Annotated in this window: 50 protein-coding genes, 3 tRNA genes and 1 pseudogene (2 of these 54 running past the window's edge); 16 read left to right on the top strand and 38 right to left on the bottom strand. The window is 70.8% G+C overall.

Annotation, left to right across the window (positions count from 1 at the left end; genetic code table 11):
* From rpsC to ACZ4SV_RS03540, 11 genes are all read right to left on the bottom strand, one after another.
* Positions 1–208, bottom strand: partial view of a 30S ribosomal protein S3 gene (rpsC, locus tag ACZ4SV_RS03490; RefSeq protein ID WP_030839666.1) — the 5' end (the start) only. 620 nt of this gene lie to the left of the window's left edge; 208 of the gene's 828 nt are visible here — the first part of the coding sequence; its start codon is at positions 206–208; its stop codon lies off the left edge, out of view.
* Entirely contained in the window at positions 208–555 is a 348-nt protein-coding gene (rplV, locus tag ACZ4SV_RS03495) for a 50S ribosomal protein L22 (protein WP_044571671.1), read from the bottom strand. Before rplV ends, rpsC begins: the two co-directional genes overlap by 1 nt.
* Before the next feature lie 43 nt (positions 556–598).
* Positions 599–880 (bottom strand): 30S ribosomal protein S19, encoded by a 282-nt coding sequence (gene rpsS, locus ACZ4SV_RS03500; protein ID WP_004984529.1) that lies wholly within the window; start codon positions 878–880, stop codon positions 599–601.
* 12 nt (positions 881–892) lie between these two features.
* Positions 893–1729, bottom strand: coding sequence for a 50S ribosomal protein L2 (gene rplB, locus ACZ4SV_RS03505; RefSeq protein WP_030601203.1), 837 nt, complete (start codon positions 1727–1729; stop codon positions 893–895).
* Between the two features lie 38 nt (positions 1730–1767).
* Entirely contained in the window at positions 1768–2187 is a 420-nt protein-coding gene (rplW, locus tag ACZ4SV_RS03510) for a 50S ribosomal protein L23 (RefSeq protein WP_030345427.1), read from the bottom strand.
* On the bottom strand, positions 2187–2840 hold the full coding sequence (rplD, locus tag ACZ4SV_RS03515; RefSeq protein WP_365873958.1) for a 50S ribosomal protein L4: 654 nt from the start codon (positions 2838–2840) through the stop codon (positions 2187–2189). The genes rplW and rplD overlap by 1 nt, the downstream gene beginning before the upstream one ends.
* A gap of 8 nt (positions 2841–2848) precedes the next feature.
* The gene (gene rplC / locus ACZ4SV_RS03520) at positions 2849–3493 is read right to left on the bottom strand and encodes a 50S ribosomal protein L3 (RefSeq protein WP_020135811.1); all 645 of its coding nucleotides are present in this window, start codon (positions 3491–3493) and stop codon (positions 2849–2851) included.
* A 17-nt stretch (positions 3494–3510) separates the two neighbouring features.
* The gene (gene rpsJ, locus ACZ4SV_RS03525) at positions 3511–3819 is read right to left on the bottom strand and encodes a 30S ribosomal protein S10 (RefSeq protein WP_003948644.1); all 309 of its coding nucleotides are present in this window, start codon (positions 3817–3819) and stop codon (positions 3511–3513) included.
* A 446-nt stretch (positions 3820–4265) separates the two neighbouring features.
* Complete coding sequence (locus tag ACZ4SV_RS03530) at positions 4266–4577, bottom strand: hypothetical protein (RefSeq protein WP_468001024.1); 312 nt, start codon at positions 4575–4577, stop codon at positions 4266–4268.
* Between the two features lie 163 nt (positions 4578–4740).
* On the bottom strand, positions 4741–4929 hold the full coding sequence (locus tag ACZ4SV_RS03535; protein WP_468001026.1) for a DUF397 domain-containing protein: 189 nt from the start codon (positions 4927–4929) through the stop codon (positions 4741–4743).
* Complete coding sequence (locus tag ACZ4SV_RS03540; protein ID WP_468001028.1) at positions 4926–5771, bottom strand: helix-turn-helix domain-containing protein; 846 nt, start codon at positions 5769–5771, stop codon at positions 4926–4928. Before ACZ4SV_RS03540 ends, ACZ4SV_RS03535 begins: the two co-directional genes overlap by 4 nt.
* A 148-nt stretch (positions 5772–5919) precedes the next feature.
* On the opposite strand from ACZ4SV_RS03540, the gene ACZ4SV_RS03545 reads away from it, so the two are divergent.
* Together ACZ4SV_RS03545 and ACZ4SV_RS03550 are read left to right on the top strand one after the other, a co-directional pair.
* Complete coding sequence (locus ACZ4SV_RS03545) at positions 5920–6399, top strand: ATP-binding protein (RefSeq protein WP_468001030.1); 480 nt, start codon at positions 5920–5922, stop codon at positions 6397–6399.
* Between the two features lie 562 nt (positions 6400–6961).
* Positions 6962–7159 carry a hypothetical protein gene (locus tag ACZ4SV_RS03550; RefSeq protein WP_468001329.1) on the top strand — a complete coding sequence of 66 codons (198 nt, stop codon included), beginning with the start codon at positions 6962–6964 and terminating at the stop codon, positions 7157–7159.
* A gap of 37 nt (positions 7160–7196) precedes the next feature.
* Here ACZ4SV_RS03550 and ACZ4SV_RS03555 read toward each other — a convergent pair whose 3' ends face one another.
* The 5 genes from ACZ4SV_RS03555 to rpsL form a co-directional block, all read right to left on the bottom strand.
* Entirely contained in the window at positions 7197–10265 is a 3069-nt protein-coding gene (locus ACZ4SV_RS03555; RefSeq protein WP_468001032.1) for a glycosyl hydrolase 115 family protein, read from the bottom strand.
* A 232-nt stretch (positions 10266–10497) separates the two neighbouring features.
* Positions 10498–11691, bottom strand: coding sequence for an elongation factor Tu (tuf, locus tag ACZ4SV_RS03560; RefSeq protein WP_365875368.1), 1194 nt, complete (start codon positions 11689–11691; stop codon positions 10498–10500).
* Positions 11692–11847: 156 nt separating this feature from the next.
* Entirely contained in the window at positions 11848–13974 is a 2127-nt protein-coding gene (gene fusA / locus ACZ4SV_RS03565) for an elongation factor G (protein WP_365875366.1), read from the bottom strand.
* Positions 13975–14013: 39 nt separating this feature from the next.
* On the bottom strand, positions 14014–14484 hold the full coding sequence (gene rpsG, locus ACZ4SV_RS03570) for a 30S ribosomal protein S7 (protein ID WP_030345396.1): 471 nt from the start codon (positions 14482–14484) through the stop codon (positions 14014–14016).
* 2 nt (positions 14485–14486) lie between these two features.
* Positions 14487–14858, bottom strand: coding sequence for a 30S ribosomal protein S12 (gene rpsL, locus ACZ4SV_RS03575; protein WP_003948652.1), 372 nt, complete (start codon positions 14856–14858; stop codon positions 14487–14489).
* Positions 14859–15249: 391 nt separating this feature from the next.
* On the opposite strand from rpsL, the gene ACZ4SV_RS03580 reads away from it, so the two are divergent.
* The 6 genes from ACZ4SV_RS03580 to ACZ4SV_RS03605 all read left to right on the top strand — a co-directional run bounded on the left by ACZ4SV_RS03580 (position 15250) and on the right by ACZ4SV_RS03605 (position 23049).
* On the top strand, positions 15250–16062 hold the full coding sequence (locus tag ACZ4SV_RS03580) for a Crp/Fnr family transcriptional regulator (RefSeq protein ID WP_468001311.1): 813 nt from the start codon (positions 15250–15252) through the stop codon (positions 16060–16062).
* 174 nt (positions 16063–16236) lie between these two features.
* Positions 16237–17127 (top strand): hypothetical protein, encoded by an 891-nt coding sequence (locus ACZ4SV_RS03585; RefSeq protein WP_468001035.1) that lies wholly within the window; start codon positions 16237–16239, stop codon positions 17125–17127.
* Positions 17124–19325 carry a hypothetical protein gene (locus ACZ4SV_RS03590; protein ID WP_468001037.1) on the top strand — a complete coding sequence of 734 codons (2202 nt, stop codon included), beginning with the start codon at positions 17124–17126 and terminating at the stop codon, positions 19323–19325. The genes ACZ4SV_RS03585 and ACZ4SV_RS03590 overlap by 4 nt, the downstream gene beginning before the upstream one ends.
* A 64-nt stretch (positions 19326–19389) precedes the next feature.
* A complete protein-coding gene (locus ACZ4SV_RS03595) occupies positions 19390–21195 on the top strand; it encodes a hypothetical protein (protein WP_468001039.1) in 1806 nt (601 codons plus the stop codon).
* Positions 21192–21725, top strand: a complete 534-nt coding sequence (locus tag ACZ4SV_RS03600; protein ID WP_468001041.1) for a Pycsar system effector family protein — start codon at positions 21192–21194, stop codon at positions 21723–21725. Before ACZ4SV_RS03595 ends, ACZ4SV_RS03600 begins: the two co-directional genes overlap by 4 nt.
* A gap of 43 nt (positions 21726–21768) precedes the next feature.
* Positions 21769–23049 (top strand): M48 family metalloprotease, encoded by a 1281-nt coding sequence (locus ACZ4SV_RS03605; protein ID WP_468001043.1) that lies wholly within the window; start codon positions 21769–21771, stop codon positions 23047–23049.
* 65 nt (positions 23050–23114) lie between these two features.
* On the opposite strand, the gene ACZ4SV_RS03610 is transcribed toward ACZ4SV_RS03605, so the two are convergent.
* The 10 genes from ACZ4SV_RS03610 to ACZ4SV_RS03655 all read right to left on the bottom strand — a co-directional run bounded on the left by ACZ4SV_RS03610 (position 23115) and on the right by ACZ4SV_RS03655 (position 37651).
* Positions 23115–27014 carry a DNA-directed RNA polymerase subunit beta' gene (locus tag ACZ4SV_RS03610; RefSeq protein ID WP_365875360.1) on the bottom strand — a complete coding sequence of 1300 codons (3900 nt, stop codon included), beginning with the start codon at positions 27012–27014 and terminating at the stop codon, positions 23115–23117.
* Positions 27015–27114: 100 nt separating this feature from the next.
* Positions 27115–30600 carry a DNA-directed RNA polymerase subunit beta gene (rpoB, locus tag ACZ4SV_RS03615; protein WP_365875358.1) on the bottom strand — a complete coding sequence of 1162 codons (3486 nt, stop codon included), beginning with the start codon at positions 30598–30600 and terminating at the stop codon, positions 27115–27117.
* A 579-nt stretch (positions 30601–31179) separates the two neighbouring features.
* A complete protein-coding gene (gene rplL / locus ACZ4SV_RS03620) occupies positions 31180–31569 on the bottom strand; it encodes a 50S ribosomal protein L7/L12 (protein ID WP_365875356.1) in 390 nt (129 codons plus the stop codon).
* A 111-nt stretch (positions 31570–31680) separates the two neighbouring features.
* A complete protein-coding gene (gene rplJ, locus ACZ4SV_RS03625; RefSeq protein WP_365875355.1) occupies positions 31681–32211 on the bottom strand; it encodes a 50S ribosomal protein L10 in 531 nt (176 codons plus the stop codon).
* A 1314-nt stretch (positions 32212–33525) separates the two neighbouring features.
* A complete protein-coding gene (locus tag ACZ4SV_RS03630) occupies positions 33526–34440 on the bottom strand; it encodes an SCO4651 family lipoprotein (protein ID WP_468001047.1) in 915 nt (304 codons plus the stop codon).
* 164 nt (positions 34441–34604) lie between these two features.
* Complete coding sequence (rplA, locus tag ACZ4SV_RS03635; RefSeq protein ID WP_365875351.1) at positions 34605–35330, bottom strand: 50S ribosomal protein L1; 726 nt, start codon at positions 35328–35330, stop codon at positions 34605–34607.
* A 98-nt stretch (positions 35331–35428) separates the two neighbouring features.
* The gene (gene rplK, locus ACZ4SV_RS03640) at positions 35429–35863 is read right to left on the bottom strand and encodes a 50S ribosomal protein L11 (protein ID WP_014674351.1); all 435 of its coding nucleotides are present in this window, start codon (positions 35861–35863) and stop codon (positions 35429–35431) included.
* A 341-nt stretch (positions 35864–36204) separates the two neighbouring features.
* Complete coding sequence (gene nusG / locus ACZ4SV_RS03645) at positions 36205–37104, bottom strand: transcription termination/antitermination protein NusG (RefSeq protein WP_468001049.1); 900 nt, start codon at positions 37102–37104, stop codon at positions 36205–36207.
* Positions 37105–37184: 80 nt separating this feature from the next.
* A complete protein-coding gene (gene secE / locus ACZ4SV_RS03650; RefSeq protein ID WP_365875347.1) occupies positions 37185–37472 on the bottom strand; it encodes a preprotein translocase subunit SecE in 288 nt (95 codons plus the stop codon).
* 106 nt (positions 37473–37578) lie between these two features.
* Positions 37579–37651, bottom strand: a tRNA-Trp gene (locus ACZ4SV_RS03655).
* Between the two features lie 260 nt (positions 37652–37911).
* Here ACZ4SV_RS03655 and ACZ4SV_RS03660 point away from each other — a divergent pair.
* Positions 37912–39138: a pyridoxal phosphate-dependent aminotransferase gene (locus ACZ4SV_RS03660; protein ID WP_365875345.1), complete on the top strand. Its 1227-nt coding sequence runs from the start codon at positions 37912–37914 to the stop codon at positions 39136–39138.
* A gap of 122 nt (positions 39139–39260) precedes the next feature.
* Positions 39261–40301, top strand: a complete 1041-nt coding sequence (locus tag ACZ4SV_RS03665; protein ID WP_468001052.1) for an adenosine deaminase — start codon at positions 39261–39263, stop codon at positions 40299–40301.
* Between the two features lie 2 nt (positions 40302–40303).
* Here ACZ4SV_RS03665 and ACZ4SV_RS03670 read toward each other — a convergent pair whose 3' ends face one another.
* Positions 40304–40915, bottom strand: coding sequence for a TetR/AcrR family transcriptional regulator (locus ACZ4SV_RS03670; protein WP_468001054.1), 612 nt, complete (start codon positions 40913–40915; stop codon positions 40304–40306).
* 119 nt (positions 40916–41034) lie between these two features.
* Here ACZ4SV_RS03670 and ACZ4SV_RS03675 point away from each other — a divergent pair, with 119 nt between their 5' ends.
* Positions 41035–41667 carry an NAD(P)-dependent oxidoreductase gene (locus ACZ4SV_RS03675; RefSeq protein ID WP_468001056.1) on the top strand — a complete coding sequence of 211 codons (633 nt, stop codon included), beginning with the start codon at positions 41035–41037 and terminating at the stop codon, positions 41665–41667.
* Positions 41668–41805: 138 nt separating this feature from the next.
* Here ACZ4SV_RS03675 and ACZ4SV_RS03680 read toward each other — a convergent pair whose 3' ends face one another.
* From ACZ4SV_RS03680 to ACZ4SV_RS03715, 8 genes are all read right to left on the bottom strand, one after another.
* Positions 41806–42861 (bottom strand): UDP-N-acetylmuramate dehydrogenase, encoded by a 1056-nt coding sequence (locus ACZ4SV_RS03680; protein WP_468001058.1) that lies wholly within the window; start codon positions 42859–42861, stop codon positions 41806–41808.
* A gap of 1404 nt (positions 42862–44265) precedes the next feature.
* The gene (locus tag ACZ4SV_RS03685; protein WP_468001313.1) at positions 44266–45639 is read right to left on the bottom strand and encodes a DHA2 family efflux MFS transporter permease subunit; all 1374 of its coding nucleotides are present in this window, start codon (positions 45637–45639) and stop codon (positions 44266–44268) included.
* A 174-nt stretch (positions 45640–45813) separates the two neighbouring features.
* The gene (locus ACZ4SV_RS03690) at positions 45814–46383 is read right to left on the bottom strand and encodes a TetR/AcrR family transcriptional regulator (protein ID WP_468001060.1); all 570 of its coding nucleotides are present in this window, start codon (positions 46381–46383) and stop codon (positions 45814–45816) included.
* A gap of 259 nt (positions 46384–46642) precedes the next feature.
* The gene (locus ACZ4SV_RS03695) at positions 46643–47071 is read right to left on the bottom strand and encodes a MaoC family dehydratase (RefSeq protein ID WP_468001062.1); all 429 of its coding nucleotides are present in this window, start codon (positions 47069–47071) and stop codon (positions 46643–46645) included.
* 7 nt (positions 47072–47078) lie between these two features.
* Positions 47079–47531, bottom strand: a complete 453-nt coding sequence (locus ACZ4SV_RS03700; RefSeq protein WP_365874337.1) for a MaoC family dehydratase N-terminal domain-containing protein — start codon at positions 47529–47531, stop codon at positions 47079–47081.
* A 159-nt stretch (positions 47532–47690) separates the two neighbouring features.
* A complete protein-coding gene (gene rpmG / locus ACZ4SV_RS03705) occupies positions 47691–47855 on the bottom strand; it encodes a 50S ribosomal protein L33 (RefSeq protein WP_003948671.1) in 165 nt (54 codons plus the stop codon).
* 90 nt (positions 47856–47945) lie between these two features.
* Positions 47946–48018 (bottom strand) — tRNA-Met (locus tag ACZ4SV_RS03710).
* Positions 48019–48064: 46 nt separating this feature from the next.
* Positions 48065–48137 (bottom strand) — tRNA-Thr (locus tag ACZ4SV_RS03715).
* A gap of 1104 nt (positions 48138–49241) precedes the next feature.
* On the opposite strand from ACZ4SV_RS03715, the gene ACZ4SV_RS03720 reads away from it, so the two are divergent.
* Together ACZ4SV_RS03720 and ACZ4SV_RS03725 are read left to right on the top strand one after the other, a co-directional pair.
* Positions 49242–50564 carry an amidohydrolase family protein gene (locus ACZ4SV_RS03720; RefSeq protein ID WP_468001064.1) on the top strand — a complete coding sequence of 441 codons (1323 nt, stop codon included), beginning with the start codon at positions 49242–49244 and terminating at the stop codon, positions 50562–50564.
* Between the two features lie 74 nt (positions 50565–50638).
* Positions 50639–51295 carry an SDR family oxidoreductase gene (locus ACZ4SV_RS03725; protein WP_468001066.1) on the top strand — a complete coding sequence of 219 codons (657 nt, stop codon included), beginning with the start codon at positions 50639–50641 and terminating at the stop codon, positions 51293–51295.
* A 139-nt stretch (positions 51296–51434) separates the two neighbouring features.
* Here ACZ4SV_RS03725 and ACZ4SV_RS03730 read toward each other — a convergent pair whose 3' ends face one another.
* The 3 genes from ACZ4SV_RS03730 to ACZ4SV_RS03740 form a co-directional block, all read right to left on the bottom strand.
* Positions 51435–51647: a hypothetical protein gene (locus ACZ4SV_RS03730; RefSeq protein ID WP_365874342.1), complete on the bottom strand. Its 213-nt coding sequence runs from the start codon at positions 51645–51647 to the stop codon at positions 51435–51437.
* Positions 51648–51709: 62 nt separating this feature from the next.
* Positions 51710–51934 carry a hypothetical protein gene (locus ACZ4SV_RS03735; RefSeq protein ID WP_365874344.1) on the bottom strand — a complete coding sequence of 75 codons (225 nt, stop codon included), beginning with the start codon at positions 51932–51934 and terminating at the stop codon, positions 51710–51712.
* Between the two features lie 182 nt (positions 51935–52116).
* A complete protein-coding gene (locus ACZ4SV_RS03740; RefSeq protein ID WP_468001068.1) occupies positions 52117–52842 on the bottom strand; it encodes a class I SAM-dependent methyltransferase in 726 nt (241 codons plus the stop codon).
* A gap of 186 nt (positions 52843–53028) precedes the next feature.
* On the opposite strand from ACZ4SV_RS03740, the gene ACZ4SV_RS03745 reads away from it, so the two are divergent.
* The 3 genes and pseudogenes from ACZ4SV_RS03745 to ACZ4SV_RS03755 all read left to right on the top strand — a co-directional run.
* Positions 53029–55653 carry a SpoIIE family protein phosphatase gene (locus tag ACZ4SV_RS03745; RefSeq protein WP_468001070.1) on the top strand — a complete coding sequence of 875 codons (2625 nt, stop codon included), beginning with the start codon at positions 53029–53031 and terminating at the stop codon, positions 55651–55653.
* Positions 55654–56109: 456 nt separating this feature from the next.
* Positions 56110–56628: pseudogene (locus tag ACZ4SV_RS03750) on the top strand (hypothetical protein); the annotation flags it as partial.
* Positions 56561–56660 carry the 5' portion of a hypothetical protein gene (locus ACZ4SV_RS03755; protein WP_468001072.1) on the top strand. Its footprint extends 413 nt past the window's final position, so 100 of the gene's 513 nt are visible here — the first part of the coding sequence; it begins with the start codon at positions 56561–56563; its stop codon lies off the right edge, out of view. The pseudogene ACZ4SV_RS03750 and the gene ACZ4SV_RS03755, both read left to right, overlap by 68 nt.

Genomic DNA, 56660 nt, shown 5'->3' on the forward strand with positions numbered 1-56660 from the left:
CGGTGTGGATGTCCACCCGCACGCGGTCACGGGTGCGCTCGATCTCGACCTTGGAGATGCCGGCGCGCTCCATGCCGGACGTCATCATCCGACGGATGGCGACGTCTTCCTTGACGTAGTCCTTGTACAGCTTGTCGGCGTACCACCGCGACTTGAAGTCGGTCGTGACACCGAGCCGGAACCCGTGCGGGTTTACCTTCTGGCCCATTACCGGGTTCCTTCCTTGCTGCTGACGACCACGGTGATGTGGCTGGTCCGCTTGCGGATCCGGTAGGCACGGCCCTGGGCACGCGGCCGGAACCGCTTCAGGGTCGGGCCCTCGTCGACGTAGGCCTCGGAAATGACGAGGCTGTCGGCGTCGGTGTGGTCGTAGTTGTGCGCGGCGTTGGCGATGGCGCTGTCGAGCACCTTGCCCACCGGCACCGAGGCGGCCTGCGGAGCGAATCGCAGGACGGCCTGGGCCTCCGTGGCGTTCATGCCACGGATGAGGTCCACCACGCGGCGGGCCTTCATGGGCGTGACGCGGATGTACCGCGCCTGGGCCCTGGCTTCCATGGTTGTCCCTTCAGTTACTTACGTGTCTGAATGCGATCCGCTACTAGCGGCGCTTCGACTTCCGGTCTTCCTTGACGTGACCCCGGAAGGTGCGCGTCGGCGAGAACTCGCCGAGCTTGTGGCCGACCATCGACTCGGTGACGAACACCGGGATGTGGGTCTTGCCGTTGTGCACCGCGATCGTGTGACCGAGCATGGCCGGGACGATCATCGAGCGACGGGACCAGGTCTTGATGACGTTCTTGGTGCCGGCTTCGTTCTGGGCGTCCACCTTCTTGATCAGGTGGTCGTCGACGAAGGGCCCCTTCTTCAAGCTACGAGGCATCTCAACCCGTCCTTAGCGCTTCTTGTTCGTCTTGCGGCGGCGGACGATGTACTTGTTCGACGCCTTCTTGGGCGAACGAGTACGGCCTTCCTTCTTGCCCCACGGGGACACGGGGTGGCGGCCACCGGAGGTCCGGCCCTCACCACCACCGTGCGGGTGGTCCACCGGGTTCATGACCACACCACGGACGGTCGGGCGAACGCCCAGCCACCGCTTGCGGCCCGCCTTGCCCCAGTTGATGTTGCTCTGCTCGGCGTTGCCGACCTCGCCGACGGTGGCGCGGCAGCGGACGTCGACCAGGCGGATCTCACCGGACGGCATGCGCAGGTGGGCGTAGGCGCCCTCCTTCGCGAGCAGCTGCACGGAGGCACCGGCGGAGCGGGCGAACTTGGCACCGCCACCGGGACGGAGCTCGATCGCGTGGATCGTGGTACCGACCGGGATGTTGCGGAGGGCCAGGTTGTTGCCCGGCTTGATGTCGGCCCCGGGACCGTTCTCCACGGTGTCGCCCTGCTGCAGGTTGCGCGGGGCGAGGATGTAGCGCTTCTCGCCGTCCGCGTAGTGCAGCAGCGCGATGCGCGCGGTGCGGTTGGGGTCGTACTCGATGTGCGCGACCTTCGCCGGCACGCCGTCCTTGTCGTGACGACGGAAGTCGATCACTCGGTAGGCGCGCTTGTGTCCGCCACCCTGGTGGCGAACGGTCACACGACCGGCGTTGTTACGGCCGCCCTTGCTGTGCAGCGGGCGAACCAGCGACTTCTCCGGCGTGGACCGCGTGACCTCGACGAAGTCGGCGACGCTGGCGCCACGACGGCCAGGAGTCGTCGGCTTGTACTTGCGGATTCCCATTTCTCAGTCCTCGTCCGATATCGGACGATCCTGACCGCTTACGCGGTCGGACCGCCGAAGATGTCGATACGGTCGCCCTCGGCGAGGGTCACGATCGCGCGCTTGGTCGCGGCACGCTGGCCGAAACCGGTACGGGTCCGCTTGCGCTTGCCCTGGCGGTTGATCGTGTTGACCCCGGTGACCTTGACGTCGAAGACCGCCTGCACGGCCTGCTTGATCTGGGTCTTGTTGGCGTTCGGGTCGACGATGAACGTGTACTTGTTCTCGTCGAGGAGCGCGTAGCTCTTCTCCGAGACGACCGGCTTCAGCAGGACGTCACGGGGGTCCGTGTACGACTTGCTCAGCGGGGTCTCGACGGTGTTCTTGCCCTCGGTGGCGTGGCGACGCGCCTTGGCGACGCGCGCGGCCTTGGCGGCCTTGGCGGCCTTCGAGGCGATAGCGGGGTGACGGATGGCCATCAGACCTCGCTCCCTTCGGTGTCGTTGGCCTTCGGGCCGGCGACGAAGGACTCGAAAGCGGCCTGGGTGAAGACCACGTCGTCCGAGACGAGAACGTCGTACGTGTTCAGCTGGCCCGGCTCCAGGATGTGCACCTGGGGCAGGTTGCGGGCGGACAGCCACGCGGCCTCGTCGGAGCGGTCGACGACCAGGAGCAGGTTCTTGCGCTCGCTGATCTTGCCGAACAGGCTCTTGGCGGCCTTCGTGCTGATGTTCGCGCCCTCGACCACGCCGGAGACGACGTGGATGCGGTTGTGACGCGCCCGGTCGGTGAGGGCACCGCGCAGGGCGGCGGCCTTCATCTTCTTCGGGGTGCGCTGCGAGTAGTCGCGCGGCACGGGACCGTGCACGACGCCACCACCGGCGAACTGCGGCGCGCGGGTCGAACCCTGACGGGCGCGACCGGTGCCCTTCTGGCGGTACGGCTTCTTGCCGCCACCACGGACTTCACCGCGGGTCTTGGTCTTGTGCGTGCCCTGGCGGGCAGCGGCCAGCTGCGCGACGACGACCTGGTGGATCAGCGGGACGCTGACCTTGGCGTCGAAGATCTCCGCGGGGAGCTCGACGGAACCGGCCTTGTCGCCCGCCGGCGAAAGGATGTCAACAGTGCTCATCGGTTACCTCAGGCCCCCTTGGCCGCGGTGCGGACCAGGACGAGGCCGCCGTTCGGACCGGGAACCGCGCCCTTGATGAGCAGCAGACCCTTCTCCGCGTCAACGGCGTGGACGGTCAGGTTCTGGGTGGTGACCCGCTCGTTGCCCATGCGACCCGCCATGCGGAGGCCCTTGAACACGCGGCCCGGGGTGGCGCAGCCACCGATGGAACCGGGCGAGCGGTGCTTGCGCTGGGTGCCGTGTCCGGCGCCGAGGCCCTTGAAGTTGTGACGCTTCATGACACCGGCGAAGCCCTTGCCCTTGCTCTTGCCGGTCACGTCGACCTTGATGCCGGCCTCGAACACCTCGGCGGTGATCTCCTGGCCGAGGGTGTACTCGCTGGCGTCAGCGGTACGGATCTCGACGAGGTGGCGGCGGGGAGTGACGTCGGCCTTGGCGAAGTGGCCCTTGAGGGGCTTGTTCACCTTGCGCGGGTCGATCTCGCCGAACGCGATCTGGACGGACTCGTAGCCGTCGACGTCGTTCGTGCGGACCTGGGTGACGACGTTGGGGCCGGCCTTGACGACGGTGACCGGAACAACACGGTTGTTCTCGTCCCACACCTGCGTCATGCCGAGCTTCTCGCCCAGGATGCCCTTGATCTGCTTAGCCATCTTTCAGATCACCGGCCTCAGAGCTTGATCTCGATGTCGACACCGGCCGGGAGGTCGAGTCGCATCAGAGAGTCAACGGTCTTGGGGGTCGGGTCGAGGATGTCGATCAGGCGCTTGTGCGTGCGCATCTCGAAGTGCTCGCGCGAGTCCTTGTACTTGTGCGGCGACTTGATGACGCAGTACACGTTCTTCTCAGTGGGCAGCGGCACCGGGCCCGCGACCGACGCACCAGTGCGCGTCACCGTCTCGACGATCTTCTTCGCCGAAGAGTCGATGACCTCGTGGTCGTAGGCCTTGAGCCGGATGCGGATCTTCTGTCCCGCCATGGCTACTCAGTAGTCCTGTCTCTCTAACGCTCTGGAACCCGGTGTTTCTTTTGCGTGACTCTCGGTCCTCCGACCCACGCGGTCGGGCGTGTCGCTCTCCCGCTGACACAGATGTCCCTTGTCCGGACATCCCTGCGGGATTGACACGGCCCTTCCGGAACCGCGGACCGGGAGCCTCGGGCCCACCGGGCGCCTGGCCGGTATCGCGCTCACACTTCCCGGAAGATTCCCGTACGTCCGCCCCAGCGCTGCCCGAGGGCAGTTAGGGCGACGAGTACTGTGGGACTCGCTTCCGGTCCTCCCGGCGGGAGGCGCGCAGCATCAACACTCGACCGAGCAACTCGGACAGTCTGCCACACAGAGCAGCCCCTCCGCCAATCGAGCCGAAGAGATTACCCCGGGAGTGACGTAGGTCAAACCGGGTCCGCCTTCCCGCGCGGCTCCGATCAGTACCGGGTGCCGAGATCCGTGCCCTCGGGCGCCCGCCAGCAGCCGGAGACGACGGTCACCGAGAGCAACGGCTCCTTCTCCCCCGGGTTGCTCGGCGTGGAGACCATCAGAACGGCGTGCACCGAGAACCGGTCCCGCTGCGAGTCCGCCGTGAGGGCCAAGGACTTGGCCTCGCTGTTCTCGGGACCGTAGTGGACGATCTTCCAGCCCTTCTTGGGCAGCTCCTGGGGTGCCCGGAGCCGGCCCCCTGACCGGGGGTGGCGTGAGCCGAGGGAGAGTGCCCGTTGTCGTCCACTGTCGTCGAACATCCTGCCGTGACGAGAGAAACCGCGAAGGCGGCAACAAGGCCGACGAGGGCGCTGCGCTGCCATGACCGTACCGAGCTGCTCATCGACCTCACCCTAGGAGCCACCCGGTGAGGGCGGTGCCCGGTACGGCCCGGACCCCGCCCGGCAGGGCGTCCGCCGGCCGCTAAGACCGCCGGGCCAGAGCGACGAACGCGGCCCAGGCCGTCGGGGCGACGGCCAGCCGGGGGCCTTCGGTGTTCTTCGAGTCGCGGACGTGGATGGTGGCAGGGGTGGAGGCGACTTCGACGCAGTCGCCCGGTTCGTTGCTGCTGCTGTAGCTGCTCTTGAACCAGTGGAGTTCCGCGGTGCTCATAGTCTCCCCAGCGCTCGCTCGATGAAGGCCTGCGACTCCCTCGGCGTGAGAGCCTGCGCCCGGATCATGCCATAGCGCAGTTCAAGGATCCGAAGATCCTTTGGGCTCGAGACCGGACGACCGTTGAATGCGCCCTCGGAGCGACCGATCGCCGTGCCGTCGGCGAACTTGAGTACCTCAATCAGACCCGCCGCTCCAGCGTGCTCCTCCCGGTCGGTTGGCATGACCTGAAGAGTGACGTTCCGCAACTGCGCTACCTCCAGGAGGTGTTCTAGTTGTCGGCGCAGCACCATTTTCCCACCGTAAGGACGTTCGAGCGTCACCTGTTCCTGGACGAAACTGAGCGTGGGCGCGGGCTCCTGCTCGAAGACGGCCTTTCGAGCCATACGAGCCGCAGTCTCCCGTTCCACGATGTCCGTGGGGAGCGCCGGCTGCCTCATCTCGAAGATCGTGCGCGTGTACTCGTGCGTCTGAAGCAAGCCGTGGATGTGGTGGTTGCTGTACAGCAGCATCTCCACCGCCCGCCTCTCCATGTCCGCCAGCTCCCGTACCTTCTTCGGATACCGGGCCTTGCTCATGTCGCCCATGAAGGCCCGCACATGGCCCTGGGCCTTCAGGAACGTGTCCACCCTGTCCAGGAACTCCGGGCGGGCGATACGCGCGCCGCGCTCGATCTTGCGGATCATGTCCTCGCCGTAGCCCAGGGACCCCGCCAGCTCGGGCACGGTCAGGCCCGCCGCCTCCCGGCAGACCTTGATCAGGCGGCCCACCGCCTGCACCAGTGGCTCCATCTCGTCGCCCGGCTCGACGTCCCAGCCCGCCTCGTCCACGCCCTCGCTCATCGCTCCTCCTCCAACGCGCACTCGTACTCGTACAACGCCGGGACAGCCGAGACAGCCGAGACAAAGCGAGGACAGTCACCGTACGTACAGGCGTTATCACTCCTCCACGGAAGCAGATCCGGCCACGCTCAGTGATGTGAACCATGAAATGGCTGCCCCTGAAAACCAACTCGGCGTCCACTTCCGCACGTTCGACGTCCGGCTGTCGTCCACGCCACGCGGCGCCCGGCTGGCCCGGCTGCTCGCCGAGCAGCACCTGCGTACCTGCGGACTGCCCGTGGAGACGACGACGCAGATCATCGCCGAGCTGGCGGCCAACGCCGCCACCCACGGCCGCGTGCCCGGACGCGACTTCCACCTGCTGCTCCACGTCGTCGGCGACCGGCTCCGCATCGAGGTCACCGACACCCGCGGCGACCGTCTTCCCCGGCTGCGGTGCGCGGCGGAGGACGGTGAGTCGGGGCGCGGGCTGCTGCTGGTCGAAGCGCTCTCCGACCGCTGGGGCGTCACCCTGGGCCGGCGCCCGCGCAAGACCGTCTGGGCCGAGGTCGTCCTGCCCGCACCGGGATCCGGCGCGCCGCGCTCCGGTGCCACGGGCGGTTTCCCGCCAGGAGGAGGACGAGGGTGAAAGGACCCGGCCAAGCCCCACCCCTCCCGCCCGGGAGGCGCGCTCACTCGCCTGGGTGAGACTCGCCAACTCGGCTGGATTCCAGGCCGATTCCGTGCCCCACGCTCGGCGCGGCAAGAAGGCCGAACATGCGCCGGCCCTCGCAGGGAGTAGCGCTCCCGTGCGAGGGCCTGACCACCGAGGAAGGTTCCCAGCTCCCTGATGGACGCCCGGCAGCCTAGCGGCCCCGGCATCCCCACCCCCGCGTCACGAGCAACGACCACCCGATCCGGGGGCGCATCGAACTCCGCCGTCGTACGCCGGGCCCCGCCCGGCGGCCTGCCACCGAACCCGCTGACCCTGTCGGCCCCTCGCCTGACGGACCGGCTGCCGCCCGTGTCGCCGTTCCACGCGCCGGAACCACCACCGCCGGTCCGGCATCCCACGCCCCGGCCGCTGCCACGACTGCCGGTCCGATCCTCCGGAGCACCCTGATGACTCCCGCCCCACTCACCCCACTCACGCCCCGGCTCCGCCAAGGGACCCGGCTGCCCCCTGGCTATGGCACTCCCGGGAGGACGACATGAGCACGCGGGCCGACCACGGACACGAGCTGATTCCCCGCCCCGCGCTGACTCCCGACGGCCTGCGGTCGGCCCTCGCCGTCGTGGCTCCCGCCCGTCTCGAGGAGATGCAGGCCACGAAGGACGATGCCTTCGCCAAGGCGGTGAGAGAACTGAGCGCCGTTCTGGACGAGGCCGTGAAGGCAGTCCGGACGTGAGCTGGAAGTGGGAGTACGCGTCCTGCGGGGAGGAAGTTCAGGCCCTCCCACTCTCCAGTGGGCCCAAATACAGCTCCGGCAGGCCGCCTGTGTCTATCAGGAGGCGCTGGAGTACCACCGTCGGGTCGACCATCCAGAACTTCAGGCGGTGGACGCCCGGTGCGGTCACCGTGTGGCGGGTGGACGTGCGGTTGACGTTGTCCGATGTGTTGCGGGCCCACACCGTGTTCAGCGCGCCGTCGTCCGCGCCCGCCGTGATGTCCACCGTGCGGACCGGACCGTCGTCCAGGGAGACGCCGTAGCGCAGGCCCTGGACGCCGGGCAGCGCCGGGTTGCGCGGGGAGAGGTACGCCCAGACGGTCACCTCGGCCGGCGCCGACAGCAGGGTCACCTCGTACTCCAGGCGGGGCGAGGAGCCGCCCGGGGTGCGGGACGGGGACGTCACCGGCCAGGGCGTCATGCCCGCGCCCGTGCGGCCGATGCCGTCGACGCGGCGCCACCGGCCGACCGCCCGGTCGTAGTGCCCGGCGTCGACCGCCACATAGCCGCCCGCCTCCACGAAGCCCCGCGCGCCGTGCACCGGGGTCCCCTCCGCCACGCAGCCCACCGTCACCGAGGACCCGGCGCCGGTCACCGTCAACGTGGCCTCGGCGCGGCGGGCCGGGGCCCGGGACCAGTCCACCTCCACCTCCAGGCGGACCTGCCGCTCCACCCGGCCCCGGGGCCGGTCCACCCGCAGCCACGGCGCCGACACCCGCACCTCGTACGCGAACGGCTCGGCGCCCCGGTTGAACACCTCCACGTACTGCCGCGGACGGGTCTGGTACGGGCTGAACGGCGGCAGGACCGCGGCCCCGGAGGCGCCCCCGGGCCACCAGTGGCCCGCGTCCTCCGACCCGTCCACCGACACGCCCAGCCCCGCCGCCGCCGGCAGGTCCACGCGCCGCACCGCCGGGAACAGGACGTCGGGCAGAGCCACGTTGTCCTTCTCGGGCTGCTGCCAGGGCGCGTTGGGCCCGTAGCGGTCGACGTCCCCGTAGTCGATGTGCGGCTGGGTCTGGAACCCCTGCCATTTGCCGTCCGCCACCCGGGTGCCGAACCGCTCGGCCAGGGCGAAGTCCCGGGCCAGGGCCGCTTCCGCGCGCACCGCCCGCTCGTTCGCCGCCGCCCGGCCCTGCGCCGCGTACAGCAGGTTGGTGAACTCCGCCTCCCGCAGCTCGTACAGGTTCGCGGTCGCCGTTATCGCGTACCCGGCCAGTTCGAACCACGCGTCCCGCAGCCTGTCCGGCAGCCTGCGCTCGACGCGTTCCGCGCGGCGGCCCAGCTCGCGCCACTCCTCGGTGACCCGCTCCAGTTCCCGGTGCGCGAAGTAGTACGGGCTCTGCCGGTCGTCGTAGACCACCCGATCACCCGAGAGGGTGATCCGGCGGTTCAGCAGCTCCGGTTTGCGGCGGGCCTGGAGCCGGCCGTAGGCCGCCAGCAGCGAGGCGATCTCCGCCGCCTGCGCCTCGCCGAAGTTCTGCCGGGCGTACCGCTCCTCCCAGGCGCCGAGCCGTTCCAGCGGCCAGGCGTCCGGGTTCCAGGCGTACGTCAGGAAGAACTCCGTGGGCAGTTCGTTGCCCTTGAGATCGCCGACGTTGGCCACCCACAGGCCGTGGTTGCCGTAGGCGTGCGCCTGGTGGAGCTGCTCCCAGACGTTGCGCAGGTTCGCGGTGTCGACCCACTTGTAGTTGCGGCCGGCGCCGACGTAGTCGAAGTGGTAGTACAGGCCGTAGCCGCCGGGGCGCGGGCCGTCCGGGTGCTTGCGGATGTTGCCCCAGTTGTCGTCGGTGAGGACCACGGTGACGTCGTCGGGTGCGCGCAGGCCCCGGTCCCAGTAGCGCTGCACCTCCTTGTACAGCGTCCAGACCTGCGGTGTCTCGGACGCCGGCCGTCCGGTCACCTCCTCGATGATGCGGCGCTGGTCGGCGATGATCTGCTGCATCAGCTCGATGCCGTCGCCGTCCGGCAGGCTCGTGTCCCCGTTGCCGCGCATGCCGAGGGTCACCACCCCCTCGAAGCCCTCGTCCACCATGCGCTGGATGCCGGCCCGCCAGTACGCGCGGACCGCCTCCGCGTTGCGCCGGTACGACCACTCCCCGGTGCCCCCGTAAGGGTCCGACCCGGAGCCCGCGTGCCGGTTCCACTCCTCGATGCCCCGCATCATGGGCGCCTCGTGCGAGGTGCCCATGACGATCCCGTACCGGGCCGCGGTCCGGTGGTTCTCCGGGTCGTCCTCCGCGAACGCCCGGCCCCAGACCGCCGGCCACAGGTAGTTGCCCTTCAGCCGCAGCAGGACCTCGAAGACCTTCGCGTAGAAGTCGGCGGTGAAACCGTTGGGATACCCGGGCGCCTTCCCCGGGCCGAAGTACGCCGGCGCCCAGGTGCCGAGCGCCGGGTTCTCGTCGTTGACGAAGACGCCCCGGTACTTCACCGCCGGGCTGCCCTGGGTGAAGCGGCCGGGCTTCACCCACACCGCCTCCCGGCGCGCCGGCGGCACGTCGTCCCACCAGTGCCAGGGCGAGACACCGATGCCGTAGGAGACGTCGTACGCCCCGAAGATCGTGCCCCGCGGATCGCTGCCCGCGATGACGAAGGCCCGCTCCACCCCGGGCAACGGCCGCTCCACGACCGTCTGGAGCGAGGTCTCCCACCGACCGCTGATCCCCGTCACGTCCAGCTTCCCGGAGCGGATCAGGCCGTCGATCAGCGGGCTGCGGCCGATCGTGCCGAGCAGCACCGGGAAGCGGCCGATCGTCGTGCCCGGCCGGACGCCGGTCACGCGCGCGAGGTCGTCGCGCAGGTCGCCCGCCACCCGTACGACCCCGGGGTGATCCTCCGGGCTCACCACTACGGGTGCGCCCACCAGTGAGAACACCCCGCCCGTGAACGAGATGTACGACCCCGGGTCCGTCACCCGCAGCCCCTCCCCCGACCCTGACCCGGACCCGGACCCGGACCCGGACCCGGACGCGGCCTGGGACGCCGGCCCCGGCACCGCGGCCAGTCCGGCCCCCAGCACCGCCCCGCCCACGACCGACCTGCGGCTGACGTGCGCAGACGACATACGCCACTCCTCCCGTTCCCCACCCGCCTCTATTTGCTCAGCGGCATGACAAATACTGGGCGAGGCAACGGCGGCGGGGAACGGGTCGTACCCACCGAATACTTTCGAGCGCCGTCCGCCGGCCCGCCCCCCGGGACGGCCCGGGCGGGTCCGGGAACGCCGAAGAGGCCCGTACGACCGGAGTCGTACGGGCCTCTCCTTAGGTCAGATACCGACCTGAAGCAAGCGGAGCTTACTTCACGATCTTGGTGACCTGGCCGGCGCCCACGGTGCGGCCACCCTCACGGATGGCGAACTTCAGGCCCTCTTCCATGGCGACGGGCTGGATGAGCGACACCGTCATCTCGGTGTTGTCACCCGGCATGACCATCTCGGTGCCCTCGGGGAGGGTCACCACGCCGGTCACGTCCGTCGTGCGGAAGTAGAACTGCGGACGGTAGTTGTTGAAGAACGGCGTGTGGCGGCCACCCTCGTCCTTGGACAGGATGTAGGCCTGCGCCTCGAACTCGGTGTGCGGGGTGACCGAGCCCGGCTTGATGATGACCTGGCCGCGCTCGACGTCCTCGCGCTTGATGCCACGGAGGAGCAGACCGACGTTCTCACCGGCCTGGCCCTCGTCGAGCAGCTTGCGGAACATCTCGATGCCGGTGACCGTGGTGGTGGTCTTCTCGGTCTTGATGCCGATGATGTCCACGGTCTCGTTGACCTTCAGGACACCACGCTCGATACGGCCGGTGACGACCGTACCGCGACCGGTGATGGTGAAGACGTCCTCGATCGGCATGAGGAACGGCTTGTCGACGTCGCGCTCCGGCTGCGGGATCGACTCGTCGACGGCCTTCATCAGGTTGAGGACGGAGTCCACCCACTCCTGCTCGCCCTCGAGGGCCTTGAGCGCGGAGACCTTGACGACCGGAACGTCGTCGCCGGGGAACTCGTACTCGGAGAGGAGCTCACGGACCTCAAGCTCGACGAGCTCCAGGATCTCCTCGTCGTCCACCATGTCGGCCTTGTTCAGCGCGACGACGATGTACGGGACGCCGACCTGGCGGGCCAGGAGCACGTGCTCCTTGGTCTGCGGCATCGGGCCGTCGGTGGCGGCGACCACCAGGATCGCGCCGTCCATCTGCGCGGCACCGGTGATCATGTTCTTGATGTAGTCCGCGTGACCCGGGCAGTCGACGTGGGCGTAGTGACGCGCTTCGGTCTGGTACTCGACGTGCGCGATGGAGATGGTGATACCGCGCTGGCGCTCCTCGGGAGCCTTGTCGATGTTGTCGAACGGGGTGGCCTCGTTCAGGTCCGGGTACGCGTCGTGCAGCACCTTGGTAATGGCGGCCGTGAGGGTCGTCTTACCGTGGTCGATGTGACCGATGGTGCCGATGTTGACGTGCGGCTTAGTCCGCTCGAACTTCGCCTTCGCCACTGGGGTCCTCCTGTGGAGTGGTTCTGTACGCCTTACTTCATCGGCGCCAGGTGATCTTTGCTGTAAAGGCCCGGAACCCGGGGTATTCCTCCGCGTTCGCGGCGGAATACCCCTGGAGGCTCCGGAGTCAAGCCTACGGCGTGTTAACGCGGTGCGTTACTCGCCCTTGGCCTTCGCGATGATCTCCTCGGCGACGTTCCGCGGAACCTCGGCGTAGGAGTCGAACTGCATCGAGTAGCTTGCGCGACCCGACGTCTTGCTGCGGAGGTCGCCGACGTAGCCGAACATCTCCGACAGGGGCACCAGGCCCTTGACGACGCGGGCACCGGCCCGCTCCTCCATGGCCTGGATCTGGCCACGGCGGGAGTTGATGTCGCCGATGACCTCACCCATGTAGTCCTCGGGCGTGGTGACCTCGACGGCCATCATCGGCTCGAGCAGCACGGGGCTGGCCTTGCGCGCGGCCTCCTTGAAGGCCTGCGAACCGGCGATCTTGAAGGCGAGCTCGGAGGAGTCGACCTCGTGGTAGGCACCGTCGTGGAGGATGACCCGGACACCGGTCATCTCGTAGCCGGCGAGGATGCCGAACTGCATGGCCTCCTGCGCACCGGCGTCCACCGAAGGGATGTACTCCTTCGGGATACGGCCACCGGTCACCTTGTTCACGAACTCGTACGAGGTGTCGCCGCCCTCGAGAGGCTCGATGCCGATCTGCACCTTCGCGAACTGACCGGTACCACCGGTCTGCTTCTTGTGGGTGTAGTCGACGCGCTCGACGGCCTTGCGGATCGTCTCACGGTAGGCCACCTGCGGCTTGCCGACGTTGGCCTCGACCTTGAACTCGCGCTTCATGCGGTCCACGAGGACCTCGAGGTGAAGCTCGCCCATACCGCCGATGACGGTCTGGCCGGTCTCCTCGTTGGTGTGCACCTGGAAGGAGGGGTCCTCCTCCGCGAGACGCTGGATGGCGACACCCAGCTTCTCCTGGTCACCCTTGGACTTGGGCTCGATCGCGACCTCGATGACCGGCGCCGGGAAGTCCATGGACTCCAGGATCACCGGGTTCTTCTCGTCGCAGAGCGTCTCACCGGTGGTGGTCTGCTTCAGGCCCATGACGGCGACGATGTCGCCGGCGCCCACCGAGTCGATCTCCTCACGCTTGTTCGCGTGCATGCGGTAGATCTTGCCGATGCGCTCCTTGCGGCCCTTGACGGAGTTCAGCACGGCGGTGCCGGACTCCAGACGGCCGGAGTACACGCGGACGAAGGTGAGCTTGCCGAGGTGCGGGTCGCTCATGATCTTGAACGCCAGCGCCGACAGCGGCTCCTCGTCGGACGGCTTGCGCTTGACGACCTCGTCCGCGTTGTTGACCGCGTGGCCCTCGATGGCCTCGATGTCGACCGGGGACGGCAGGTAGCGCACGACCGCGTCGAGCAGGGGCTGGACGCCCTTGTTCTTGAACGCGGTACCGCAGAACACCGGGGTCACCGTGGTGCCGGTGCCCTTGCCGGAGGCGATGGTGATACGACGGATCGCGGCGTACAGCTGCTCCACGGAAGGCTCCTCGCCCTCCAGGTACAGCTCCATGATCTCTTCGTCGTTCTCGGCCACGGCCTCGAGCAGCTTGCCGCGCCACTCCTCGGCAGCCTCGGTGTGGGTGTCCGGGATGTCGACGATGTCGTACATCTCGCCCTTGGTGGCCTCGGCGGACCACACGAAGGCCTTCATCGTCACCAGGTCGACGACACCCTTGAAGTCCGCCTCGGCACCGATCGGCAGCTGCATGACCAGCGGCTGCGCGCCCAGGCGGTCGGAGATCATGTCGACGCAGCGGTGGAACTCGGCACCGGTGCGGTCCAGCTTGTTGACGAAGCAGATACGCGGCACGCCGTAGCGGTCCGCCTGACGCCACACGGTCTCGGACTGCGGCTCAACGCCGGCGACACCGTCGAACACCGTCACGGCACCGTCGAGCACACGCAGGGAACGCTCCACCTCGACGGTGAAGTCGACGTGACCCGGAGTGTCGATGATGTTGATGGTGTGGTCGACGTTCTCCAGCGGCCAGTGGCAGGTGGTGGCAGCAGAGGTGATCGTGATGCCACGCTCCTGCTCCTGCTCCATCCAGTCCATGGTGGCAGCGCCGTCGTGGACCTCACCGATCTTGTAAGACACACCGGTGTAGAACAGGATCCGCTCGGTGGTGGTCGTCTTGCCCGCGTCGATGTGGGCCATGATCCCGATGTTCCGGACCCTGGCCAGGTCAAGTGAAGTGGTAGCCATAAGGCTTCAGTCTTCTCTCGGTCTCGATGTGGGTAGCGACTACCAGCGGTAGTGCGCGAAGGCCTTGTTGGACTCGGCCATCTTGTGGGTGTCCTCGCGCTTCTTCACGGCCGCACCGAGGCCGTTCGAGGCGTCGAGAAGCTCGTTGAGCAGGCGCTCGGTCATGGTCTTCTCGCGACGGGCGCGGGAGTAACCGACCAGCCAGCGCAGCGCCAGGGTGCTGGCACGGCCGGGCTTGACCTCGACCGGCACCTGGTAGGTGGCGCCACCGACACGGCGGGACTTGACCTCGAGGGTCGGCTTGATGTTCTCAAGAGCGCGCTTCAGCGTGATGACCGGGTCGTTGCCGGTCTTCTCGCGCAGGCCCTCCATGGCGCCGTACACGATGCGCTCGGCGGTGGAGCGCTTGCCGTTCAGCAGCACCTTGTTGATCAGGGAGGTCACCAGAGGAGAACCGTAGACCGGGTCGATGATGACCGGGCGCTTCGGGGCGGGGCCCTTACGAGGCATTCTTACTTCTCCTTCTTGGCGCCGTAACGGCTGCGAGCCTGCTTGCGGTTCTTGACACCCTGGGTGTCGAGCGAGCCGCGGATGATCTTGTAGCGAACACCCGGCAGGTCCTTCACACGGCCGCCGCGCACGAGCACGATGGAGTGCTCCTGCAGGTTGTGTCCCTCACCCGGAATGTAAGCGGTGACCTCGATGCCGCTGGTCAGACGCACACGCGCGACCTTGCGGAGGGCCGAGTTCGGCTTCTTCGGGGTGGTCGTGAACACACGCGTGCAGACGCCGCGACGCTGGGGCGAACCCTCGAGCGCGGGCGTCTTGTTCTTCTCGACCTTGTCCTGCCGGCCCTTCCGGACCAGCTGCTGGATCGTAGGCACTACTTCTCCGGTTTCTGTGTGCCGATGGGTACAGCTAACCTGGAACATCGCCGACCCACGCGGTCGGGTGTGTCGAATCCGTCCGACTCCCCGCCGCAAGGCGAAAAGGGCGCAGATTACGGTGGCCGCTCGTGGCTCGCCATACGGTTCACAGGCACGCACAGGAGCCAGGGCACACCCCAGGCACAAGGTCTGAGCGTACCTACCTCATGGACTTCGGTCAAAACAAATGGGACTCACGCCGACACGCCGGTCCCTCCAGTCTGCTCCTCGCGATTCGTCCGCGCTTGTCCAGCGGCCTCCCGACTGGCCGAAACGCGCTCTTCACCCACCGGCGCTCTTGCGCGTTCAGTACGTTGATGCGCCCGCTGCGGACTTCCGGGGGATGAGCATGACAACCATGACGACAAGGACGCCGGTGTACTCGCCGGACGACGGCGGTCTGGACGACCGGGTGCCGTTCCTGGCCAGGCTGGAGAGCGAGGACCGCTCGGCGCTGCTGGCGCTCGGCACGGCGCTCACCTTCACCGCGCGCGTGATCCTGCTGCACCAGCACGAGCCCTCCTCGCACGTGCTGTTCCTGGTCGACGGCTGGACCAAGGTCACCGCGTCCGCCGCCAACGGCTACGAGGCGCTGCTGGCCCTGCGCGGCCCCGGCGACATCATCGGCGAGTCGGCCGCGCTGACCGGACGGCCGCGGTCGGCGACGGTCACCGCGCTGGAGCGGGTCCGGGCGGTGGCCGTCGAACGGGAGCGGTTCCGGGAGTTCCTGGGCGCCTCCCCGGCCGCCTCCTTCGCCCTGCTCGGGCTCACCTCGGACCGCACCCGCGCGGCCGACCGGCGCCGGCTGGAGTTCGCGTCGCTGAGCGTGCGGGAACGGCTCGCCGTGCTGCTGCTCGACCTCGCCCGCACCCACGGCCGGCGCGTCCCGGACGGCATCGAGCTGGCCGTCCCGCTCAGCAAGCAGGAACTCGCCGGTTCCGTCGGCGCCTCCCGGGAGATGGTGCAGCGGCTGCTGAAGGAGCTGCGCGACAAGGAGGCGGTGGTCACCGGCCGGCGCACCCTGCTCATCCGCCGCCCGGACATCCTGCGCCGCATCACCGCGACGGCCCCGGCCGGCCCGCCGGCACCGCCGGTCCGGCCGGTCCCGTCTGCCCCATGTGACCCGTCTGTCCCGCCGCTCCCGGGCCCCCGCGAGGAGTGACGGCGCGGGCGACGGGCTTTCCCCGGACATCACGGGCGTCACAGGAGCCCCAGGCGTCCCGGGGGTCGTTCTGTGCACACGGTCACAGTCGGTGTGGGTCATCCGCCCTCACCACCGCGGCCTTCCGGCGGCCACGCTGCTGCCCTGCACACCGCCCCCGTCCGAGAGGCCGCCATGACCGCCGATCCCGTGATCCGCACGATCCTGCTGCTGGACATCGAGAGGTTCAGCCACCGGGACGACGTCGAGCAGGCCTACCTGCGCCGGATGCTCTACGACATCACCGACCGCGCGCTGCGCAGCGCCGACATCGACGAGACGCTGCGGCTGCGCGCCGACCGCGGCGACTCGGTGATGGAGCTGATCGACGCCAACGCCTCCGTCACGGCGCTGCTGCGGGCCCTGCTCACCGAGGTGCCGGTCCAGCTACGGGCGCTCAACCGCATGGCGTCCAGCTCGGCGCAGATCCGGCTGCGCGGAGTCGTCGCCAGCGGCTACGTGGCCATCGACGAACACGCCGGCTGGGTCGGCTCGGACCTGAACCACGCCGTCCGGCTGCTGGACGCCGAGGTGCTGCGCCGTGCGCTGCGCGAGCGCGCCGACGACTTCGCGCTGTGCGTCTCGGACGCCCTGTACACGGGAGTCGTCCGGCACGACCACCCCGGTGTCCCGGCCGACGGCTTCCACCGGACGACCGTGGCGAGCAAGAACGGGCCGCTCACGGCCTGGCTGTACGGACCGGTACCCGGCGGCGCGGCGGGCGGGGCGCCCGGCCGCGCGCCGGGGACCGGCACGGACCACGGTGACCGGGGGGAGGAGCCGGCGCCGGGCGGATCGGGGGACCGCCCGGCGCCGGCCGCGCCACCCCGGGCCACCGCCGCCGGGAACCACCCGGCGCCCGAGGCGCGGTGGCCCGCCCCGGCACCGGGCCCCTGCTTCCGCGGCCCCGTGACGATCGGCGGCGGCACGGTGCACGGCGACCAGAACAACGTCACCGGCAACCAGATCACCGGGACCGTCCAGCTGGGCGGCGGCCGCGGCCGGGACCGGGGTGAGGAGGCGTGAGCGAGGCCCAGCCGGACCCCGGCTCCCCGGCCGGCCCCGCCGCCGAGCCCGCTCCCGGCGAGGCGCCCGCGGAGCAGCACCCGGCCGCCGACGCCGGCGAGGAGAACGAGGAGCGCGACCAGCCGCAGGACCCGTGGGCCGCCCGGCGCGACCTGGCCGACCACAGCCCCCGGACCATGAACATCGGCGCCCGGACCCGGTTCGGCGGCGGCACCGTGCACGGCGACCAGAACAACCTGGCCGGCAACCAGATCACCGGCGACGTGTTCCTCGGCGGCAAGACGGAGATCCACTGGAGTCTCGCCGGCCTGTCCGGGGCGGCCGCCGTCTCCGGCGAGGTGCCGCCGCAGCGGCTGGAGCGGCTGGACGCGTCGTTCACCGCCGCCGAGGAGACCGTCCGGGAGCTGCTGGACCGGCTGCGCCGCGACCGCGTGCTGGTGCTGTCCGGCGCCCGCTTCTCCGGCCGCAGGACGGCGGCGCTGGTGCTGCTGCACCGGCTCGGCGCCGTACCCGTGCACGTCCTGGACCGGGACACCGCCCCCGGCTCCCTCGCCGACCGGCTCACCGGCTCGGACGGACAGGTGCGCGGCTATGTGCTGGGCGACCTGGCCACCCGGCGCGGGAACCCGCTGCGCGAACCGCACCTCCTGGCCGCACGCGGCCGGCTCGCGGAGCAGAACGCGTACCTGGTGATCACCGTGAGCCACACCGCCGTACTGGACGACGTCGACGACGTCCGCTGGGAGCCGCCGGCCGGGGCCGAGGTGCTGGCCGCGCACCTGCGCACGCTCGTGGACCCGGACACCGCCGCCGGCCTGCTCCGCCTCCCGGCGGTCGGCGACTTCCTGGCCCGCCGCCACCGGCTGCGCGAGACGGCCGGCTTCGCCCGGCTGCTGGCCCGCCACGCCGCCGCCGAGGTGACCGAGGACGCGGTCACGGCGTTCTCCCGCGCCTCGCTGGAGAACCAGGTCCAGGAGTGGTTCGAGGAGGACGAGAGCACGCTCCACCTGCGGGACAAGGCGTTCCTGGTGGCCCTCGCGGCGTTCGACGGCGGCCCGTACGCGCTGACCGCCGAACTCAGCGACCTGCTCTACCGCCGGCTGCTCAAGACCCAGCACCCGCACCAGCCCGCCGAGGTCCCCGTCTTCGGCACCCACATCGACAAACGGCTCCAGCTCGCCCGCGCGGAGGGCTACGAGGAGGACGAGCACACCGAGTGGGGCCCGGTGACCCAGTACAAGGCGAAGTTCCTCGACGAGCGGGTCTCCCTCGTGCTGCTGCGCCTGGTGTGGACCGGTCATCCGTCGGCCCGGCCCGCGCTGATCGAATGGCTCCGCCAGCTCGCCGGCGACGGCCGCCCGCTGGTCCGCACCCGCGCCGCCGCCACCGCCGCCGTCCTCGCCCGCACCGACCTGCCCTCCGCGATGGCCCTGGTCATCGAACCCTGGGCCACCTCCCGCCTGTTCCGGCACCGGCTCGTCGCGGTCAACTCCCTCGCCCTGGCCCACCTCGTCGGCACGCCCAACATCCCGCGCATCCTGGACGACTGGTCCAGGGCCGACGACCGCGCCCTGACCTGGGTGGCGGCCCGGGCGTACGCCCTGATCGGCCCGGAGCTGCCCGGGCAGGCGCTCGCCGCGCTGCGCGAGGCCGCCCGCCGCCTGCACGACGGTCCCGGCGGACCCGAGGAGTCCGACGCGGAGATGGTGCGCGAACTGTCCGACGCGGTCGCGCTGCTGCTGCTCTCCCCCGCGCACGACCAGGTCCTCGTGGAGCTGCTGACGCACCTCGACGACGACTCCGCGGTGCGCGCGCTCACGCTCACGGCCTTCGTCAACGCCTGCGGCCGCCCGGCGGAGGACGGCGACGAGGACGACCGGCCGGCCGTCCTCGCCTGGTACGCCGGCGCGGCCGCCGACGGCTCGGGCGCCGCCGGCGGACTGGCCTTCCTGTGGCGCGAGGCGCTCGCGGACCGGCACACCACCCGGGACGCGCTCAAGACCCTGGGCGACTGGGTGCTGACCGCCGAGCGGTCGCCCGCCACCGAGTGGGCGCTCGCCGCCCTGCTGCCGCACCTCGTCACCACGCCCACCGAACACCGGCGGCTCGGCCATCTGCTGCGCACCATGCCCGGCCGGGACGGCGCGCCGCCCCCGCGGGTCGCCACCCGCCTGCTGACCACGCTCCCGCCCCGCTGACGGTCCCTTCCGCGCACGGGACCGTCCGCGCGCACGACCGAGCACGTCCCCGAGGAGACCCACCATGCCCGCTTTCTCCCGCCCGCCCGAGTGGCAGCAGCCGGCGGACCGGCACAGCCGGCTGTCCGACCCGGTGCTCACCGTGCGGCAGCTCTCCCGCTTCGAACTCTCGCTCAAGCACGTCGTCCGCATCGACCACGCGCTGGTGTTCGCCACCCCGAAGGGCGGCTACGACGCGTTCCTCCCGCCGCACCGCCCCACCCGTGCCGAGATCGCCGCCCGCCGCTACACGGCCGTGTACGAGGTCGACATGGGCGTGCATCCCTTCACCGGCACGTTCACCCTGCCGAGTGACAACGACGCGTTCGAGTTCACGGCCGAGGTCGACTTCTCCTGGCAGGTGCTCGATCCGGCCCGGTTCGTGCGCAGCGGCCACCGGGACGTGCCGGGGCTGCTCGCCGGCACGCTCCAGCAGGCGGCCCGGCCGGTGTCCCGCCGGTTCGCCATCGCCGACAGCGGGGCGGCCGAACGGGAGCTGCTGACCGCCCTGACCCCGCTCGAACCGCTCGGCTCGGAGGTGGGCCTCCAGGTCACCTGGACCCTGCGGCTGCGGCGGGACCAGGCCGCCATCGAGCACCAGCAGCGGCTCCTGGCGATCGACCACTCCGCCGCCGAGCAGATCCGCGTGGCCCGGCGGGGCGCCGAGATCGACACCGAGCTGGACCACCGGGCCCGGGCACAGGACCGGCTCCACCTGGAACGCGCCATGGACTACGGCCGCCAGCACCGGGAACTCGCCCTGCAGCAGCAGCACTGGCAGCAGGAACAGGCCATGCTGCACGGCGCGCAGCAGCACCAGCTCGCCGTGCAGCAGGCGCAGCACGCCCTGGCGATCCAGCAGTACGAGGCCCAGAAGGTGGCCTTCTACCAGTGGCACCTCCAGCAGGGCGGAGTACAGGCCTGGGCCCTGCACCTCGCCGAGCATCCGCAGGACACCGGTCTGGTCATGACCGCCATGCGGGAGGACCAGCTCCGCATGATCCAGGCCCAGATGGACCTGGTGAAGGAGCTGCTGGCCGGCGACAACGCGGAGAAGTTCGAGCTGGAGGGCCCCAAGCAGCTGGCCCTGCGCACGGTCACGGACATCCTCAACCAGCGCCTGCCCGGCGTGGCCCAGAACCCGCCGCTGGTGCCGCCGGGCCCGGCGCCGGGTGCCGGGCCGGTGCCGGGCGCGATCACCGACGGCACCGTGGTCTCCTCCGACGAGGCGGGCGATGCGCAGGACGACGACGAGGCTCCGGCCGGAAAGAGTCCGTCGCCGGGGGCCGCGGAGAACCCGCCGGTGCCGGCCGCCGGGCAGGACGCCGAAGCCGGACAGGGGATCGGTCAGGAGGCCGTCCCGCAGGTCCCGCCGCAGCCCTCGTACACGCCGCCGCACACCCCGCCCTACACGCCGCCGTACCCGCCCCGACAGGCTCCGTACACGCCCGCGCAGGTCTCGTACGCTCCCCCGCAGCCTCCGCACGCCCCGTACGCTCCCCCGCAGCCTCCGTACGCGACCGCCCAGACCCCGTACGCGGCCCCTCAGCCTCCGTACGCGGCCCCCCGGCCTCCGTACGCGGCCCCGCAGGCGCCGTACGTGCCGGGGGCGGCTCAGCCCGCCCAGGAGGCCGAGGCGGCACCGGCTGGGTATCCGGCCCAGCCCGGCGGCTGGTACCCGCCGCCCATGCCCACCGCGCCGCCGTCCCCGGCCGCCGGCTGGCAGCCGCCGCCCGGGTACGGCTCCGTGCCGACCGCTCCCCCGCAGCCGCCGGCGGCCGGGGCATCGGAGCAGCCTCTGCCGGCCCCCGAGGGCGGGGCCGCCGTATGACGGCTCCCGCGCCCGCGGACGGCACCGCCGACCCCGCGCTCGCCCGGCTGCGGCTGTGCGAGCGCCTGCTCGCCGACCTGCGCACCGAGATAGCCCGGGCCGACAGCAAGGCCGCCGTGCTGGTCGCCGCGCTCGGGATGACCGCCGGACTGCTCAGCGGGGTGCTGGCCGGCCGGGACTGGACCCCGGGCCGGCTCTCCGCCGCCGGGGCCGCCTTGTGGTGGGCCGGGATCGTCTGCCTGCTGTTCTCGCTGTTCGCCCTGCTGCTCGCCGTCCTGCCCCGCTACCGGCCGGGTTCCTGGGCGCCCGGGCAGCCGCTGTCGTACTTCGGCGACATCCGGCAGGCCGCACGCGCGGGCCGGCTGGAGACGGCGGTCGACGACACCCTCCGCGACCCCGCCGCCGGTCTGCTCGCCTCGCTGGCCGAGAACAGCGGGATCGCCGCCCGGAAGCACCAGTGGATCCGCTCCGGCCTGATCGCGTTCTGCGCCGGTACGGCTCTGGTGCCCGCCTCGCTGCTGCTCGGCTGACCGGACCGCGGCCGCCGTCCCCCTCCACCGAAGGAACGCCAGCATGACCCACCCGCCCGCCGCACCGGAGTATCCCGAGCCGCCCCGCCACCCGCCCGCATCCCCGAGCCATCCCGCGCCCGCGTACCCGCCGCACCCGGCCGCCGCGTCGTACCCGTCCTCCCCGCCGCCCACGTACCCGTCGTACCCCCGGCCGCCGCACGCCGCCGCCCCGGCGCCCCCGCAGGCCCCGGCCCGCCCGGCTCCTCCCGCGGCTTCTCCGCCGTACCCGCCGTCCGTGCCGCCGCTGCCGCCGGGTGGCGGGCCGGGTGACATCGGTGCCGGCGATCCCCGGCACCCGCACCACATCAGCACCGACCACGGCCGGGTGCACATCGCCGCCCAGCAGCGCCGTACCGACGCCACCGCCGTCGGCAGCCTCCTGCTGCACCTGCCGAACCTCCTGGGCAGCCTCCTCGTCGTCGCCCTGGTCTCGCTCCTCTTCGGCCGCCTGGGCTTCCTGGTGGTCCTGGTCTGGCTGGCCAGCGGCGCGCTCGTCTTCCACCGCCCCACCGAAAGCGCCCTCGCGCGCCATGTGCTCCGGCTGCGCTACCCCACTCCCCGGGAACGGGCCACACTCGAACCGGTCTGGCACGAGGTGACGGCCCGCGCCGGGGTCGACGGCCGTTCCTACGAGTTGTGGGTCGAGGACAGCGACCACCTGAACGCGGTCGCCGCGGCCGGACACATCGTCGGCGTCACCCGGTTCGCCCTGGACCGGCTGCCCAACGGGGAACTCGCCGCCGTCCTGGCGCACGAACTCGGCCACCATGTCGGCGGCCACGCCTGGGCCGGACTGCTCGGCTACTGGTACGCGCTGCCGGGCCGGCTCGCCTGGCGGCTGCTGCGGACCGTGACCGCCGTGCTGTACAAGCTGTCCCGGGCCTTCTCCTGCGCGGGCGTCGTCTCCTTCACCGCGATCGTCGGCGTCTTCGCGTTCGCCACGATCAGCTTCCTGTACGGCCTGCCGCTGCTGATCCTCGCGGTGCCGTACGCCCTCGCCGCCGTCGGCCGGCGGGCCGAGCTGCGCGCCGACCAGCACGCGGCGGCCCTCGGCTTCGCTCCCATGCTGGCGGCGGTCCTGGAGAAGATGCACCACGAGGAACAGCAGGTCCGCGCCGCGCTCACCGCCCGCAACGGCGGTGTCCCGGTCGCCCGGAGCCCGCTCGCCAAGCTGCTGACCTCGCACCCGGACTACCACACCCGGCTGCACCGCCTCCGGCCCTACCTGGCACCACCGCCGTACCTCGCATCACCGCCCCACGCCGCGCCGCCGCGCTACTGAGCGCGCCCAGGCACGCCGAAGGGCGGCCACCCCGTCACGGAGTGGCCGCCCTTCAGACTGCTCGCTTACTGGTTGTACGGACCGTAGTCGTAGTCCTCCAGCGGGACGGCCTGGCCGGAGCCGGTGCCGAACGGCGAGTAGTCGATGTCGTCGTAGCCGACGGCCGAGTACATCGCGGCCTTGGCCTCCTCGGTCGGCTCGACCCGGATGTTGCGGTAGCGGGACAGACCCGTACCGGCCGGGATGAGCTTACCGATGATGACGTTCTCCTTGAGGCCGATGAGGCTGTCGGACTTGGCGTTGATCGCCGCGTCCGTCAGGACTCGGGTCGTCTCCTGGAAGGAGGCGGCCGACAGCCAGGATTCCGTCGCCAGCGAGGCCTTGGTGATACCCATCAGCTGCGGACGACCGGAGGCCGGGTGACCGCCCTCCTGGACCACACGACGGTTCTCCTGCTCGAAGCGGGAGCGCTCGACCAGCTCGCCGGGCAGCAGCTCGGCGTCGCCGGACTCGATGATCGTCACGCGGCGCAGCATCTGCCGGATGATGATCTCGATGTGCTTGTCGTGGATCGACACACCCTGCGAGTTGTAGACCTTCTGGACCTCGCCGACCAGGTGGACCTGGACGGCACGCTGGCCCAGGATGCGCAGCACGTCGTGCGGGTTGGTAGCACCCACGGTGAGCTGCTGGCCCACCTCGACGTGGTCGCCCTCGCGGACCAGGACCTTGGCACGCTTGGAGATCGGGTACGCCGTCTCGTCGCTGCCGTCGTCCGGCGTGACGACGATCTTCTTGGTCTTCTCGGTCTCCTCGATGCGGACGCGGCCGCTCGCCTCGGAGATCGGGGCGACACCCTTGGGCGTACGGGCCTCGAACAGCTCGACGACACGCGGCAGACCCTGGGTGATGTCGTCACCGGCCACACCACCGGTGTGGAAGGTACGCATCGTCAGCTGGGTGCCGGGCTCACCGATGGACTGGGCGGCGATGATGCCGACCGCCTCACCGATGTCGACCAGCTTGCCGGTGGCGAGCGAACGGCCGTAGCACATCGCGCAGGTGCCGACGGCGGACTCGCAGGTCAGGACCGAGCGGGTCTTGACCTCCTCGACGCCACGGCCGACCAGCTCCTCGATGAGGACGTCGCCCAGGTCGGTGCCGGCCGGGGCCAGCACCTGGCCCTCGACCACGATGTCCTCGGCGAGGCAGCGCGCGTACACGGACGTCTCGACGTCCTCCGCCTTGCGCAGCACGCCGTCGGCGCCGCGCTCGGCGATCCGCAGCCGCAGACCGCGCTCGGTGCCGCAGTCCTCCTCGCGGATGATGACGTCCTGCGAGACGTCGACCAGACGACGGGTGAGGTAACCCGAGTCGGCCGTACGCAGAGCGGTGTCCGCCAGACCCTTACGGGCACCGTGCGTGGAGATGAAGTACTCCAGCACGGACAGGCCCTCACGGAACGAGGCCTTGATCGGACGCGGGATGGTCTCGTTCTTCGCGTTCGACACCAGACCACGCATACCGGCGATCTGCCGCATCTGCATCATGTTTCCTCGGGCACCCGAGTCAACCATCATGAAGATGGGGTTCGTCTTGGGGAAGTTCGCGTTCATCGCCTCGGCGACCTCGTTGGTCGCCTTGGTCCAGATCGCGATGAGTTCCTGCGTGCGCTCTTCCTTGGTGATCAGACCGCGCTCGTACTGCTTCTGGACCTTCTCGTCCTGCGCCTCGTAGCCCTTGACGATCTCCTTCTTCGCCTCGGGAACGACGACGTCGGAGATGGCCACGGTGACACCGGAACGGGTCGCCCAGTAGAAGCCGGCCGCCTTCAGGTTGTCGAGCGTCGCCGCCACGATGACCTTGGGGTAGCGCTCGGCCAGGTCGTTGACGATCTCGGAGAGCTGCTTCTTGCCCACCGAGTAGTCGACGAACGGGTAGTCCTCGGGCAGCAGCTCGTTGAAGAGCGCGCGGCCCAGCGTGGTGCGCAGGCGGAACGAGTCCCCCTGCTGCCACTCGGGCTCGCCCTCTTCGCGGGCCGGCGGAGTCCAGCCGCGCGGCGGGATGGTGCCCACCGGGAAGCGGATGTCGACCGGCGACTGCAGCGCCAGCTCGCCGGCGTCGAACGCCATGATCGCCTCGGCCGTGGAGCCGAACGCGCGGCCCTCGCCCTTGGTGTCACGCAGCTCGCCGTCGGTGGTGAGGAAGAACAGACCGAGGACCATGTCCTGGGTCGGCATCGTCACCGGACGGCCGTCGGCCGGCTTGAGGATGTTGTTCGAGGACAGCATCAGGATGCGGGCCTCGGCCTGCGCCTCCGCGGACAGCGGCAGGTGCACGGCCATCTGGTCACCGTCGAAGTCCGCGTTGAACGCGGTGCAGACGAGCGGGTGGATCTGGATGGCCTTGCCCTCGACCAGCTGCGGCTCGAAGGCCTGGATGCCGAGGCGGTGCAGGGTGGGAGCACGGTTCAGCAGCACCGGGTGCTCGGCGATGACCTCTTCGAGGACGTCGTACACGACGGTGCGGCCGCGCTCCACCATGCGCTTGGCGCTCTTGATGTTCTGCGCGTGGTTCAGGTCGACCAGGCGCTTCATCACGAACGGCTTGAACAGCTCCAGCGCCATCGCCTTGGGCAGACCGCACTGGTGCAGCTTCAGCTGCGGGCCGACGACGATGACGGAACGCGCCGAGTAGTCGACTCGCTTGCCGAGCAGGTTCTGCCGGAAACGGCCCTGCTTGCCCTTGAGCATGTCGGACAGCGACTTCAGCGGACGGTTGCCGGGGCCCGTGACCGGGCGGCCGCGGCGGCCGTTGTCGAAGAGCGCGTCGACGGCCTCCTGAAGCATGCGCTTCTCGTTGTTCACGATGATCTCGGGCGCGCCGAGGTCGAGAAGCCGCTTCAGGCGGTTGTTGCGGTTGATGACACGGCGGTACAGGTCGTTCAGGTCGGAGGTCGCGAAGCGGCCACCGTCCAGCTGCACCATCGGACGCAGGTCCGGCGGGATGACCGGGACGCAGTCCAGGACCATGCCCTTGGGGCTGTTGGAGGTCTGCAGGAACGCGGAGACGACCTTCAGCCGCTTCAGGGCGCGGGTCTTCTTCTGGCCCTTGCCGGTGCGGATGATCTCGCGGAGGCGCTCGGCCTCCTCCTCCAGGTCGAAGGACTCCAGGCGCTTCTGCAGCGCCGCGGCACCCATCGAACCGTCGAAGTACGTGCCGAAGCGGTCGCGCAGCTCGCGGTAGAGCAGTTCGTCGCCCTCCAGGTCCTGGACCTTGAGGTTCTTGAACCGGCTCCACACCTCGTCGAGGCGATCGATCTCGCGCTGCGCGCGGTCGCGGAGCTGCTTCATCTCACGCTCGGCGCCCTCGCGCACCTTGCGGCGCACGTCGGCCTTGGCACCCTCGGCCTCCAGCTCGGCCAGGTCGGCCTCCAGCTTCTTGGCCCGGGCCTCCAGGTCGGCGTCACGGCGGTTCTCGATCTGCTGGCGCTCGACCGAGACGTGCGCCTCCAGGGAGGGCAGGTCGCGGGTGCGGCGCTCCTCGTCGACGTACGTGATCATGTACGCCGCGAAGTAGATGACCTTCTCGAGGTCCTTCGGCGCCAGGTCCAGCAGGTAGCCGAGGCGCGAGGGGACACCCTTGAAGTACCAGATGTGGGTGACGGGCGCGGCCAGTTCGATGTGGCCCATCCGCTCACGGCGCACCTTGGCACGCGTGACCTCGACGCCACAGCGCTCGCAGATGATGCCCTTGAAGCGGACGCGCTTGTACTTGCCGCAGTAGCACTCCCAGTCCCGGGTCGGACCGAAGATCTTCTCGCAGAAGAGTCCGTCCTTTTCGGGCTTGAGGGTGCGGTAGTTGATGGTCTCGGGCTTCTTGACCTCGCCGTGGCTCCACTGACGGATGTCGTCAGCGGTAGCCAGACCGATCCGGAGCTCGTCGAAGAAGTTGACGTCGAGCACTATGCGTCAATCCCTCTCAGGGTTTGTTAAGTCTGTGGTCTGAAACGGGGGCCTGGGGGTCGGCGGGGCCCTGATGGGTCAGAGCCCCGCCGGACTCCCGTCAGACCTCTTCGACGCTGCTCGGCTCGCGCCGGGACAGGTCGATACCGAGCTCCTCCGCAGCGCGGAAGACGTCCTCGTCGGTGTCGCGCATCTCGATGGACATACCGTCACTCGACAGCACCTCCACGTTCAGGCAGAGCGACTGCATCTCCTTGATGAGCACCTTGAAGGACTCGGGGATGCCGGGCTCGGGGATGTTCTCGCCCTTGACGATGGCCTCGTAGACCTTCACGCGGCCGGTGACGTCGTCGGACTTGATGGTCAGCAGCTCCTGGAGCGCGTACGCGGCTCCGTAGGCCTCAAGTGCCCACACCTCCATCTCGCCGAACCGCTGGCCGCCGAACTGGGCCTTACCGCCCAGGGGCTGCTGCGTGATCATCGAGTACGGGCCGGTCGAGCGGGCGTGCAGCTTGTCGTCGACCAGGTGGTGCAGCTTCAGGATGTACATGTAGCCGACCGAGATCGGGTCCGGGAACGGCTCACCGCTGCGGCCGTCGAACAGCCGCGCCTTGCCGGTCGGGAGCACCATGCGCTCGCCGTCCCGGTTCGGGATGGTGTGCTGGAGCAGACCCGCCAGCTCGTCCTCACGGGCACCGTCGAAGACCGGGGTGGCGACGTTGGTGCCGGGCTCGACCTTGTCGGCGCCGATCACCTGGAGCCGCTGGGCCCACTCCTCCGCGAGGCCGGAGACGTCCCAGCCGCGGCTGGCGAGCCAGCCGAGGTGGATCTCCAGGACCTGTCCCGGGTTCATTCGGGACGGCACACCCAGCGGGTTGAGGATGATGTCGACCGGGGTGCCGTCCTCCAGGAACGGCATGTCCTCGATCGGCAGGATCTTGGAGATGACACCCTTGTTGCCGTGCCGGCCGGCCAGCTTGTCACCGTCGGTGATCTTGCGCTTCTGCGCGACGTAGACGCGGACGAGCTGGTTCACGCCCGGCGGCAGCTCGTCGCCCTCCTCGCGGTCGAAGACGCGCACACCGATGACCTTGCCGATCTCGCCGTGCGGGACCTTCAGCGAGGTGTCGCGGACCTCACGGGCCTTCTCGCCGAAGATGGCGCGCAGCAGGCGCTCCTCCGGGGTCAGCTCGGTCTCGCCCTTGGGCGTGACCTTGCCGACCAGGATGTCGCCGGCGACGACGTCGGCACCGATGCGGATGATGCCGCGCTCGTCGAGGTCGGCGAGGACCTCCTCGGAGACGTTCGGGATGTCCCGGGTGATCTCCTCGGGGCCCAGCTTGGTGTCACGGGCGTCGACCTCGTGCTCCTCGATGTGGATCGAGGAGAGGACGTCGTCCTGCACGAGGCGCTGCGACAGGATGATCGCGTCCTCGTAGTTGTGACCCTCCCACGGCATGAACGCCACGAGCAGGTTCTTGCCGAGGGCCATCTCGCCGTTCTGGGTGGCCGGGCCGTCGGCGAGGACCTGGCCCTCGACGATGCGGTCGCCCTCGTTGACGATGACCTTCTGGTTGACCGAGGTGCCCTGGTTGGAGCGGGCGAACTTGGCCAGGCGGTACGTGATGTACGTGCCGTCGTCGTTGGCCGTGGTGATGTAGTCCGCGGAGACCTCCTGGACCACACCGGCCTTCTCGGCCTTCACGACGTCGCCGGCGTCGACGGCGGAGCGGTACTCCATGCCGGTGCCGACGAGCGGGGACTCCGACTTAATCAGCGGGACGGCCTGGCGCATCATGTTCGCGCCCATGAGGGCACGGTTGGCGTCGTCGTGCTCGAGGAAGGGGATCATGGCGGTCGCGACCGACACCATCTGGCGCGGCGAGACGTCCATGTAGTCCACGTCCTCGGGGCCGACGTAGTCGACCTCGCCGCCACGGCGGCGGACGAGCACGCGGCTCTCCTCGAAGCGGAGCTCGTTGGTCAGCGGCGCGTTGGCCTGCGCGATGACGAAGCGGTCCTCTTCGTCGGCGGTCAGGTAGTCCACCTCGTCGGTGACCTGGCCGTCGATGACCTTGCGGTACGGGGTCTCGACGAAACCGAACGCGTTGACCCGGCCGTAGGAGGCGAGCGAGCCGATCAGACCGATGTTCGGGCCTTCGGGCGTCTCGATCGGGCACATGCGGCCGTAGTGCGAGGGGTGCACGTCACGGACCTCGAAGCCGGCCCGCTCACGGGACAGACCACCGGGGCCGAGCGCCGACAGACGGCGCTTGTGCGTCAGACCAGACAGCGGGTTGTTCTGGTCCATGAACTGCGACAGCTGGCTGGTGCCGAAGAACTCCTTGATGGAGGCGACGACCGGCCGGATGTTGATCAGGGTCTGCGGCGTGATCGCCTCGACGTCCTGAGTGGTCATGCGCTCGCGCACGACGCGCTCCATCCGGGCCAGACCCGTGCGGACCTGGTTCTGGATGAGCTCGCCGACGCTGCGCAGGCGGCGGTTGCCGAAGTGGTCGATGTCATCGGTCTCGACGACGACCGTGTCGCCGTTGTCACCGGTGGTCTCGGTCTCGCCGGCGTGCAGCTTCACCAGGTACTTGATCGTCGAGATGATGTCCTCGACGGTCAGGATGCCCGCGTCCAGCGGGGTGTCCGTACCCAGCTTCTTGTTCACCTTGTAGCGGCCGACCTTGGCGAGGTCGTAGCGCTTGGGGTTGAAGTAGAGGTTCTCCAGCAGCGTCTGCGCGGCCTCGCGCGTGGGGGGCTCGCCCGGGCGCAGCTTGCGGTAGATGTCGAGGAGCGCGTCGTCCTGGCCCTGGGTGTGGTCCTTCTCCAGGGTGGCGCGCATCGACTCGTAGTCGCCGAACTCCTCGAGGATCTGCTCGGTGGTCCAGCCGAGCGCCTTCAGCAGCACGGTGACCGACTGCTTGCGCTTGCGGTCGATGCGGACACCGACCATGTCGCGCTTGTCGATCTCCATCTCCAGCCAGGCACCCCGGGACGGGATGATCTTGGCGGAGAAGATGTCCTTGTCGGACGTCTTGTCGATGGAGGAGTCGAAGTAGACACCGGGGGAACGGACCAGCTGCGACACCACGACACGCTCGGTGCCGTTGATGACGAAGGTGCCCTTGTTCGTCATGAGCGGGAAGTCGCCCATGAAGACGGTCTGGGACTTGATTTCGCCGGTCTCGTTGTTGGTGAACTCGGCGGTGACGAAGAGCGGGGCGGCGTACGTGAAGTCGCGCTCCTTGCACTCGTCGATGGAGTTCTTCGGCGGCTCGAAGCGGTGGTCCCGGAACGTCAGCGACATCGACCCGGAGAAGTCCTCGATCGGCGAGATCTCCTCGAAGATCTCCTCCAGACCGGACTTGGTGGGGACGTCCTGACCGTTCTCCAGAGCCTCCTCGACCCGACTCTGCCAGGCGGTGTTGCCGAGCAGCCAGTCGAAGCTCTCGGTCTGCAGCGCGAGCAGGTTCGGAACCTCGAGGGGCTCCTTGATCTTTGCAAAGGAAATGCGCAGCGGGGCGGTGCTGGCGCCGTTGTTCGTATTCGCGGTCGAGGCAGTGCGCGAGGCGGCCAAGAGGGGGTCCTTCCGAGGGCTCGGACTCACTACGCGCGTACCGGTCCCTCTCCTGCTACACAGGGACGGAAACCCCAGGTCAGTAGGGTCGGTCGACTGTGCTCAAGTGAGGGCAGACCCCTGGTGACGGGCAGGGGACAGCTAACAGGCAGCGCAAAGGGTCAGTGTAGCCACTTGGCACACTGATGTCCAGTGCGGGTATTCGAAGACCCTCGTTGTGCTCAACGCCCTTGTCAAAGCCCTCGGCATCCTGCCCTCAACGCACGTTGATACTGCCCTCTTCGCCGTCGATCCATGCCTCGGATTCGGATCCTTGTGACGACGCGTCCTGAGAATTGCGCGCTGCGTGCGGTTCGTCAAGGGCTCCTCGCCGGAACCGGGGCATCCGGGGACACGACGAAGATCACCTTACCCCTCACGAACACAGGTGCAAGGCAGCCGGGGCCGGGCCCCGGGGAACGCCGCAGGGCGACCACCCGGATGGATGATCGCCCTGCGGTGCGTTCGCGTTACAGCCCTACGGTGCTACGGCGTTACGGCCGTACAGCCCCGGGAGCCGCTGGTGCGGTCGCGAAGGTCTTACTTGACCTCGACGGAGGCGCCGGCGGCCTTGAGGGACTCGGCGGCCTTCTCGGCCTGCTCCTTGTTGACCTTCTCGAGGACCGGCTTCGGGGTGCCGTCGACGAGGTCCTTGGCCTCCTTCAGACCCAGGGAGGTCAGCTCACGCACGACCTTGATGACCTGGATCTTCTTCTCGCCGGCGCCGGTGAGGATGACGTCGAACTCGTCCTTCTCCTCCTCGGCCTCGGCGGCGGCGCCACCAGCGGCACCACCGGCGACGACGACCGGCGCGGCAGCGGCGGCGGTGACGTCGAACTTGTCCTCGAAGGCCTTCACGAACTCGGAGAGCTCGATGAGGGTCATCTCCTCGAACTGGGCAAGCAGCTCGTCCTGGGTGAGCTTCGCCATGATGGCGGTCCTTCCACTCAAATCGGCAGGTGCCGGATGTACTGGATAAGGCGGGCGTACGTCGGCCCGCTGCGACCCGCTCCTGTGACGCGGGTCAGAAAGCGAGCCGAATTACTCGGCACCGCCCTGCTCGGCCTGCTTGGCGCGCAGCGCGTCCACGGTGCGGACGAGCTTCGACGGCAGCGCCTGGAAGACGGAGGCAGCCTGGGACTGCTTCGCCTTGAAGGCACCGGCCAGCTTGCTGAGCAGAACCTCGCGGGACTCGAGGTCCGCGAGCTTCTTGATCTCGTCGGCGGACAGCGCCTTACCATCAAGGACACCGCCCTTGATGATGAGATTGGGGTTGTCCTTGGCGAAGTCACGCAGACCCTTCGCCGACTCCACCGGGTCACCGGTGACGAAGGCGACGGCCGTCGGGCCAGCGAAGAGCTGGTCCTCCAGCGTGATCCCGGCCTCCTTGGCCGCAATCTTGGTCAGCGTGTTCTTCACCACGGCGTACTGGGCGTTCTCACCGAGCGACCGGCGCAGCGTCTTGAGCTGCGCCACGGTGAGACCGCGGTACTCGGTCAGCACGGCGGCGTTGGAGCTGCGGAACTTGTCCGTCAGCTCCGCAACCGCGGCAGCCTTGTCGGGCCTCGCCATAGAGCCTCGGCCTCCTTCCGGGTGATTCGGACCGCGCGGACCCGAAGGAGGACTGGGGAAAACGAAACGCCCCGGCGCAGGCGCACGGGGCGGACTCGACCGGGACGCACACGCTCGGCGAGCGCACTCCGGGAGTTCTTCCACGTCACCTGCGCGGGTCGCCCACTTTTCAGCGGATCCTTCGGCCACCGCACCCTCACACGAGCGCACGGCAACGACCAGCGGTCTTTGGCTTCGAGAAGGACACTACGCGACCACGGCACACCAGAGCAAATCGACCGGACCGCGAGCGGTAGGGGGCCGGCCGTGGACGGGGCACGGCGGGATCACCGGGCCCCGGACGGGACACGGCGGGGTCGTCGCACCGCGCGCGGGGCGCCCCGGAGCCGTCGGCCCCCGGGCGGAAGCCGCCGAACGTCCGGCTCCTGTCGTCGGACCCCGGACGGAACCCGCCATCCGCGCGCGGGGCGCGCCGGACGTCGCGTGCCGGACGGGACGCGCCGGCCGCGCGAGGAGCGCCCCGGAGTCGTCGCGCCCCGGGCGGAAGTCGCCGAACGTCCGGCTCGGCCGTCGGGCCCTGGGCGGGACGCCACGGGGGGCGTCGCACTGTGAGCGGAAACCGCCAGCCGTACGCGGGGCGCCCCCGAGCCGTCACGCCCCGGGCGGAAGCCGCCGAACGTCCGGCCCGGTCGTCGGACCCCGGGCGTCCGGTCCAGTAGTCGAGCTGGGCGGGAACCGCCGACCGCGCGGGGCGGGCGCCCCGGGGTCATCGTGCCCCAGGCGGGAAGCGCCGGGGGCGTCGCACTGTAGGCGCAAGCCGCGCGCCGGGCACCCCGCAGCCGTCGGGCCACGGGCGGAAGTCACCGGAACGTCCGGCCCGGTAGTCCAGCCGGGCGGGAACCGCCGGCCCCGCGCGGAGCGCGCCAGGGGCGTCACCCGCCGGGCGGGCACCACCAGCCGTACGCAAGGCGTCCCGGGGTCATCGTGCCCCGGGCGGGGACCCGCCGGGGGCGTCGCGCTGTGGGCGGAAGCCAACAGCCGCACGCGGCGCGCCCCGCAGCCGTCGTGTCCTGGGCGCGGCCCCGGGCGGAAGCCGCCGGAACGTCCAGGCGGCAGGAACCGCCGTGCGGATGGTCCTGTCGCTCGCCGTCGCGGGGGCCCTGCTGTCCGCAGGAGGCCCCGTGGAGGCCGTTGTGGGGGCTTTCGAGCCATGCGGAAGGCTCACCGCCCCGCCAGGGGGCTATGCGGCCCCTGGCGGGCAGCGGGGGCAGCGGGCCCGCACCGGTGCGGTGGGGCCCCGGGTGGCCGGAAGGGTCAGGAAGGGGTGCCCGTGGCGGTGCCGGTTGCCGTGCCGCCGGACTTCAGCATGTCCGCGAAGTCCTTGGTGTCGCCGGCCGGCGGCGCCTGAGCGGTGACCTTCACGCCGTAGTCGCTGTAGAACGTCGTGTTGCTCATGACGCCGTTGGCGGTCTTGGCCTTCTCGGACTTCTTGACCAGCAGGTCCTGGTCGTTGATCCAGATGTCGATGGTGTCCTTGGTGACACCGGCCTGGCTGAGCTGCTTCTTCAGGGCCGCGAGCTGGTCGGCGCTGAGGTTGCTGGTCTTGCCGGCGAGGTCGGCCACGTTCACCGTGCCCGAGTAGTGCACGGCGTGGACGCCGGACAGCGTCTCCTCGCCGACCTTCTTGACGTCACCGGAGGCCAGCAGCATCCGCACGGACTGGTTCGGGGTGGCGGTCTGGAGCTGGTCCTTCATGTACGAACCGGACGCGCCGCCCACCTTGGCGAGGTCCTCGTACGCGTACCTGATCCAGTGCGTGCCGCCGCCCGTCTGCCGGGCGTACGCGTCGCTCATGTGGGCGTAGTAGGCGTCCGGCAGATACCGGGTCTCCATCGACTGGGTGCCGGCCTTCTTCATCAGCTCGGCCATCTGCCCGCCGGTGTACGTGATGGTGAGGTTGCCCTTGAGTCCGTCGCTCCAGCTGAGCGCGCCGTCCGCGCTCATCGACATCAGGTCGCCGACGGAGGTGGTGGAGCGCACCTTCGCCGAGTCGGCCTTGTCGGTGGACTTCTCGACGGAGCGCAGGGCCGCGATGGGGCTGACGTGTATCGCCTTGCCGCCCGCCTTGTCGCCGTCCTTGCCGGAGTCGGTGCCGCAGGCGGCCAGTCCGGTCAGCGCGGCCGCCACCGCGATGGAAAGGGCCGCCCGGCGCATGGTCGTGCTGTTCATCTGTCCCACCCCTATTGCGTGTCCTGTGCCTGCACCGTAACCCAGGCCACTGACAGTCGTACGAAAGGTCGCACAGAGAAAGGACGGGCCCGGAACCTCGGAGGTTCCAGGGCCCGCCCTTCTCTTTACGCGTACCTGACGCGGCTACCAGGCTGAGCCGGGGCTCAGACGGCGGCCGGGTCCTCCTCGACGAGGAGGTTGCGGGTGCGGTTCGGGTCGACCGGAATGCCGGGGCCCATCGTGGTGGTGATGGCGGCCTTCTTGATGTAGCGACCCTTGGCGGCGGACGGCTTCAGACGGAGGATCTCGTCCAGCGCGGCGCCGTAGTTCTCCACCAGCTTGTCGTCCCCGAAGGACGCCTTGCCGATGATGAAGTGCAGGTTCGAGTGCTTGTCGACGCGGAACTCGATCTTGCCGCCCTTGATGTCCGTGACGGCCTTGGTCACGTCGGGGGTGACGGTGCCGGTCTTCGGGTTCGGCATCAGACCACGCGGGCCGAGGACGCGGCCGAGGCGGCCGACCTTGCCCATGAGGTCCGGGGTGGCGACGACGGCGTCGAAGTCCAGACGGCCCTTCGCGACCTCGTCGATCAGCTCGTCGGCACCGACGATGTCGGCGCCCGCGGCACGCGCGGCCTCGGCACGGTCGCCGGTCGCGAAGACCAGGACCCGGGCGGTCTTACCGGTGCCGTGCGGAAGGTTCACGGTGCCACGGACCATCTGGTCGGCCTTGCGCGGGTCGACACCCAGACGGAAGGCGACCTCGACGGTGGCGTCGAACTTGGTCGTGGAGGTCTCCTTGGCGAGACGGACGGCTTCGAGCGGGGCGTACAGCTTCTCCCGGTCGATCTTGGCGTCCGCAGCGCGGAGAGCCTTGCTGCGCTTGCTCACAACTTGCTCCTGTGTGTTCTGAAAGGAGTCGTGGTCCTGGGGCCGAGCAGGCCCTGCCACGTGCGGCCGCTCACGGCCGCATGACTGCTGGGGTGGGGTCAGCCCTCGACCGTGACGCCCATGGAACGCGCGGTACCGGCGATGATCTTCGCCGCGGCGTCCAGGTCGTTCGCGTTCAGGTCGGCCATCTTGGTCTGGGCGATCTCGCGGACCTGCGCCTCGGTGATCTTGGCGACCTTGGTCTTGTGCGGCTCGCCCGAGCCCTTCTCGATGCCCGCGGCCTTGAGAATCATCTTCGCGGCCGGCGGCGTCTTGGTGATGAAGGTGAAGGAACGGTCTTCGTAGACCGTGATCTCCACCGGGATGACCCAACCGCGCTGCGACTCGGTCGCGGCGTTGTAGGCCTTGCAGAACTCCATGATGTTGACGCCGTGCTGACCCAGCGCCGGGCCGACCGGCGGAGCCGGGTTGGCGGCGCCGGCCTGGATCTGGAGCTTGATAAGCCCCGTGACCTTCTTCTTCTTGGGAGGCATGCTCTCTCCGGGTCCTTGCTGAGAGGTTGATGGCCATCCGCCTCATCCGGATTACACGCCGATGCATGATCCAGCAGATGGCATACCGCCCAACGATAGCCGCTGTCCCCTCGGGACAAGAAATCGTCCAGGTCAGACGGCCTGCGCGGGGGCTCGTACACGGTCGGCCGCGACCGGCTCCGCGGTGCGCGGCCGGGCCGCCGGGAGGCGGACGGCGTACGACGGGACGCGCGCCGCCACCGCCCTCACGGCGGCGTCGTGCCGGGCACAGGCGGCCCCGGTACGACGGAAGCGCCCCGGCCCGGTGTGCACGGGCGGGGGCGCTTACGGGACGTGTGCCGTCAGTTCTTCTGGATCTGGTCGAAGGACAGCTCGACCGGCGTCTCGCGGCCGAAGATCTCCACCAGACCCTTGACCTTCTTCGAGTCGGGGTTGATCTCGTTGATGGTCGCCTGGAGCGTGGCGAACGGGCCGTCCGTGACGGTGACCGAGTCGCCGACCTCGAAGTCCAGCACCTGGACCTCGACCTTGCGCTGCGGGGCGGGCTTGCCCTCGGCCTCGGCGGCCTCGCGGGCGGCCTTCTCCTCGGCCTCCGGGGCGAGCATCTTGACGATCTCGTCCAGGGTCAGCGGGTACGGGTCGTAGGCGTTGCCGACGAAGCCGGTGACGCCCGGCGTGTTGCGGACGACGCCCCAGGACTCGTTGGTCAGGTCCATGCGGACCAGGACGTAACCCGGCAGCTTGTTCTGCTTGATCGTCTTGCGGTCGCCGTTCTTGATCTGGACGACCTCTTCCTGCGGCACCTCGGCCTGGAAGATGTAGTCCTCGACGTTCAGCGAGACGGCGCGCTGCTCCAGGTTGGTCTTCACGCGGTTCTCGTAACCGGCGTAGGTGTGGATGACGTACCACTCGCCGGGCAGGGTGCGCAGTTCCTCGCGCAGGGCCTCGACCGGGTCGACCGGAGCGGCCGGCTCCTCCTCGGCCTCCTCGGCGTCGGCGGCCTCCGCGTCGTCGGCGTCCCCGGACACCTCGTCGTCGGCCTGGTCTGCCTCGTCGTCCTCGTCCTCGGCGGCCTCGGCGTGCAGGGCGGCCTCCTCGGCCGGCTCACCCGCCTCGGCCTCGGCAGCCTCGAACTCGTCCTGCTCGTCCGCGCCCTCGACGATGTCGAGCTCGTCATCCGCCGTCTCGGCAGCCAGCCCGCGGGGCTCGGTGGCGTCGTCGTTCAGGTTCGGGTCAGACACGATGGCTGCTTCTTCCTGGATACATAGGGGTGGAACATGCGAAAACGGGCGCCGGTGCCACGGCGCCCTTCGCTCTTGGCTCAGCCGAAGACGTACTTGGCCGCGTGGTTGAGCCCATAGTCAATCACGGTCACCAGGGCAATCATGATGACGACGAAGAAGATCACCACGGTGGTGTACGAGGTCAGCTGATTGCGCGTCGGCCAGACGACCTTGCGGAGTTCCGCGATGATCTGGCGGTAGAAGGTGGCCAGGCGCTTGAGCGGGCCCTTCTTGGCGCGCTTGCCGCCCTTACGGGCCCTCTTCTTGGACTCCGGCACCTCGTCCTGGGCATCAGGCGTGTCGATGGAGCCCACGGCGTCCGTCATAGTCCTCACCTGATCCCGGGTCGTGGCCGTGCCGCGCCCGGTTTCTGAGCCGCACGGCGGTGCATTGCTGTACGTACAAGCGCACACATCCTGGCGGTGTGTGTAGCAGGGCCGGAGGGACTTGAACCCCCAACCGCCGGTTTTGGAGACCGGTGCTCTACCAATTGAGCTACGACCCTTTGCGTGTCCCCCAACGTACCGCATCCAGCCCGGTGCCCGGTGTGCACCGGCATGGCGACGGCTGCCGAAGGCCAACGAGGTGAGAGTGTACGTGTTCCGCGGCCCGGCGTCGAACAGAAAGCGGCCGCTGGGACCGGGTGACCAAAGATCGTCCAGGCCACGGGCCGGAATCGGACCCGTGTTCACGCCTCGACCCTCCGCTGTTCAGTCTGTGAAACCCGTGTGCCGGGGGCGTTTCCGGTCTGGAACGATGGGCGGCATGAGCGCTGCAATCCCTCCCACCGAGCGCCGGGTCTCCGCCCGAGTCGGCGCGATCTCCGAGTCCGCCACCCTCGCCGTGGATGCCAAGGCCAAGGCCCTGAAGGCCGCCGGGCGTCCGGTGATCGGCTTCGGCGCCGGTGAGCCCGACTTCCCGACCCCGGACTACATCGTCGAGGCGGCCGTCGAGGCCTGCAAGAACCCCAAGTACCACCGCTACACGCCGGCCGGCGGCCTGCCCGAGCTGAAGGCCGCGATCGCCGCGAAGACGCTGCGCGACTCCGGCTGGGAGCCCGACGTCTCGCAGATCCTGGTCACCAACGGCGGCAAGCAGGCCATCTACGAGGCGTTCGCCGCGATCCTCGACCCGGGCGACGAGGTCATCGTCCCGGCGCCGTACTGGACGACGTACCCGGAGTCGATCCGGCTGGCCGGCGGTGTCCCGGTGGAGGTCGTCGCGGACGAGTCGACCGGCTACCGCGTCTCGGTGGAGCAGCTGGAGGCGGCGCGCACGGAGCGCACGAAGGTCGTCCTCTTCGTCTCCCCGTCCAACCCGACCGGCGCGGTGTACTCCGAGGCCGAGACCGAGGCCATCGGCCGCTGGGCCGTCGAGCACGGCCTGTGGGTGCTCACCGACGAGATCTACGAGCACCTGGTCTACGGCGACGCCGCCGCGGTGTCCCTGCCGGCCCTGCTGCCCGAGCTGCGCGACAAGTGCATCGTGGTCAACGGCGTGGCCAAGACGTACGCCATGACCGGCTGGCGCGTGGGCTGGGTCATCGGCCCGAAGGACGTCGTCAAGGCCGCGACGAACCTGCAGTCGCACGCCACCTCGAACGTCTCCAACGTCGCCCAGGCCGCCGCCCTGGCCGCCGTCTCCGGCGGCCTGGAGGCCGTGGCGGAGATGCGCGAGGCGTTCGACCGGCGCCGCCGGACGATCGTGCGGATGCTCAACGAGATCGACGGCGTCCTGTGCCCGGAGCCCGAGGGCGCGTTCTACGCCTACCCGTCGGTCAAGGCGCTGCTCGGCAAGGAGATCCGCGGCAAGCGCCCGCAGGACACGGTCGAGCTGGCCGCGCTGATCCTGGAGGAGGCCGAGGTCGCGGTCGTCCCGGGCGAGGCGTTCGGCACGCCGGGCTATCTGCGGCTGTCCTACGCGCTCGGGGACGAGGACCTCGCCGAGGGCGTGAGCCGGATCCAGAAGCTGCTGGCGGAGGCGCGGGACTAGTCCCGGACCGCACGCGCGCGGGCCGTCTCCCTCCGGGGAGGCGGCCCGCTTCTGTGTGCGGGCAAGACCTCGAAGGGGGAAACGGCTACCGGGACGCCCGTGACGTACGGCAGGATCTGGGAATGGAGCGTGTACGTGATCTCTCTGAGCTGCCGAAGGCCCATCTCCACCTGCACTTCACGGGGTCGATGCGGCCGGCGACCGTCCTGGAACTGGCCGACAAGCACGGCGTACGCCTGCCCGACACCCTGACGGAAGCCCTGGTCAGCGGGGAACCACCGCAGTTGCGGGCCACCGACGAACGGGGCTGGTTCCGCTTCCAGCGGCTGTACGACGCGGCGCGTTCCTGTCTGCGCGCACCGGAGGACATCCAGCGCCTGGTCCGGGAGGCCGCGCAGGAGGACCTGCGGGACGGCTCGGGCTGGCTGGAGATCCAGGTGGACCCGACGTCGTACGCGCCCCGGCTCGGCGGTCTGATCCCGGCCCTGGAAGTCATCCTGGACGCGGTCGAGACGACGTCCCGGGAGACCGGGCTCGGCATGCGCGTCGTGGTCGCCGCGAACCGGATGAAGCACCCGCTGGACGCGCGCACGCTGGCCCGGCTGGCGGTGCGGTACGCGGACCGGGGCGTGGTCGGGTTCGGGCTCTCCAACGACGAGCGGCGGGGCCTGGCGCGGGACTTCGACCGGGCCTTCCACATCGCGAGCGAGGGCGGTCTGCTGTCGGCGCCGCACGGCGGCGAGCTGGCCGGCCCGGCGTCGGTCCGGGACTGCCTGGACGACCTGCACGCCACGCGGATCGGGCACGGGGTGCGGGCCGCCGAGGACCCGCGGCTGATGAAGCGGCTGGCCGACCGGGGCGTGACCTGCGAGGTGTGCCCGGCCTCGAACGTGGCGCTCGGTGTGTACGAGAAACCGGAGGACGTGCCGCTGCGCACCCTCTTCGAGGCGGGCGTCCCGCTGGCGCTCGGCGCCGACGACCCGCTGCTGTTCGGCTCCCGGCTGGCCGCCCAGTACGAGATCGCCCGCCACGCTCACGGCTTCACCGACGCCGAACTCGCGGAGCTGGCCCGGCAGTCGGTGCGGGGCTCGGCGGCGCCGCCGGAGGTCAAGGCGCGGCTGCTGGCCGGCGTGGACGACTGGCTGACCCGGCCGGCGGCCTGAGGTCAGCCGGCGGACTCCGGGGCGCCGATGCCGCCCAGCAGGGTCGTCACGAGCCGGGCGGCGAACTCGTCCACCGCCGGCCGCAGGCCGCTGTCGGTGGCGTCGTAGGCGAAGGCGCGCTGCGCGCAGGCGCCCAGCAGGAGTGAGGCGGCGGCGTAGGTGTCGGCGCCGGCCCGGACCCGGCCGGCGGCCTGTTCGGCGCGCAGGTAGGCGTCCAGTCCCTGGATGGGCAGGTGCGGTCCGGAGCCGAGGGCGCGCAGGGTGTCGTCGTGCCGCCGCTTGAGCTGGGTCTCGGCGTACAGGGAGGCGGCGATCGGGAAACTCTGCTCGTAGAAGAGGGCCGCCTGGCGGGCGATCTCGGTGAGGTTCTCCTCCAGGGTGCCCTGGCCCGGTGCGGCGGCGAGGCGGTCGAGCAGCGGGGTGAGCCGGGGCAGGCGCTCGGTGAGGACCCGTACGAACAGCTCCTCCTTGCTGTCGAAGTACTTGTAGAGGGCCGCTTCGGAGCAGCCGGCCGCGCGGGCGATCTCCTTGGTGGTGGCGCGGGCGAGTCCGACGGTGAGCATCAGCTCGTGCGCGGCGTCCAGGAGGCGGACCCGCGCCGGTTTCGTCTCCATGGGGCTCCTGGGCTCCTGTCGGTCTTGACGGGTGGGTGAGTGCTTGCCCACTCTAGGAGACGACAGGGTGAGTAAGTACTCACCCACCAGTGCAGCAGAGGAAGTCAGGGGGAGCCGCCATGAAGCTCACCGTTTTCGGCGCCACCGGAGGGATCGGCCGCGAGCTGGTCCGCCAGGCGCTGGACGCCGGGCACGAGGTCACCGCGGTCGTCCGGGACCCGGCCCGGCTCGGCCTGGCCGGCGAGCGCCTGGAGGTCGTCCGCAGCGGCCTGGCCGGCCCGCAGGAGCTGCGTGCCGCCGTGCGCGGCCGGGACGCGGTGCTGTCCGGCCTGGGCGCGCGCAGCCGCGCGGACGCCGGGGTGGCGGCCCGGCTGACCGGGACGGTGCTGGGTGCCATGGAGGCGGAGGGCGTGCGCCGGCTGCTGGTGGTCAGCGCCGGCCCGGTCGGCCCGGCCCCGGAGCACGATGGCGCCCTGGACCGCGGGATGCGGGCGCTGGTCTCGGCCGTGCTGAAGGACGTCTACGCCGACCTGCGCGCGATGGAGGCCGCGCTGGCCCGCAGCGACACGGACTGGACGACCGTCCGGCCGCCCCGGCTCCAGGACAAGCCGCTCACCGGCCGGTACCGCACGGTGGTCGGCGGCTTCCCGCCCAAGGGCCGCTTCATCGGCCGCGCGGACGTCGCCCACGCGATGCTGTCCCTGATCGACGCCCGGGAGACGGTGGGGCAGGGGGTGGGGGTGGCGTACTGAGCGCTGGGGGGCGGGGGGCGGGGTGAGCTGCGGCGCTGCGGAGGCCGGTGCTCGGACTGCGGGGGCTGCGGGGGCCGGTGGGCTGGTCGGACTGCTGGGGCTGCGAGGCCGATGGACTGGCTCGGGCTGCTCGGGCTGCTAGAGGTCGACGCCCACGGTGACCGGCTCGTTGACCAGGGTGACGCCGAAGGCCGCGTGGACCCCGTCGACCACCTCGCGGGCGAGCGCGAGCAGGTCCTCCGTGGTGGCGCCGCCCCGGTTGGTGAGGGCGAGGGTGTGCTTGGTGGAGATCCGGGCGGGGCCGGAGCCGTAGCCCTTGGTGAAGCCGGCCTTGTCGATCAGCCAGGCCGCGGACGTCTTCGTACGGCCCTCCCCCGCCGGGTAGGCGGGCGGCTCGATGCCGTCGCCGAGCCGTTCACGCACGCGCGCGTGGAAGGCGGCGAACTGCTCGTCGGTGAGGATCGGGTTGGTGAAGAAGGACCCGGCGGACCAGGTGTCGTGGTCCTCGGGGTCCAGCACCATGCCCTTGCCGGCGCGCAGCTTCAGCACGGTCTCGCGGGCGGCGGCCAGCGGCACCCGGTCGCCGGGTTCCACACCGAGCGCGCGGGCGGCCTCGGCGTACTTGACCGGCGCGGACAGACCGTCCGCGTCCTCCAGGCCGAAGCGGACCCGGAGCACGACATACCGGCCGGGGTCGGCCTTGAAACGGCTGTGGCGGTACGAGAAGGCGCACTCCTCGTTCGTCAGCGTGACGGTCTCGCCGGTCCGCCGGTCGTAGGCGGTGACCTCGGTGATCGTCGCGGAGACCTCCTGGCCGTACGCGCCCACGTTCTGGATCGGCGTGGCGCCCGCGGAGCCGGGGATGCCGGCCAGGCACTCGATACCGGCGAGCCCGGCCTCCACGGTGCGGGCGACGGCGTCGGTCCACACCTCGCCGGCCGCCAGCTCCAGGGTGGTGCCGCGCAGTTCGACGCCGCGGGTGGCGATGCGCAGGGCGGTGCCGTCGAAGCCCTTGTCGCCGATGACCAGGTTCGAGCCGCCGCCGATGACCAGCAGCGGGGTGCCGCTGTCATCGGCCTCGCGGACCGCGGCGATCACTTCCGCGTCGGTCACGGCGGTCACCAGCCGCGTCGCGGGACCGCCCAGCCGGAAGGTGGTCAGCGGGGCAAGGGGGGCGTCGTGGAGTACCTGCACGGCCCCAAGACTACGAGACACCACGGACAGCCCCCGGCACGGAGGGCAGATCACCCACCGGGACCGCCGGGGGGGCACGCGCGCGGACCCCGCTCGCTGTACGACGGCCTACGCGCGCGTACGCGACGCCGAAGGTTCCTCCGGGTGAAATGCCTAGGCCCCGGCGGCCCACGCGCGCGTACGCGATGCCGGCCGGCGCCGGGACCCTGACGCGGGTACGGCCGGCGCTCCTCGCGCGCGGGCGCGGTGCTGGTGGAACGATGGCCCCGGCTTGCTGGGGCCACGTCGCGGTCTTGCGGGCTCGCGGGCTCGCGGGGCGCGCCGTACAGCGGAGCCCTCGCGGGCGTGCGCGATGCCGGTCGGCGGCGAGACCCCGGCGCGGGTACGGCCAGGGCTCCGGGCGCATGTGAGCGGTGCCGTCCTGGCTCCGGCCCGGCCTGCTGGGGCCTGCCCGGCGGATCCGCGCGCCCGCCGGGCACGCCCTGCAAAACCCCGGCGCCGGTGCGGCCGGGCTCCTCGCGCGCGGGCGCGATGCCGGCGGAGCGACGGCCCCGGCTTGCTGGGCCGGGCCGCCGGTCTACGGGCCAGCGGGGCACGCCGTACAAGGGGGGACCACACGCGCGGGCGCGGTGCCGACAGGCGGGCGGGACCCCCGGAGTCGGTGCAGCCGGGAATCCTCGGCTCGGGCGCAGTGCCGGCCGACGGGCGGACCCCCGCGCGGGTGGTGCCGGACTCCTGGCGCGCGAGCGCGGTGCCGGCGGCATGCGGCCCCGGCATGCTGGAGCCAGTTCGCGATCTTGCGGGCTCGCAGGACGCGCCGTACAGCGGAGCCCTCGCGGGCGTGCGCGATGCCGGTCGGCGGCGAGACCCCGGCGGGTATGGCCGGGACTCTTGGCGCACGTGCGGTGTCGAGGGCGCGCCAGCCCGGCCCGGTGGGTCCGCGCACTCGCGGGGCGCGCCGTTCAACGGCATCCTCGCGCGTGCGCGGTGTCGGCCGCCGGCGAAACCCCGGCGGGTACGGCCGGGACTCCTGGCACGCGGGCGCGGTGCCGGCGATGCGCCGGCCCGGCCTGCTGAGCCCGGGTCGCGGCCTTGCGGGCCCGCCGGGCACGCCGTACAGCGGGGATCAGCGCGCGGACGCGATGCCAGCCGGCGGTGAAACCCCGGCGCCGGTACGGCCGGGGCTCCGCGCGCGGACGCGGTGCGGACTCCTGGCGCGCGGACGCGGTGCAGCCGCGTGCCGGCCCGGCCTGCTGGGGCCGGGCCGGCGGTCTTGCGGGTGCGTGGGCGCGGCCGGCAGTCCTGGCGCCTGCACGGTGTCGGCGGCGCGGCGGGCCCGCCGACTGGGCCGCGCCCCACGACCCACGCCCCGCGCGGCGCGGGGCGCGGGCGCGGGGCGGTCGGTCAGTGGGTGGCCGGCTCCAGGGCCGGTTTCGGTGTCTGCGCTGTGCCCGCCGCGGCGGGCTTGCCGGTGCCCCGGCCCGGGATCATCAGCGCGGCGACCGCGGCGAGGGCGACCACCGCCGAGCCGGTGACGAGGGCGGGCCGCAGCCCGTCCACGAAGCTCTGCGCGGACGCGTAACCGCCCTGGGCCGAGAAGATCGACGACATGACGGCGATGCCGAGCGCACCGCCCACCTCGCGCAGCGCGTTGTTCGCCCCGGAGGCGATGCCCTGCTCCTGTGGCCGGACGCTGGACATGACCAGACTGGCGGCCGGTGCGAAGAACAGGGCCATGCCGATGCCGTTGACGATCAGGGCGGGCAGCTGGGCGGCGTAGGAGGCGTCCTTGGTGGCCACTACGGCCAGGTAGCCGAGGCCGACGGCCTGGAGGAACAGGCCCGCGGCGACGACCGGCCGGCCGCCGACCCGGTCGGAGAGGAACCCGGCGACGGGCGCGACGAGCATGGGCATGCCGGTCCACGGCAGCAGCCTGAGCCCCGCCTCGGTGGGCGAGTAGCCGAGGACGCCCTGCATGTACTGGCTGAGCAGGAAGATCGAGCCGAACATCCCGACGAACATCAGCAGGCTGGCCGCGTTGATGCCGGAGAAGGCGCGGGAGCGGAACAGCCGCATCGGCAGCATGGGCGCGGCGGCGCGGGCGCTGTAGCCGACGAAGCCCGCGAGGAGCGCGCCGCCCGCGCTCAGCGAGGCCAGCACCACGGGGTCGGTCCAGCCGTCGGCGGGCCCCCGGACCAGGCCGTACACGATCCCGAAGAGCCCGCCGCTGGCGAGCAGCGTGCCGGGGATGTCGAGCCGGGCGCCGGTGCCGTGGGACTCGGTGAGGCGGAGCCGGGCGAGCGGCAGCGCGGCCAGGCCGAGCGGGACGTTCAGCCAGAAGATCCAGTGCCAGGAGACGTGCTCCGTGAGACTGCCGCCGATCAGCGGCCCGGAGGCGACGGCGAGCCCGTTGACGGCGCCCCAGATGCCGTACACGGTGCCCCGCCGGGCCGCGGGGACGGCCGCGGTCAGCAGGGTCAGTGTGAGCGGCATCATCACGGCCGCGCCGACGCCCTGGACCGCGCGGGCGGCGACCAGGGAGCCGATGCCGGGTGCCAGGGCCGCGGCGGCGGAGGCGCCGGTGAACACGGCGAGGCCGGCGATGAACAGCCGGCGGCGCCCGAAGCGGTCGCCGAGCGCGGCGCCGAACATCAGCAGGACGGCGAAGGTGAGCGTGTAGGCGCTCACGGTCCACTCCAGATCGTCCAGCGCGCCGCCGAGGTCCTCGCGGATGGAAGGCAGGGCCGTGGTGACGACGAGGTTGTCCAGGGCCGCCATGAACCCGGCCACGCTGGTGATGACCAGGGCCCACACGGCGCGTGCGCGGGTGCCGCCGGGCCCGGGTATCTCTGTCCGATCCGACATCTCTTCCCCCCAAGGGATGAATGAAGTTAGTAATGGATGACTAACTTTCGCGGCCAGAAAAAGGCGGCCGCGCCCCTCCGTCCCGCCTCAGACCGGCGGGTGTTCCTTCAGCCGGGCCGACGGGTACATCGTCTGCCACACCCGGTGTCCGGGCGGGAAACCCATGGCCACCAGGCAGTTGATGAGCATCCCGTAGGCCATGAAGACGGTCGTCTCCTCGGCGTTCGCACCGAGCGGCAGATGGACGGCGTCCCACAGCCGCATCCAGCCGGCGCGCACCTTCTCGCCGAACTCGTGGTCGCCCTCTTCCTCGGCCGCCGACACGGCGACGTACATCTGCATCTGCAGCATCAGCCGCTCGGGCTGTTCCGCGATGACCTTGGTGTACGCGTTCGCCATGGCGTGCAGCGCCTCTTCGCCACGCAGCCCCTGTGACGCCTCCACGAAGGTCCGGACGGTGTCCTCCATGCAGCGTTCGACCGCCGCCAGGAAGATCGCCTTCTTGCCCGGGAAGAGCCGGAAGAGGTACGGCTGCGAGACACCGACCCGTTGGGCGATCGCCTCCGTGGTGGTGCCGTGGTATCCGCCGCGCGCGAACTCGGCGGTCGCGGCGCGGACGACGCTCTCGCGCCGCTCCTCTGCGCTCATCCTGGGCATGCGGATAAGTTAGTACTCAATCACTAACTTGGTCAAGGCGGGTTCCCGCGGAGGCGAACGGGGGCGCAGGCGGGCGTACGCCGGGGTGCGCGGCACGTACGCCGGTCTGGACTGGGCGGCAGTGCGCGCCCCGGGTACGGGCAAGGGGCGCCCGACCGCTGCGAGCGCCCTTCACCTCTGCACCTCTGCTTCCGGCGTGCCGACCGGCCCTCAGGCGAGCCGTACGACTACACCTCTGCTTCGGCGTGCCGTCCGGTCGTCAGGCGAGCCGTACGACCGCGCGGGACATGCCCAGGACCTTCTGGCCGCCGCTCGTCGCCGTGAGGTCCACGCGGACGGTGTTGTCGTCCAGCTTGGCCGCGACCTTGCCGGCGACCTCGATCAGCGCGCCCTGCTCGTCGTTCGGGACGACGACGGGCTTGGTGAAGCGGACGCCGTACTCCACGACCGCGCCCGGGTCGCCGATCCAGTCCGTGACCACGCGGATCGCCTCGGCCATGGTGAACATGCCGTGCGCGATGACGTCCGGCAGGCCCACCTCCTTGGCGAACTTCTCGTTCCAGTGGATCGGGTTGAAGTCCCCGGAGGCACCCGCGTAGCGCACGAGGGTGTCGCGCCTCACAGGGAAACTCTGGGCCGGCAGCTCGGTGCCGACCTCTACGTCGTCGTACGCGATCTTCGCCGTCATCGGTTCCTCACGCCTCCCCGGCCGCGCGGGCCACCAGCTTGGTCCAGGCGGTCACGACGCGCTCGCCGGCCTCGTCGTGCACCTCGCCGCGGATGTCCAGGATGTCGTTGCCCGCGAGGGACTTGATCGCCTCGATGGTGGAGGTGACCGTGAGCCGGTCGCCGGCGCGCACCGGGCGGGCGTAGGCGAACTTCTGGTCGCCGTGCACGACGCGGCTGTAGTCCAGCCCCAGCTGCGGGTCGTGGATGACCTGCTCGGCGGCCCGGAACGTGATGGAGAACACGAACGTCGGCGGGGCGATCACGTCGGAGTGACCGAATGCCTTGGCGGCCTCGGGATCCGTGTACACCGGGTTGGTCTCGCCCACCGCCTCGGCGAATTCGCGGATCTTCTCCCGGCCCACCTCGTACGGCGTGGTGGGCGGGTACGTCCGTCCTACGAAGGACTGGTCGAGCGCCATGGCCCGGCACCTCCTGATCTCTGCTGTGGTGGGCCCAAATTAACCGGAAACCGAGCGGGGAAGGGGGCGGAGAGCCGAGGGAGGCTCGCGGACCCCTGACACGGAAAACGCCGTGAGGCCGCCCCCTCGGAAGGGGACGGCCTCACGGACGAGCCTGTTTTATCGCGTTTCGCGGTGCGCGGTGTGCGCGTTGCAACGCGGGCAGTGCTTCTTCATCTCAAGACGGTCCGGGTTGTTACGCCGGTTCTTCTTGGTGATGTAGTTCCGCTCCTTGCACTCCACGCAGGCCAGCGTGATCTTCGGGCGGACGTCGGTGGCAGCCACGTGAGTGCTCCTAAGACGAACGGATGGACTGGTTCAACGCAAGAAAGAGTAGCCGATCGAAGGACCGACCCCGCAATCGGCTACTGTCAGTAGCGGTGACCGGACTTGAACCGGTGACACAGCGATTATGAGCCGCTTGCTCTACCGACTGAGCTACACCGCTTTGATGAGATCGGCCCCCGCCTTGCGGCGGGAACCTCTCACACCAGAGCCCCAAAACGGAATCGAACCGTTGACCTTCTCCTTACCATGGAGACGCTCTGCCGACTGAGCTATTGGGGCGAGCGATGAAGACATTACACGGTCCGCCGCCGTTCGCCCAAATCCGTATCCCGACCCCCACCGGGACCGCCACCCAGGCCACCCGGCAATCCCCCGAGCCCCATCCGGAACGGCCGCACCGCGCGCCGGGGCGAGTGGCGGGGGGAGGCGCGGGGGGCCCGGCGCGAGGCGGGTGACAGGGCGGGTGCGGGGGCCATGCGCGGCGCGCGCGGCGCGGCAGGCCCCAGGGCCCGGCGAGCGGGGTGGGACGGGCGTAGGGGTCCATGGGCGGCGCGAGTGGCGGGGCGCGCCCAGAGGCTCGCGAGCGGCGCTAACCGGCGGGGCACGCGCAGGGGTTGGTCTGCGGCCCGAGCGGCGAGGTGCACGCCCGTGCGCGGCGCGAGCGGCGGGACGGGCGTAGGGCATTGGTCCGCAGCCCGAGCGGCGCGGCGCACGTAGGAGGGCGTGCGCGGGGCGGGTAGCGGAGCCCGCAGCGGGCCCGTGGGCGTGCGCGGCGCGGCAGGCGCAGGTCCCCCGCGAGCGGGGCGAGACCGGCGAGGCACGCGGAGAGGATTCGTCCGTGACCCGAGTGGCGGGGCGCACGTAGGGGGCCACGCGCGGGGCGGGCCATCACGCGGCGTGCGTGGCGGGGCGCGGCGGGGTGCGGCCTCTGCGAGCCGAGCTGGCCATGCGTCGGGCGGGACCCGCGCAGGGGCCCGTACGCGGGGCAGGTCCCACGCAGACGACCCATACGCGGCGCGCGCAACACGGCGCGGCAGACGCAGGTCCCGCAAGCCGGGCGGGGCCCGCGCAGGGGGCCCGCGCGCGGCGTGCACGGTGCGGCGGGCGCAGGCCCTGCGGGCCAGGCGAGAACGGCGGGGCGGGCGCAAGGGCCCGTGCGCGAGGGCGCGGCGGCACTGGGGCGCCGCGGCACTGGGGCGCGGCGGGCTGAGGCCGCGGCGGGGCTGCCCTGGCGCGGACCACGCCGGTACGACTATTGCGCTCCTGCGCGGCTCCCGGCGCTCCCGACCCTAGGCTCGACTCGCCCTGCGTGATCTCGGGGCGATTCGCGCCCCGAACCCTCACGCCGGCCCGCCCGAGCCCCTGCCCCGCCCCTGGAGCGCGATGCCCGACAGCCAGCCGCAGCCGCAACCGCCGACGAACTCGTCGCACTCGTCGGGGTCTTCGGACTCGTCCGGACCTTCGGGGCCCTCGGGGTCTTCGGGGTCTTCGGGGCCGGCCGATCAGGGCGCCGTGCTGCTCTGCGGGGCGCGGCTCACCGACGGCCGGACCGTGGACGTGCGGCTGGGCGGGGGGCACATCGAGGCGGTGGGCACGGCCGGCAGCCTCGCGCCGGGTCCGGCCCGGGCGGGCGTCACGCGGGTGGACCTGAGCGGCTACCTGCTCCTGCCGGCCCCGGCCGAACCGCACGCCCACGGTGACACCGCGCTGTCCGCCGAGCACCCCGGGCCGGTGTCGTACACCCCCGAGGACGTCCAGCGCCGGGCGACGGAGGCGGCCCTGCTCCAGCTCGGGCACGGGGCGACGGCGGTGCGCGCGCACGTGCGTGTGGGCGACGTCCAGGGGCTCGGCGCCCTCGGCGCGGTGCTCCAGGCGCGGCGGTCGCTGCGGGGGCTCGCGGAGCTGACCGCGGTGGCGATGCCACGGCTGCTGACCGGGGCGGCCGGCGCCGACGGGCTGGCGATGCTGCGGGACGCGCTGAAGATGGGCGCCTCGGCGGTGGGCGGCTGCCCGGACCTGGACCCGGATCCGGCCGGCTACGTGGAGGCGGTGCTGGAGCTGGCCTCCGAGTACGGCTCTCCGGTCGATCTGCACACGGACGCGGCCGACCCGGCCCGGCTGTCCCGGTTCGCGGCGATGGCCGGGGGCCTGCGCCCCGGCGTGACGATCGGGCCGTGCGCCGGTCTCGCGCGCCTGCCCGCCGAGACCGCCGCGCGCGCCGCCGACCAGCTCGCGGCGGCGGGCGTGACGGTGGTGTGCCTGCCCCAGGGCGGCTGCGGCGGTGCGGACCGGCGGGGCGCGGCGCCGGTACGGCTGCTGCGCGCGGCCGGAGTGCGGGTGGCGGCCGGAAGCGGGGCCCTGCGCGATGTCGCGAACCCCGTGGGCCGCGGCGACCCGCTGGAGGCGGCGTACCTCCTCGCGTCCGTCCACGGCCTGCGCCCGGAGGACGCCTACGACGCGGTGTCCGGGTCGGCCCGCGCGGTGCTGGGTCTGCCGGAGGTACGGCTCGAGGCGGGCTTTCCCGCCGAGTTGCTCGCCGTACGCGGCGACCGGCTGGCCGGGGCGCTCTCCCTGGGCTACAGCCGGATCGTGGTGCACCGGGGCCGCGTGGTGGCCCGTACCAGCGCGGTGCGCGAGTACTGCGGCTCCTCGACGGCGGCGGCGGAACTCGGGCTGCCCCGGCAGGGGCGCGGGGAGTTGTCGTGAGGGGCGGGTGACGGTCCGGCCGCGCCGGCCAACCCGTGCGGCGGTCACGGCGCTTCGGGCGTACGGTCGGAGTCATGCGCATTGTCATCGCTGGTGGTCATGGTCGGATCGCGCTGCGGCTGGAGCGTCTGCTCGCCGCGCGCGGGGACGAGGTCGCGGGCATCATCCGCACGGCGGAACAGGGCGACGATCTGCGGGCGGCCGGCGCCGAACCGGTCGTGCTGGACCTGGAGTCCGCGTCGGCGGAAGAGGTCGCGGAGTGTCTGCGGGGCGCGGACGCGGCCGTCTTCGCGGCCGGCGCGGGCCCGGGCAGCGGGGCGGCCCGCAAGGACACGGTGGACAAGGGCGCGGCGGTGTCGTTCGCGGACGCGGCCGTACGCGCGGGCGTGCGGCGCTTCCTGGTGGTGTCCTCGATGGGCGCGGACCCGGCGCACCAGGGCGACGACGTCTTCGACGTGTACCTGCGCGCCAAGGGTGAGGCCGACGCGTACATCGCGCGCCAGGAGGCGCTGGACTGGACGATCCTGCGCCCGGGTTCGCTGACGGACGAGGCGGGCACGGGCCTGGTCCGCATGGAGGCGCACACGGGGCGCGGCGGGATCCCCCGCGACGACGTGGCGGCCGTCCTCGCGGAACTGGTCGACACGCCGGCGACGGCGGGGCTCACGCTGGAGCTGATCAGCGGTTCGACGCCGGTGTCGGTCGCGGTGAAGTCGGTAGCCGGGAACTGAGCCGGCCCGCCGGACTACCAGCCCACCGAACTCCTGGACCGCCGGACCCCCGGGCCGCCGGACCGTGTCGGGTCGCTACCGGCCCGCTGTCGGGCTGCCAGTCTGCTGTCGGACCGGCCCGCTGTCGGACCGTCAACGCTCAGAACAGAGGTAGCTGTCCGGGGAAGTCCGGTACGGCGTAGCCGTCCAGGGCGGGCTGGACCGCGCCCAGTTGGGCCGGCTGTCGGGACCCGGCGCAGGAGACCAGCTCGCCGCTCGCCCGCGTCCCGGGCGGGTCGTGCCGCGCGAAGCGGCCCGCGACGACGGCGATGTCGCGGTGGCACACGGGACAGGTTCTGCGGCGGGAGGACATGCCGCCAGTGTGCCCGGAACCGGCCGTCCGCGTGTCCCCGCCCGCGCGGGCGGAGGCGCGGTTCAGGTCCGGGTCTCCGCTTCCCAGCGGTCGGGGCCCACTCCCCGCCAGTCGATCAGCGGCGAGTCGGCCACCTCTTCCGGTTCGATCTCCAGCCCCGCCCGGCGCAGGAACTCCACCAGGTCCCGCACGCCGTGCGCGAGGCCGAGGATCTCGCCGTCGACCCGTACGCGGCGACCGCCGGTCGGGGACGGCAGGTGCACGATGATGGGTCGTTTCCCGGCCATGGCTCCAGCATCGTCCGGACCGTCCGGGCGCGCACCCGGGCCGGTCATCCGGACATCCCGCTACTCGTCGACAGCCGATACTCGTTCATACGTTCGATTCTAGGCGACGCCCTCGGGCGGGACGGCAACGGGCACCGATGTCCCGTGCCACCGAAGTTTCACTGGCATGGGATCTCTGCGGGTCAGGGGCGTCGTGCGAGGAAGACGAACTCTCCGCCCGGCCGGTCAGGCGCATCGCGCACGTCTTGCACCACGTAGTCCTGGGCGACCAGGTCCGCCTCGACCTCGTCGCGCTCCCGGAAGCGCAGCGTCGAATCCGAGGTCAGCACCTGTCCGTCCGCTGCGAAGACGTAGGTCCAGCGGAAGGTCACCAGGGGCCCGCTCACCTCGGTCAACTGGACCCAGCTCTCGACGGAGCCGGCGCCCGGGATCTCCGTCACGCGGCAGGAGTTCTCGCGGGTCCACTCCTGCCAGGCTCGTCTGGCCGGATCACGGGTCTCGAAGACCAGGTGCCCGCCGGGCCGTAGTGCCTCGTAGGCTCCCTGCAGCGTCCTGCACCAGGTGTCCGGATCAACGATGGCCTGGGCGACGTTCGCTGTCATCGTCGCGAGGTCGACCTGCAGTGACGGGAGGGCTGTTGCGTCACCGCAGATCCAATGCACTCGGTCGCTGCCCGGTTTGGCCCGGGCGACGTCGACGGATGCCCGGGCGGGATCGATGCCGACGACCTCGATCCCGCGGTCGGCCAGGAGAAGTGCGAACACCCCTGTGCCGCAGCCGATGTCCAGAACCTGGTGCGCCCCGAACTCTTCCGCCATCCGGAGGTAGGCATCGAGATCGCTGCGGTCGGGGTCGAGCGGATCGTAGATCGCGGCGAGTCGTGGATGCCCGAAGCAGTCGTCAGCCATACGGCCGGACCGTGGCAGAGCCGACTCCGAAGAGCTACTCGGTTTCGCCGGACTCGGCCGGCACGAAGACCCGATGATGATCACCCTTCGATGGCGAAGATCACACTGCGATGGCGCAGGACACTGATCACGGCTTTCGGCGATCTCCGTCCTTTTGGTTACGAGGGTTCTGGGCACCCAGCCGGTATGGGCAGTCCTCTTCCGCCGGGAGTGCCGTCCCGGCGCCTGTCTCCGGTGCCGGAGAACATCGCGCCGGCCCGGAGGTTCGTACGGTCCGTGCTGGACGGCGTCGCGCCGGACATGGCGGACACCGCCGAGCTGCTGACGAGCGAGCTGGTGACCAACGCGGTCCTCCACGCGCGCACCGAGATCGAGGTGCTGGCCTGGGCCGCCGGGGGCCGGGTCCAGGTGCGGGTCGGCGACCACCGCCCGGATCTCGGCCTGGTGCCGCACCCCGGCCACCCCTACGCCTGTACCGGCCGGGGCCTGGTCCTGGTCGAGGAGCTGGCCACCCGCCACGGCGTGTACGGCGGTGAGGGCCGCAAGACCGTCTGGTTCGAGCTGTGGCCCGGGACACCGGCGGCACCGGCGGCACCTGCGTCCGCGTGGGAGCCCGTGGCGCCGCCCGGCCGGACCTTCCCGGTGACGCTGAACGACGTACCGTACGCCCTGTACCGGGCCGCCCAGCAGCAGTGGGAAGGGCTGCTGCGCGAGCTGGCCCTCCTCCCGCCCGCCGCCTCCAGGACCGGCGTGCGCCCGGCGGACCTGGCCGTCGCCCAGGACATGGGCAACCTCGTCAGCGCGTCCATGGCGGCGGCGCTGGAGCACGAGACGCTCGACAGCCCGACGCTCTCCCTGCGGGTGGTGTTCCCGGTGGACGCCGCGTGCCGGATGGCGACCCTGGGCCGGGTCCTCGCCGTGGCCGACGCGGCGGCACAGCAGGGAAGCCTGCTCACCCTGCCGGCGCTTCCGCAGATCCGGGCCTTCCGGCACTGGCTGCTCGACCAGATCGCCGACCAGCCGGCCGGCAGGCGTCCCACCGCGTGGACGCAGATCGCCGGCGCCCCGGGCACCAACCCGACGGATCTGGCGCCCTGGGACGCGCGGGAAGTGGACGCCGCCATGGTGCCGACCATCGCGGCCGACGACGGCAACCGGATCGTCGCGGTGAACAGCGCCGCGTCGAGCCTGCTGGGCTGGCCGGCGCACGAACTCGTCGGGCAGCGCCTGACCGTGCTCATGCCCGAGCACCTGCGCCAGCGCCATGTGACGGCGTTCACCTCGCTGCTGCTCACCGGCGAGTCCCGCATCCTGGGCCGTCCGATACCGGTCCCCGCGCTGCACCGGGACGGCCGGGTGATCCCCATCCGCCTCACCATCCAGACCCAGGAGACGATCGACGGACGCACGGTGTTCGTCGCCCAGCTCGCCACGACGACCGCTCCCCCGGCCCCGCCGGACCCGCCACCGGACGGCCGGGCCGAACCGCGGCCGGTGCCGGGCCCGGTGCACCTGCCGACGGCCACCAGGAAGGTGCGGACGGTGAGCACGGAGACGGCGGCACCGGAGTGGCTGTCCCTGTTCGCCGACATCGGCATCGCGCTGACCAGCACCCTGGAGCCGGAGGAGCGGCTGCGGCGGGTGTGCCAGGTGCTGACCCGGGAGCTGGCGGACTGGTGCGTGGCGGACCTCGTCGACGAGCGCGGGCGGCTGGAGCGGATCTGCGTCGTCCACCGCGATCCCCAGGTGCTGGTCGGCACGCACGTCGGCAGGCTGCCGCCGGTGTCAGACATCACCCAGGGTTCGCTGCCCAGGGTGCTGCGCGGTGCGGGCCCGCTGCTGGTCACCGACGTCTCGCCGCCCGGTCACCCGCGCAGCCCCTTGGACGTCCGGCAAGGGGAACTGGTGGAGCGGCTGGGCGCGAGCAGCGCCGTCGTCGCTCCGCTACGGGCCCAGCGGGAGGTCTTCGGCGCCCTGACGATGGTCCGCACCGACGAGGAACACCCGTTCGCCAAGGAGGACGTCCCGCTGATCGCGGAGCTGGTCCGCGCCATCGCGCTCGGGGTGGACAACGCCCGGCTGCACCAGCACGCCCGCTCCAACGCCGAACACCTCCAGCGCGCGCTGCTGCCCGAACTGCCCCGCGCCGAAGGTCTGGAGCTGACCGCCCGCTATGTGCCGTCCAGCACCACCGCCGAGGTCGGCGGCGACTGGTACGACGCCTTCGTGCTGCCCAGCGGCGACATCGCGCTGGTCATCGGTGACGTGTCGGGGCACGACCTCCAGGCCGCGGTCGCCATGAGCGGCCTGCGCAACATGCTGCGCGGTATCGCCGTCGACCGCCCGGAGCCGCCCGGGGAGGTCCTGCGCCGCCTGGACCTGGCGAGCCACACCCTGAATCCGCAGTTCACGGCCACCTGTGTGTACGGCCTGGTGGAGAGCGAGGGCGGCACGGTGTGCCTGCACCACTCCTCCGCCGGCCATCTGCCGCCCCTGCTGACCACCCGGGAGGGCGACACCCGCTACCTGGACACGGGCCGGAGCCTGCTGATCGGCATGGACCCGGGCATGCCCCGCCTCTCCGCGCGCGACCCGCTGCCGCCGCACTCCACCCTGCTGTTCTTCACGGACGGCCTCATCGAACGGCGCGGGGAATCACTCGACGACGCGATGACCAGGCTCCGCCGACACACCGCGGCCCAGGCGCGGGCCCCGCTCGACGTCTTCTGCGATGAAATGATCATCAAGTTCGGCCGCGACACCACGGACGACATCGCCCTGCTGGCCCTACGCCCCACCCCGCCCGCCTGACCCGGCCCCGCACCTACGACAAGGGCCCGTGACCTGCTGTTTACGCAGGTCCGATCAATACCCGTAAGCGTGCTCTGACCTGGGAAAATGAAGCAGTAGCGAAGATGAGGCGTGGTGGTCGTCCACTCCTCGTCCAAACACGGCTCACCTGGCAGGCCGACAGTGGGATAGCCGACCAAGACGCACCGCTGACTTGCCGATGCAGGGAAGAGCAACGCGCGTGGGGACCGATGACAAGTGACTACCTGACGTATAAAGTATGCGCCCAGCGTTTTGTACCCACGCTCCACCCAGGGGGATTTATGGTTAGTGGCGAATCGCGCAACCGCGCGCTCATTTCCTACTCTCATGACAGCGAAGCACACAGGGAAACAATCCGACGCTTCGTAGAGCGCCTCCGGAACGTAGGCGTTGATGCATGGCTAGACCCAGTTCGATGAACATAATCCGCCTGAATCATGGCCCGACTGGATGCGACGAGAGATCGAAAAGTCAGAATTCGTGATCGTTGTCGTGACCGAAAATTACGTTCAGCGCTTCAACCGCGAGACGGGACCAGGTGTCGGTTCCGGCGTCCGCTGGGAGGGGGCCCTCATCACGGCGGATCTCTACCACAGCCGTAGGGGCCGTGCTAAATTCATCCCAGTCGTCCTCCGCTCCGAGGATGCCAGCCTTATCCCTTCGCCTTTGAGCCTGACTAGCTGGTTCGTAATTGGCGAATCAGCAGAGGCTGACATTACGCGCTTGACTCAGGTTCTACTGCGAGATCCTGGCGATTTTCCCAGCGAGCTAGGATTTCCCACACTCAACTCGGACACAGCGCTTCACTTCGAGGGTATCCAGCCGAACATCGCAGTGGATCGAGCATTTGCCCTAGTCGTCGCAGGCGACACCATGGAGGCTATTCGTGACCTCGATGCTGCGCTGCAGGATGCCCGCGGTAACGAACGAGCCTACCTTCCAGCCGTCCTGTAACAGAGGAGCAGTAGAAGCCGCAATGGAAACAC

Source organism: Streptomyces sp. NPDC027672 (genome assembly GCF_055566335.1).

Bases quoted from the DNA above. Each gene is read 5' to 3' on its own strand.
- rplV (WP_044571671.1), bottom strand. From the start codon at position 555: ATGGAAGCCAGGGCCCAGGCGCGGTACATCCGCGTCACGCCCATGAAG.
- rpsS (WP_004984529.1), bottom strand. From the start codon at position 880: ATGCCTCGTAGCTTGAAGAAGGGGCCCTTCGTCGACGACCACCTGATC.
- rplB (WP_030601203.1), bottom strand. From the start codon at position 1,729: ATGGGAATCCGCAAGTACAAGCCGACGACTCCTGGCCGTCGTGGCGCC.
- rplW (WP_030345427.1), bottom strand. From the start codon at position 2,187: ATGGCCATCCGTCACCCCGCTATCGCCTCGAAGGCCGCCAAGGCCGCC.
- rplD (WP_365873958.1), bottom strand. From the start codon at position 2,840: ATGAGCACTGTTGACATCCTTTCGCCGGCGGGCGACAAGGCCGGTTCC.
- rplC (WP_020135811.1), bottom strand. From the start codon at position 3,493: ATGGCTAAGCAGATCAAGGGCATCCTGGGCGAGAAGCTCGGCATGACG.
- rpsJ (WP_003948644.1), bottom strand. From the start codon at position 3,819: ATGGCGGGACAGAAGATCCGCATCCGGCTCAAGGCCTACGACCACGAG.
- ACZ4SV_RS03530 (WP_468001024.1), bottom strand. From the start codon at position 4,577: ATGTTCGACGACAGTGGACGACAACGGGCACTCTCCCTCGGCTCACGC.
- ACZ4SV_RS03535 (WP_468001026.1), bottom strand. From the start codon at position 4,929: ATGAGCACCGCGGAACTCCACTGGTTCAAGAGCAGCTACAGCAGCAGC.
- ACZ4SV_RS03540 (WP_468001028.1), bottom strand. From the start codon at position 5,771: ATGAGCGAGGGCGTGGACGAGGCGGGCTGGGACGTCGAGCCGGGCGAC.
- ACZ4SV_RS03545 (WP_468001030.1), top strand. From the start codon at position 5,920: ATGGCTGCCCCTGAAAACCAACTCGGCGTCCACTTCCGCACGTTCGAC.
- ACZ4SV_RS03550 (WP_468001329.1), top strand. From the start codon at position 6,962: ATGAGCACGCGGGCCGACCACGGACACGAGCTGATTCCCCGCCCCGCG.
- ACZ4SV_RS03555 (WP_468001032.1), bottom strand. From the start codon at position 10,265: ATGTCGTCTGCGCACGTCAGCCGCAGGTCGGTCGTGGGCGGGGCGGTG.
- fusA (WP_365875366.1), bottom strand. From the start codon at position 13,974: ATGGCTACCACTTCACTTGACCTGGCCAGGGTCCGGAACATCGGGATC.
- rpsG (WP_030345396.1), bottom strand. From the start codon at position 14,484: ATGCCTCGTAAGGGCCCCGCCCCGAAGCGCCCGGTCATCATCGACCCG.
- ACZ4SV_RS03580 (WP_468001311.1), top strand. From the start codon at position 15,250: ATGACAACCATGACGACAAGGACGCCGGTGTACTCGCCGGACGACGGC.
- ACZ4SV_RS03585 (WP_468001035.1), top strand. From the start codon at position 16,237: ATGACCGCCGATCCCGTGATCCGCACGATCCTGCTGCTGGACATCGAG.
- ACZ4SV_RS03595 (WP_468001039.1), top strand. From the start codon at position 19,390: ATGCCCGCTTTCTCCCGCCCGCCCGAGTGGCAGCAGCCGGCGGACCGG.
- ACZ4SV_RS03600 (WP_468001041.1), top strand. From the start codon at position 21,192: ATGACGGCTCCCGCGCCCGCGGACGGCACCGCCGACCCCGCGCTCGCC.
- ACZ4SV_RS03605 (WP_468001043.1), top strand. From the start codon at position 21,769: ATGACCCACCCGCCCGCCGCACCGGAGTATCCCGAGCCGCCCCGCCAC.
- rplL (WP_365875356.1), bottom strand. From the start codon at position 31,569: ATGGCGAAGCTCACCCAGGACGAGCTGCTTGCCCAGTTCGAGGAGATG.
- rplJ (WP_365875355.1), bottom strand. From the start codon at position 32,211: ATGGCGAGGCCCGACAAGGCTGCCGCGGTTGCGGAGCTGACGGACAAG.
- ACZ4SV_RS03630 (WP_468001047.1), bottom strand. From the start codon at position 34,440: ATGAACAGCACGACCATGCGCCGGGCGGCCCTTTCCATCGCGGTGGCG.
- rplK (WP_014674351.1), bottom strand. From the start codon at position 35,863: ATGCCTCCCAAGAAGAAGAAGGTCACGGGGCTTATCAAGCTCCAGATC.
- secE (WP_365875347.1), bottom strand. From the start codon at position 37,472: ATGACGGACGCCGTGGGCTCCATCGACACGCCTGATGCCCAGGACGAG.
- ACZ4SV_RS03660 (WP_365875345.1), top strand. From the start codon at position 37,912: ATGAGCGCTGCAATCCCTCCCACCGAGCGCCGGGTCTCCGCCCGAGTC.
- ACZ4SV_RS03665 (WP_468001052.1), top strand. From the start codon at position 39,261: ATGGAGCGTGTACGTGATCTCTCTGAGCTGCCGAAGGCCCATCTCCAC.
- ACZ4SV_RS03670 (WP_468001054.1), bottom strand. From the start codon at position 40,915: ATGGAGACGAAACCGGCGCGGGTCCGCCTCCTGGACGCCGCGCACGAG.
- ACZ4SV_RS03675 (WP_468001056.1), top strand. From the start codon at position 41,035: ATGAAGCTCACCGTTTTCGGCGCCACCGGAGGGATCGGCCGCGAGCTG.
- ACZ4SV_RS03685 (WP_468001313.1), bottom strand. From the start codon at position 45,639: ATGGCGGCCCTGGACAACCTCGTCGTCACCACGGCCCTGCCTTCCATC.
- ACZ4SV_RS03690 (WP_468001060.1), bottom strand. From the start codon at position 46,383: ATGCCCAGGATGAGCGCAGAGGAGCGGCGCGAGAGCGTCGTCCGCGCC.
- ACZ4SV_RS03695 (WP_468001062.1), bottom strand. From the start codon at position 47,071: ATGACGGCGAAGATCGCGTACGACGACGTAGAGGTCGGCACCGAGCTG.
- ACZ4SV_RS03700 (WP_365874337.1), bottom strand. From the start codon at position 47,531: ATGGCGCTCGACCAGTCCTTCGTAGGACGGACGTACCCGCCCACCACG.
- ACZ4SV_RS03720 (WP_468001064.1), top strand. From the start codon at position 49,242: ATGCCCGACAGCCAGCCGCAGCCGCAACCGCCGACGAACTCGTCGCAC.
- ACZ4SV_RS03725 (WP_468001066.1), top strand. From the start codon at position 50,639: ATGCGCATTGTCATCGCTGGTGGTCATGGTCGGATCGCGCTGCGGCTG.
- ACZ4SV_RS03730 (WP_365874342.1), bottom strand. From the start codon at position 51,647: ATGTCCTCCCGCCGCAGAACCTGTCCCGTGTGCCACCGCGACATCGCC.
- ACZ4SV_RS03735 (WP_365874344.1), bottom strand. From the start codon at position 51,934: ATGGCCGGGAAACGACCCATCATCGTGCACCTGCCGTCCCCGACCGGC.
- ACZ4SV_RS03740 (WP_468001068.1), bottom strand. From the start codon at position 52,842: ATGGCTGACGACTGCTTCGGGCATCCACGACTCGCCGCGATCTACGAT.
- ACZ4SV_RS03745 (WP_468001070.1), top strand. From the start codon at position 53,029: ATGGGCAGTCCTCTTCCGCCGGGAGTGCCGTCCCGGCGCCTGTCTCCG.